The organism is Actinacidiphila sp. bgisy160 (genome assembly GCF_057707815.1).
The window spans coordinates 1-56,396 of the sequence record NZ_JBYIQW010000012.1 but is presented as its reverse complement, the minus strand read 5'-3'; the positions used below and the strand labels follow the sequence as shown (position 1 = coordinate 56,396).

Annotated in this window: 48 protein-coding genes, 1 tRNA gene and 1 pseudogene (1 of these 50 running past the window's edge); 23 read left to right on the top strand and 27 right to left on the bottom strand. The window is 74.1% G+C overall.

Translation table 11 applies throughout. The features are described 5' to 3' along the window. Positions 1 to 432: the final stretch of an ArnT family glycosyltransferase gene (locus AC3EUJ_RS13065; protein WP_431961296.1), read on the top strand. Its footprint begins 1,284 nt before the window's first position; only the last 432 of its 1,716 coding nucleotides appear in the window; its start codon lies beyond the left edge, outside the window; it ends in the stop codon at positions 430 to 432. A 69-nt stretch (positions 433 to 501) separates the two neighbouring features. Here the strand turns inward: AC3EUJ_RS13065 and rph are convergent, their stop codons facing one another. After that, positions 502 to 3,102, bottom strand: a complete 2,601-nt coding sequence (rph, locus tag AC3EUJ_RS13060) for a rifamycin-inactivating phosphotransferase (protein WP_431961295.1) — start codon at positions 3,100 to 3,102, stop codon at positions 502 to 504. Positions 3,103 to 3,644: 542 nt separating this feature from the next. Between rph and AC3EUJ_RS13055 the strand changes: the two genes are divergently transcribed. Next, positions 3,645 to 3,770 (top strand): hypothetical protein, encoded by a 126-nt coding sequence (locus AC3EUJ_RS13055; RefSeq protein WP_431961294.1) that lies wholly within the window; start codon positions 3,645 to 3,647, stop codon positions 3,768 to 3,770. Between the two features lie 80 nt (positions 3,771 to 3,850). Here AC3EUJ_RS13055 and AC3EUJ_RS13050 read toward each other — a convergent pair whose 3' ends face one another. The 3 genes from AC3EUJ_RS13050 to AC3EUJ_RS13040 all read right to left on the bottom strand — a co-directional run bounded on the left by AC3EUJ_RS13050 (position 3,851) and on the right by AC3EUJ_RS13040 (position 5,642). Beyond that, complete coding sequence (locus AC3EUJ_RS13050) at positions 3,851 to 4,123, bottom strand: UBP-type zinc finger domain-containing protein (RefSeq protein WP_431961293.1); 273 nt, start codon at positions 4,121 to 4,123, stop codon at positions 3,851 to 3,853. Positions 4,124 to 4,209: 86 nt separating this feature from the next. After that, a complete protein-coding gene (locus AC3EUJ_RS13045) occupies positions 4,210 to 4,383 on the bottom strand; it encodes a GNAT family N-acetyltransferase (RefSeq protein WP_431961410.1) in 174 nt (57 codons plus the stop codon). Positions 4,384 to 4,433: 50 nt separating this feature from the next. Continuing rightward, complete coding sequence (locus AC3EUJ_RS13040; protein ID WP_431961292.1) at positions 4,434 to 5,642, bottom strand: RNA-guided endonuclease InsQ/TnpB family protein; 1,209 nt, start codon at positions 5,640 to 5,642, stop codon at positions 4,434 to 4,436. A 25-nt stretch (positions 5,643 to 5,667) separates the two neighbouring features. Between AC3EUJ_RS13040 and tnpA the strand changes: the two genes are divergently transcribed. Then, positions 5,668 to 6,084, top strand: coding sequence for an IS200/IS605 family transposase (gene tnpA / locus AC3EUJ_RS13035; protein ID WP_431961291.1), 417 nt, complete (start codon positions 5,668 to 5,670; stop codon positions 6,082 to 6,084). Between the two features lie 120 nt (positions 6,085 to 6,204). On the opposite strand, the pseudogene AC3EUJ_RS13030 reads toward tnpA, so the two are convergent. From AC3EUJ_RS13030 to AC3EUJ_RS13015, 4 genes and pseudogenes are all read right to left on the bottom strand, one after another. Beyond that, positions 6,205 to 6,501 (bottom strand): annotated as a pseudogene (locus tag AC3EUJ_RS13030) (GNAT family N-acetyltransferase); the annotation flags it as partial. 136 nt (positions 6,502 to 6,637) lie between these two features. Beyond that, complete coding sequence (locus tag AC3EUJ_RS13025) at positions 6,638 to 7,210, bottom strand: Clp protease N-terminal domain-containing protein (RefSeq protein WP_431961289.1); 573 nt, start codon at positions 7,208 to 7,210, stop codon at positions 6,638 to 6,640. Between the two features lie 2 nt (positions 7,211 to 7,212). Next, on the bottom strand, positions 7,213 to 7,422 hold the full coding sequence (locus tag AC3EUJ_RS13020; protein ID WP_018557908.1) for an HTH domain-containing protein: 210 nt from the start codon (positions 7,420 to 7,422) through the stop codon (positions 7,213 to 7,215). Positions 7,423 to 7,489: 67 nt separating this feature from the next. Further along, positions 7,490 to 7,849, bottom strand: coding sequence for a DUF6204 family protein (locus AC3EUJ_RS13015; protein ID WP_431961288.1), 360 nt, complete (start codon positions 7,847 to 7,849; stop codon positions 7,490 to 7,492). Between the two features lie 203 nt (positions 7,850 to 8,052). On the opposite strand from AC3EUJ_RS13015, the gene AC3EUJ_RS13010 reads away from it, so the two are divergent. From AC3EUJ_RS13010 to selB, 9 genes are all read left to right on the top strand, one after another. Continuing rightward, complete coding sequence (locus AC3EUJ_RS13010) at positions 8,053 to 8,430, top strand: DUF2255 family protein (RefSeq protein ID WP_431961287.1); 378 nt, start codon at positions 8,053 to 8,055, stop codon at positions 8,428 to 8,430. A 35-nt stretch (positions 8,431 to 8,465) separates the two neighbouring features. Beyond that, a complete protein-coding gene (locus tag AC3EUJ_RS13005) occupies positions 8,466 to 9,137 on the top strand; it encodes an SDR family NAD(P)-dependent oxidoreductase (RefSeq protein WP_431961286.1) in 672 nt (223 codons plus the stop codon). 171 nt (positions 9,138 to 9,308) lie between these two features. Further along, positions 9,309 to 10,049, top strand: a complete 741-nt coding sequence (locus AC3EUJ_RS13000) for an SDR family NAD(P)-dependent oxidoreductase (protein WP_431961285.1) — start codon at positions 9,309 to 9,311, stop codon at positions 10,047 to 10,049. Positions 10,050 to 10,117: 68 nt separating this feature from the next. Next, positions 10,118 to 11,308 (top strand): cysteine desulfurase family protein, encoded by a 1,191-nt coding sequence (locus AC3EUJ_RS12995; protein WP_431961284.1) that lies wholly within the window; start codon positions 10,118 to 10,120, stop codon positions 11,306 to 11,308. 84 nt (positions 11,309 to 11,392) lie between these two features. Next, positions 11,393 to 14,686, top strand: a complete 3,294-nt coding sequence (gene fdh, locus AC3EUJ_RS12990; RefSeq protein WP_431961283.1) for a formate dehydrogenase — start codon at positions 11,393 to 11,395, stop codon at positions 14,684 to 14,686. Next, positions 14,683 to 15,702, top strand: coding sequence for a 4Fe-4S dicluster domain-containing protein (locus AC3EUJ_RS12985; RefSeq protein ID WP_431961282.1), 1,020 nt, complete (start codon positions 14,683 to 14,685; stop codon positions 15,700 to 15,702). Before fdh ends, AC3EUJ_RS12985 begins: the two co-directional genes overlap by 4 nt. Then, a complete protein-coding gene (gene nrfD / locus AC3EUJ_RS12980) occupies positions 15,699 to 16,718 on the top strand; it encodes an NrfD/PsrC family molybdoenzyme membrane anchor subunit (protein ID WP_431961281.1) in 1,020 nt (339 codons plus the stop codon). The genes AC3EUJ_RS12985 and nrfD overlap by 4 nt, the downstream gene beginning before the upstream one ends. A 364-nt stretch (positions 16,719 to 17,082) precedes the next feature. Continuing rightward, positions 17,083 to 18,429 (top strand): L-seryl-tRNA(Sec) selenium transferase, encoded by a 1,347-nt coding sequence (gene selA, locus AC3EUJ_RS12975; protein WP_431961280.1) that lies wholly within the window; start codon positions 17,083 to 17,085, stop codon positions 18,427 to 18,429. Between the two features lies 1 nt (position 18,430). Beyond that, positions 18,431 to 20,227, top strand: a complete 1,797-nt coding sequence (gene selB / locus AC3EUJ_RS12970) for a selenocysteine-specific translation elongation factor (protein WP_431961278.1) — start codon at positions 18,431 to 18,433, stop codon at positions 20,225 to 20,227. Positions 20,228 to 20,249: 22 nt separating this feature from the next. Here the strand turns inward: selB and AC3EUJ_RS12965 are convergent. After that, positions 20,250 to 20,342: transfer RNA gene (locus tag AC3EUJ_RS12965), tRNA-Sec, on the bottom strand. 122 nt (positions 20,343 to 20,464) lie between these two features. Between AC3EUJ_RS12965 and selD the strand changes: the two genes are divergently transcribed. Both selD and AC3EUJ_RS12955 read left to right on the top strand, forming a co-directional pair. Beyond that, positions 20,465 to 21,493 carry a selenide, water dikinase SelD gene (gene selD / locus AC3EUJ_RS12960; protein WP_431961277.1) on the top strand — a complete coding sequence of 343 codons (1,029 nt, stop codon included), beginning with the start codon at positions 20,465 to 20,467 and terminating at the stop codon, positions 21,491 to 21,493. A gap of 453 nt (positions 21,494 to 21,946) precedes the next feature. Then, positions 21,947 to 22,453: a hypothetical protein gene (locus AC3EUJ_RS12955; RefSeq protein WP_431961276.1), complete on the top strand. Its 507-nt coding sequence runs from the start codon at positions 21,947 to 21,949 to the stop codon at positions 22,451 to 22,453. Between the two features lie 198 nt (positions 22,454 to 22,651). Here AC3EUJ_RS12955 and AC3EUJ_RS12950 read toward each other — a convergent pair whose 3' ends face one another. The 5 genes from AC3EUJ_RS12950 to AC3EUJ_RS12930 form a co-directional block, all read right to left on the bottom strand. Then, positions 22,652 to 23,158, bottom strand: a complete 507-nt coding sequence (locus AC3EUJ_RS12950) for a tetratricopeptide repeat protein (protein ID WP_431961275.1) — start codon at positions 23,156 to 23,158, stop codon at positions 22,652 to 22,654. A 414-nt stretch (positions 23,159 to 23,572) separates the two neighbouring features. After that, complete coding sequence (locus AC3EUJ_RS12945) at positions 23,573 to 24,538, bottom strand: RNA polymerase sigma factor (RefSeq protein WP_431961274.1); 966 nt, start codon at positions 24,536 to 24,538, stop codon at positions 23,573 to 23,575. A 357-nt stretch (positions 24,539 to 24,895) separates the two neighbouring features. Then, on the bottom strand, positions 24,896 to 25,555 hold the full coding sequence (locus AC3EUJ_RS12940; protein ID WP_431961273.1) for a class I SAM-dependent methyltransferase: 660 nt from the start codon (positions 25,553 to 25,555) through the stop codon (positions 24,896 to 24,898). Positions 25,556 to 25,580: 25 nt separating this feature from the next. After that, entirely contained in the window at positions 25,581 to 26,462 is an 882-nt protein-coding gene (locus tag AC3EUJ_RS12935) for a diacylglycerol kinase family protein (protein WP_431961272.1), read from the bottom strand. Positions 26,463 to 26,540: 78 nt separating this feature from the next. Continuing rightward, positions 26,541 to 28,133, bottom strand: a complete 1,593-nt coding sequence (locus tag AC3EUJ_RS12930) for an FAD-binding oxidoreductase (protein WP_431961271.1) — start codon at positions 28,131 to 28,133, stop codon at positions 26,541 to 26,543. A gap of 72 nt (positions 28,134 to 28,205) precedes the next feature. Here AC3EUJ_RS12930 and AC3EUJ_RS12925 point away from each other — a divergent pair, with 72 nt between their 5' ends. Next, positions 28,206 to 28,805 (top strand): TetR/AcrR family transcriptional regulator, encoded by a 600-nt coding sequence (locus AC3EUJ_RS12925; RefSeq protein ID WP_431961270.1) that lies wholly within the window; start codon positions 28,206 to 28,208, stop codon positions 28,803 to 28,805. Beyond that, a complete protein-coding gene (locus AC3EUJ_RS12920; RefSeq protein ID WP_431961269.1) occupies positions 28,802 to 30,364 on the top strand; it encodes a glycerol-3-phosphate dehydrogenase/oxidase in 1,563 nt (520 codons plus the stop codon). The genes AC3EUJ_RS12925 and AC3EUJ_RS12920 overlap by 4 nt, the downstream gene beginning before the upstream one ends. 12 nt (positions 30,365 to 30,376) lie before the next feature. On the opposite strand, the gene AC3EUJ_RS12915 is transcribed toward AC3EUJ_RS12920, so the two are convergent. The 3 genes from AC3EUJ_RS12915 to AC3EUJ_RS12905 form a co-directional block, all read right to left on the bottom strand. After that, positions 30,377 to 30,541: a hypothetical protein gene (locus AC3EUJ_RS12915; RefSeq protein WP_431961268.1), complete on the bottom strand. Its 165-nt coding sequence runs from the start codon at positions 30,539 to 30,541 to the stop codon at positions 30,377 to 30,379. Beyond that, on the bottom strand, positions 30,538 to 30,723 hold the full coding sequence (locus AC3EUJ_RS12910; RefSeq protein WP_431961267.1) for a hypothetical protein: 186 nt from the start codon (positions 30,721 to 30,723) through the stop codon (positions 30,538 to 30,540). The genes AC3EUJ_RS12915 and AC3EUJ_RS12910 overlap by 4 nt, the downstream gene beginning before the upstream one ends. 284 nt (positions 30,724 to 31,007) lie before the next feature. Beyond that, a complete protein-coding gene (locus AC3EUJ_RS12905) occupies positions 31,008 to 31,862 on the bottom strand; it encodes a serine hydrolase (protein WP_431961266.1) in 855 nt (284 codons plus the stop codon). Between the two features lie 563 nt (positions 31,863 to 32,425). On the opposite strand from AC3EUJ_RS12905, the gene AC3EUJ_RS12900 reads away from it, so the two are divergent. Next, positions 32,426 to 32,788: a DUF1330 domain-containing protein gene (locus AC3EUJ_RS12900; RefSeq protein ID WP_431961264.1), complete on the top strand. Its 363-nt coding sequence runs from the start codon at positions 32,426 to 32,428 to the stop codon at positions 32,786 to 32,788. A gap of 299 nt (positions 32,789 to 33,087) precedes the next feature. Here the strand turns inward: AC3EUJ_RS12900 and AC3EUJ_RS12895 are convergent, their stop codons facing one another. Then, entirely contained in the window at positions 33,088 to 33,657 is a 570-nt protein-coding gene (locus AC3EUJ_RS12895) for a DinB family protein (protein ID WP_431961403.1), read from the bottom strand. 64 nt (positions 33,658 to 33,721) lie between these two features. Then, positions 33,722 to 33,901 (bottom strand): hypothetical protein, encoded by a 180-nt coding sequence (locus AC3EUJ_RS12890; RefSeq protein WP_431961263.1) that lies wholly within the window; start codon positions 33,899 to 33,901, stop codon positions 33,722 to 33,724. A 1,079-nt stretch (positions 33,902 to 34,980) separates the two neighbouring features. Here AC3EUJ_RS12890 and AC3EUJ_RS12885 point away from each other — a divergent pair. After that, positions 34,981 to 35,955 carry a TAXI family TRAP transporter solute-binding subunit gene (locus AC3EUJ_RS12885; protein WP_431961261.1) on the top strand — a complete coding sequence of 325 codons (975 nt, stop codon included), beginning with the start codon at positions 34,981 to 34,983 and terminating at the stop codon, positions 35,953 to 35,955. Here the strand turns inward: AC3EUJ_RS12885 and AC3EUJ_RS12880 are convergent. From AC3EUJ_RS12880 to AC3EUJ_RS12870, 3 genes are all read right to left on the bottom strand, one after another. Next, positions 35,934 to 37,313: a sensor histidine kinase gene (locus AC3EUJ_RS12880; protein ID WP_431961259.1), complete on the bottom strand. Its 1,380-nt coding sequence runs from the start codon at positions 37,311 to 37,313 to the stop codon at positions 35,934 to 35,936. The two genes, AC3EUJ_RS12885 and AC3EUJ_RS12880, sit on opposite strands and share 22 nt — an antisense overlap. Then, positions 37,310 to 37,993, bottom strand: a complete 684-nt coding sequence (locus tag AC3EUJ_RS12875; protein ID WP_431961258.1) for a winged helix-turn-helix domain-containing protein — start codon at positions 37,991 to 37,993, stop codon at positions 37,310 to 37,312. The genes AC3EUJ_RS12880 and AC3EUJ_RS12875 overlap by 4 nt, the downstream gene beginning before the upstream one ends. A gap of 425 nt (positions 37,994 to 38,418) precedes the next feature. Beyond that, a complete protein-coding gene (locus tag AC3EUJ_RS12870) occupies positions 38,419 to 39,780 on the bottom strand; it encodes an MFS transporter (RefSeq protein WP_431961401.1) in 1,362 nt (453 codons plus the stop codon). 571 nt (positions 39,781 to 40,351) lie between these two features. On the opposite strand from AC3EUJ_RS12870, the gene AC3EUJ_RS12865 reads away from it, so the two are divergent. Both AC3EUJ_RS12865 and AC3EUJ_RS12860 read left to right on the top strand, forming a co-directional pair. Further along, a complete protein-coding gene (locus AC3EUJ_RS12865; protein ID WP_431961257.1) occupies positions 40,352 to 41,068 on the top strand; it encodes an STAS domain-containing protein in 717 nt (238 codons plus the stop codon). A 98-nt stretch (positions 41,069 to 41,166) separates the two neighbouring features. Further along, on the top strand, positions 41,167 to 41,577 hold the full coding sequence (locus AC3EUJ_RS12860; protein ID WP_431961255.1) for a DUF5133 domain-containing protein: 411 nt from the start codon (positions 41,167 to 41,169) through the stop codon (positions 41,575 to 41,577). A gap of 10 nt (positions 41,578 to 41,587) precedes the next feature. Here the strand turns inward: AC3EUJ_RS12860 and exaC are convergent, their stop codons facing one another. After that, positions 41,588 to 43,111, bottom strand: coding sequence for an acetaldehyde dehydrogenase ExaC (gene exaC / locus AC3EUJ_RS12855; protein WP_431961254.1), 1,524 nt, complete (start codon positions 43,109 to 43,111; stop codon positions 41,588 to 41,590). Positions 43,112 to 43,282: 171 nt separating this feature from the next. Between exaC and AC3EUJ_RS12850 the strand changes: the two genes are divergently transcribed. Further along, the gene (locus AC3EUJ_RS12850; protein ID WP_431961253.1) at positions 43,283 to 44,575 is read left to right on the top strand and encodes a GAF domain-containing protein; all 1,293 of its coding nucleotides are present in this window, start codon (positions 43,283 to 43,285) and stop codon (positions 44,573 to 44,575) included. 111 nt (positions 44,576 to 44,686) lie between these two features. Continuing rightward, a complete protein-coding gene (locus tag AC3EUJ_RS12845; protein WP_431961399.1) occupies positions 44,687 to 45,739 on the top strand; it encodes a sulfite oxidase in 1,053 nt (350 codons plus the stop codon). An 18-nt stretch (positions 45,740 to 45,757) separates the two neighbouring features. Here the strand turns inward: AC3EUJ_RS12845 and AC3EUJ_RS12840 are convergent, their stop codons facing one another. Both AC3EUJ_RS12840 and AC3EUJ_RS12835 read right to left on the bottom strand, forming a co-directional pair. Beyond that, positions 45,758 to 46,882, bottom strand: coding sequence for a hypothetical protein (locus AC3EUJ_RS12840; protein ID WP_431961252.1), 1,125 nt, complete (start codon positions 46,880 to 46,882; stop codon positions 45,758 to 45,760). Between the two features lie 426 nt (positions 46,883 to 47,308). After that, a complete protein-coding gene (locus tag AC3EUJ_RS12835; RefSeq protein WP_431961251.1) occupies positions 47,309 to 48,055 on the bottom strand; it encodes a GNAT family N-acetyltransferase in 747 nt (248 codons plus the stop codon). A gap of 203 nt (positions 48,056 to 48,258) precedes the next feature. Between AC3EUJ_RS12835 and AC3EUJ_RS12830 the strand changes: the two genes are divergently transcribed. Next, positions 48,259 to 50,031, top strand: a complete 1,773-nt coding sequence (locus AC3EUJ_RS12830; protein WP_431961250.1) for an MOSC domain-containing protein — start codon at positions 48,259 to 48,261, stop codon at positions 50,029 to 50,031. Between the two features lie 133 nt (positions 50,032 to 50,164). Here AC3EUJ_RS12830 and AC3EUJ_RS12825 read toward each other — a convergent pair whose 3' ends face one another. Continuing rightward, positions 50,165 to 52,696 (bottom strand): right-handed parallel beta-helix repeat-containing protein, encoded by a 2,532-nt coding sequence (locus AC3EUJ_RS12825; RefSeq protein ID WP_431961249.1) that lies wholly within the window; start codon positions 52,694 to 52,696, stop codon positions 50,165 to 50,167. A gap of 12 nt (positions 52,697 to 52,708) precedes the next feature. Then, positions 52,709 to 56,396: hypothetical protein (locus AC3EUJ_RS12820; RefSeq protein ID WP_431961248.1), on the bottom strand; the 3,688-nt coding region annotated here is incomplete at its 5' end.

Genomic DNA, 56,396 nt, shown 5'->3' with positions numbered 1-56,396 from the left:
GCTCTGCGCAGGCGGTGGGCGGACGTGGGAGCGGCGGCGCTCGTCGCCTTCGTCGCCGTCAGTTCACTGCGGACCTTCCCGTACTACCTGCAGTACTCCAACGAGGCCTTCGGCGGCACGTCGAAGACCCATCTGCGCCTGCACGACTCCAACGTCGACTGGGGCCAGGACCTGGGCCGCCTCGCCGACCGGCTCCGCGAACGCTACCCCGGCGAGCGGGTCTGGCTGGTCTACAAGGGCAGCGGCGTGCCCGCCCACTACGGCATCCGCTCCGCCGACCCGCGCAAGGTCCCCGCGGACCGGGTCCACGGGCTGCTGGTGGTGTCGGACTCGTCGGTCGCCAAGGCGGAGGGCCGGCTGGCGGAGCTCATCGCCGGCAGCGAGCCGATCGACGAGGTGGGGCACTCCATCACGATCTACCGTCGCGGCTGACGCCCGCGCCGCCCCGTCGGAGGGGCGGCGCCGGGCCCGGCGATGGACAGGGCTTGCCGGTGTGGTCGGTCACGACAGGATCTCGACGTACCCGTCGGTTCCGTGCACACGGATCCGCTGCCCGTCCCGGATCAGCCCGGTGGCCCGCTCCACGCCCACGACGGCCGGCAATCCGTACTCCCGCGCGATCACCGCGCCATGGGTCATCAGGCCGCCCACCTCCGTCACCAGGCCCGCGATTCCGACGAACAGCGGCGACCAGCTGGGGTCGGTGAAGGGCGTGACCAGAATGTCGCCCGCTTCGAGATCCGCCTCCGCCATGTCAAGGACGACGCGGGCCCTTCCCTCCACGGTCCCGGCGGACACCGGTACGCCGATCAGCGCGCCGGCCAGTACGCCGTCGCGCCGGTACGCCCCGGTCAAGGCCTCGCCATCCGATGTGAGCACCCGGGGCGGTGTCAGCGCGTGATACGTCCGGAATGCGTCCTTGCGCTCCTGGATGAGCCGGCCGTCCACCCGGTGCGAGCGCACGACGTCGTGGAGTTCGCGGAACGTGAGGTAGAAGATGTCCTCCTTGTCGGGAAGCACGCCGGCCTGCACGAGGCGCCCGGCCTCCTCCAGCAGGGCCTGCTTGTAGACGAAGTAGCGGCTGACGATGCCGTACTTCGGGTACTCGCGGTACCCGATGAAGGCTCTGACCCGGTCGATCATCCGCTTGGCCTCGCCGGCCTTCCGGTCCCCGTCCGGCAGGGCCCGCAGGCGTGACAGCACGTCCCGTTCCTTCTGCCGCGCCTTCTGCCGCCCCTGCTCGAAGCGCCGCTCGGCGGCGCCCGGCCCGAAGTTCCTGACGTTGTCGAGGATCACGGGCACGAGCGTCGTGGGGCGCTCGCGCCAGCGTGGCCTCGTGATGTCGATCTCGCCGACGCAGCGCATGCCGTACCGGTCGAGGTAGGCCTCGATGGCGTCGCGCGCCTCGGTCCCGCCCGGCAGCTTCGCCAGTTCGTCCAGGAAGCCCTCGTCCTCGCCGACGCCCTGCAGGAACGCCACCACCTCCGGCCGCGGACGGATCACGTCCGCGACGTCGAGCAGCGCCAGCCCCATCTCCGACGTGACGTTGCCGGGGGCGGACAGCGTGAGCGTGTCGGCAGCGTTCTTCTCGCCCAGCCACTCCTCCAGCTTGTCGTTGAGCCACCACGTGGCCTGCATCCCCGCCGTGATGGCCTGGATGTTCAGCGGATCACCGAGGACCCGTTTGTGCTCCTCGAAGGCCTCCAGCAGGAAGTCGAACAGCGCCGGTCCGGTCTTCGTCCGGATGTCGCGCTCCAGGGCGGCGACGGACGCCCGGCTGCGCTCGACCAGCTCGGTGACGATGGCCGGATCGGTCGCGAGCGGAGCGGGCGGGCCGCCCGCCGGCGGCCCGCCGGGACCCGCGTCCGGGAGCGACGGGACGAAATCCCCGCGGTCGAGGACGGTCTCCAGGGCGTTCCTGATCAGCGGATCCCCCTTCCCCATGGCGTCCAGGAGGGCGGCGCGGCTCGCGGGCGAGGCCAGGCGCCGGGTGACATCGACGAACAGCCTCCCGCCTGCCTCGTGCATCGGCACCATGGCCGTCAGTTGCCACATGGAGAAGCCCAGGGGCTTCAAGGGGTCGGTCATCATCTGACCGTGACCGACGGAGACGTAGACGTGGTTCTCCTGGTCACCGCTCTCGGGGACGGGGAACAGCGTTGTGACCGGCCGGCTCTGAAGGATCCGGAAGTCGTCGCCGACCAGGCACCATTCGATGTCCTGCGGGCGGCCGAAGTGCGCTTCGATCCGCCGTCCCAGCCCCACGAGCCGCACGACCTGCGCATCGGTCAGCGCCGGCTGGCGCTGCCGCTGCGCGTCGATGGCCACTTCCCGCGTCCCGCCGCCCGGCAGGGCGTGAACGGTCCGCTTCTTGGCCGCGATCGACTTGGTGACGATTTCGCCGTGGCGCACCGTGAAGACGTCCGGGTTCACCAGGCCGGAGACCAGGGCCTCGCCGAGGCCGAAGCCGGCGTCCACGGTGGCGGTCTTCCGGTTGCCCGTGACGGGGTCGGCCGTGAACAGGATGCCGGCCGCGTGCGGGAAGGCCATCTGCTGCACGACCACGGCCATGTGGACCGTACGGTGATCGATGCCGTTCCGCCGCCGGTAGGTGACGGCCCGCTCGCTGAACAGCGAGGCCCAGCACCGGCTGACGTGCCGGAGGATCGCCGCCGTACCGACGACGTTCAGGTACGTGTCCTGCTGCCCGGCGAAGGACGCCGTCGGCAGGTCCTCCGCCGTCGCGCTGGAGCGGACGGCGTAGGCGGCCCGCTCGCCGAACCGGCCGAGCGCGCGGGTGATCGCCGCCGCGAGATCGTCCGGGATGGCGATCCCCTCGACGGTCCGGCGAATCCGCGCGCTGAGCGTGCGGATCGCCTCCCGGTCGTCCGGGTCCAGGCGCGACAACTCATCGAGCCGGTCGCCGATCGACGGCGCTTGCGCCATGATCCGCCGGAAGGCGTCCGTCGTCACACAGAAGCCGGCCGGTACGCGGACGCCCTCGATCCGCGACAGCGCGCCCAGGTGCGCTCCCTTGCCGCCGACGACCGGCCCCCGCGTCTCGTCGACCTCCTGGAGATCCAGCACGTACGGCCCGGTCATCGCGACACCTCCGGGGCAGCCGTGCTCCCTCGCACCGCGGCGGCGGATCGGATCGCCGGCGCCGCCGGCCCGGCCGGGCCTCCTGTCGAGCCTGGTTCGGAGTCACCGCTTCCCCCGCACACCGACAACAACACACGCACGTCATACCCTCGTTTCCGCAGGTTGTGGCATCGGCCGACGATTGTGCGCCGTGACCCGGGCCTTGCCGCAAGCCCCCTGGTGCGCTATAGCTTGGTAGTGGCAGGGAGAGCGATCTCCCTGCCTTTGTCGTGTCACCCGGCCGGCGTGAGCACCAGGGGCGGCGAGGGCGGCCCGGGGTCGGCTTCGTGCCGGGGATGTCGAAGACCACGAACCGGTCGCCCGAGGTGCGGGGCTCGCGGGACCGCCGGGGAAGAGTCTCGCGGTAGTGCGCGACGAGCCGCTCCTCCGCCGAGAAGGCGAGCGCCGTGCCGAACAGCCCACCGTCCGGGCCGCGTCGTGCCTGGGCGGCGCCCCGCTCGGGCAAGCGTCACGGGAGGGGGCCGGGGCACGGTGCACCTGCCATGGCCGTCGGCCTCGGCCAGCGCGCCCCCGGGGAGCGGCTGCCCGCCGCCGGGGAGATCGCCACGGCGCTGGACGTCGGGGAGGTCACCGCGCGCAGGAACGGCTCGTCGCCGACGACGTACTGAGCCACGTCATGCGCGGACCGGACCCGGAGGAGGCGGTGCTGCAGCGGCAGCAGCGGTGGGCGTGGGCCGCCGGACCGGCCTCAGCCCATGGACTCGTGGACGAAGCACCAGCGCCAGTTCTCGCCGGGCTGGTACGAGCGGATCACGGGGTGACCGGTGGCCTCGTAGTGCCCGGTGGCGTGCCGGCCCGGCGAGCTGTCGCAGCATCCGATGTGGCCGCAGGTCAGGCACAGCCGCAGATGGACCCAGTCGTGGTGCCCGGCGGCCAGGCAGTCCGCGCAGCCGTCGACCGGGGGCGTGGCCGTGACGTCGGCCGGGGCGTGTTCGAGCTCGGGACATGCTGCTGGTGTCACGCGGGGCCCCCTGCGTCGTCTGCGGATCACTGCGGTGGAGGCCCAGGCTACGTCAGCCCCGCGCTCGGCGCGGCCGGGCCCGCGGCTCAGTCGAGGAGTTCGCCCTCCAGGAGGCCCATGGTGAACATGTCGTACCACCGGCCGTCGCGCCGGAAGACCTGCCGCAGCCGCCCCTCCTCGACGAAGCCGACCTTCCGGTAGACGTGGTGGGCCGCCTCGTTCTCGGTCACGACGGTGAGCGAGATCTTGTGCAGGCGCATCTTCTCGAAGCCTTGACATCCTCGCCGCCCTGAGGGACGGCGATTCCCGCCTACCGCGCCGTTGAAGGCTGCGGTGCCGATTGGGTTCCTGCTTCGCCGCGCGGTGCCGGGACGAGTCCCGGTCTTACCCGCGCTCCACAGGCTGACACGGCCAGTCCGGCCGCCTTGGCAACGTTGACCGCCGCGTTGATGTCCCGGTCCAGGACGGCCCCGCATGCCCCGCAGGTCCACACACGGACGCGCAGGGGCTTGGGGCCGTCCTTGACGCCGCACTGCGAGCACACCTGAGATGTGGGCTCGAAGCGGCCGATCCGGACGAAGGTGCGCCCGTACCGGGCGGCCTTGTACTCCAGCATGCTCACGAACGCCGACCATCCGGCGTCGTGCACGGACTTGGCCAGGCGTGTACGCGCGAGTCCTTTCACCGCCAGGTCCTCCACGGCGACCGCTTGGTTCTCGCGGATCAGCTTCGTGGACAGCTGGTGATGGAACTCCCGGCGCGCGTCCGCGACCCGGGCGTGTGCCCGTGCGACGCCGACCCTGGCCTTGTCCCTGTTCTTGCTGCCCTGCTCCTTGCGCGCAAGGGCGCGCTGCGCCTTCTTCAGGCGCTTCTCTGCCCGGCGCAGGAAGCGCGGGCTGTCGACCTTCGTGCCGTCCGAGAGGACCGCGAAGTGCCCGAGGCCGAGGTCGATGCCCAGCTCGGGCGTTGTCTGCGGCCATGGTTTCCCGGGGCCGGTCTCCACGACGAAGCTCGCAAAGTACCGGCCCGCCGAGTCCTTGACCACCGTCACGGTGGCTGGTGTCGACGGCAGCGTCCGCGACCACTTCACCTTGACGTCGCCGATCTTCGGCAGGCGCAGCTTCCCGCCGGTCGTGATCGACCAGCGAGCGTTCGCGGTGAAGCGTACGGCCTGCCGGGTGTCCTTGCGTGACTTGTACCGGGGCGCACCCATGCGCGGGCGCTTGCCTTTCAGCCCGTCGAAGAAGTTCTTGTACGCGGTGTCCAGATCCCGAAGGGACTGCTGGAGGACGACCGCCGACACCTCGCCGAGCCAGGCCCGTTGCGGGGTGTTCTTCGCCTCGGTGATCAGCGCCTTGGACAGGTCGCCGGTCTTGGGGAACGGCAGCCCCTGACTGTGGGCGGTCTCCCGAGCGCGGAGCGCGTCGTTGTAGACCACCCGCGCGCACCCGAACGCCCTCGCCAACGCCATGCGCTGACCCGCGCTCGGGTACAGGCGGAAGCTGTACCGAAGCTGCACACGGACCACGATACGCAGTTGGTTTATGCGTATCGATGAGAACATTCGTACAGGTCGTCACCGCATCTTCCGCATGCATGCCCACGTGGTTTTCGTGACGAAGTACCGGCACTCCGTCTTCGACGACCGGCACCTGACGCGGTGCGAGGAGATCATGCGGGCCGTGTGCGAGGACTTCGAGGCCGAGCCGGCCGAGTTCAACGGCGAGGCCAACCACGTCCACCTCCTGGTCAACTTCCCGCCGAAGGTCGCCGTGTCCAGACTGGTGAACTCCCTCAAGGGCGTGTCCTCGCGCAGGCTCCGCCAGGAGTTCCCCGATATCGTCCGCCACTACTGGCGGGCACAACATCTGTGGTCCGGCTCGTACTTCGCCGGATCGGCCGGCGGTGCGCCGCTCAGCATCGTGAGGCAGTACATCGAGCAGCAGAACCGGCCGCTCTGACCCGGGCTGAGGCGAACAGCGCGGATCCGTGCACACAGCTGAGGCCAGAGCGGGCCAAAGATTCGCTTCACCACCGGGCTGAAGCCCGGTGCACTGCGAATAGACCCGGTAGCGGCACATCGTGCGCAGGGCGTCGGTGGCGTAGCCGCGGCCCCAGTACTCCTTCTCGCCCAGGTAGATGTCGAGTTCGGCGCAGCCGGTCTCGGGCTCGGCGTCGCGCAGCCGCACCAGGCCGATGAGCCGGCCGTCCTCCCGCGCCTCGATGCCGTAGAGCACGTCTGCGTAGGCGTTGCGGGGCCGCTCCTCCATGCGCTTCCTCACCTGCGCGAGGGGCTGGGCGTAGTCGTCGTCCATCCAGCGCATGACCTCGGGGTCGTGGTTCCAGCGCCACAGCGCCTCGGCGTCCGAGGGCTCCATCGGGCGCAGGTTCACCAGTCGTCCGGGCACCATGGGGCGGCCCCTCCTTCGGATCGGCATGATCGACGTCGCGGAACCCCGGCAAGGTTGGCACCGCCGCCGACGGCTCAACCGAATTGCCCGTCGCCGCGGGCGTTCAGCTCGCCTTGGCCCGGCCCTCGCCGTCCGCGGCGAGCACGCGCTCGACGTCGGCCCACGAGGCCCCGTGCTCGGCGAGGACGTCCGCGACCACTCCGGGGCCGATGGTGAGGGCGAGCAGGATGTGCTCGTCACCGATGTGGCGGTCGCCCCGCGCCACCGCGGCCCGCAGGGAGCGCTCCAGGACGCCCTTGGCCCCACGGGTGAACGGCCGTCGTCCCGCGGGCCGCCACCGCCGGGGTCCGCGGCCGGTGGCCAGGGCACCGTTGCCGTGGACATCCTCCACGCGGGCCACGATCTCGGCGACGTCGATGCCGAGACCCGCCAGCGCCTCGGCGTCGGCCCGTGAGACCCCGCCGCGCCGACGGGTCTGCGCCAGCGCCTCCTCCAGGGCCTCGCGGCGCCGGTCGACGCCCAGCGCGGCCAGCACGGAGGCGGCGCGGGTGCCCTCCCTGTCGAGCAGCGACAGCAACAGGTGGTCCTCGGTGATCGCCGGGGCCTGCGTCCGTCCGGCGTGCCCGACCGCGCCCTCGACGACCTCACGCGCGCTCTTGGTGAACCTCTCGAACATCCTCAATGCCTCCCGTACTTCTTGTGGACGGCCTGCCTGCTGACGCCGAGTTCGTGGGCGATCTCCTGCCACGACCACCCCTGCGCCCGCGCGCTCCTGACTTGTACGGTCTCCAGCTGCTCCAGCAGCCGCCGCAGCGCGGCGACGGCCCGCAGCCCGACCCTCGGGTCGCGGTCACCCGCCCGCTCGGCGAGATCGGTTGCCTCGGTCATGCCTGTCAATTTACGTTGACAGGCATCGAAGTGTCAACCCGAGTTGACAGACGGGAGGGCGGCGGCCTCAGGCATGACTTCGCGCGGCGGCGCGGCGCTGCCGCTTGCCCAGCGGCGCCAGGGAAAGATCCTCGGCCTGGGACCTGAGGTTCTTGTAGCCGTAGTCGCGCCCGTCCAGCCACGCCCTGGCCGCCTCCTCGGCGCGTTCGGTGGCGTCCAGGATGTCCTCCTCCGCCTCGCCGGAGTCCAGGAAGCGGAAGGTGAAGGCGGGACGCGCCGCGATGTCGTAGGTGAGGTGGCCCTCGGGGGTGAAGGCGGCGCGCAGGACGTCGTGCTCCGGTGCGCGGGCGAGGAGTTCGGCGCGCTGCTCGGCGGTGAGTCCGTCGAAGACGCCGCGGACGGTGACGCGGAAGGTGCGAGTGCTCATCCGCCGACCTTAAGCAGCGCCTTCCGTCCCGCTCCACCGCATTTCGCGGGGCGCGTGTCCGCGCGGTAGAAGCGGCCCGGCCGGTGGCCGGCGAGCCCGTGGACCCGTCTGGCCCCGCGCGGCTACAGGCCGGGGCCGAAATTGTCGATCATTGCATCAGGACGCACGGAACTGGTTCCCGACACCGCCGAGGAGTCGCGCCGATGACCACGTGGACGAAGGACGAACTGGACCGCATCGAGCACGCCGACGAGCTCGCCATCGCGCCGCGGCAAGACCCCGGCACTTTGGACCCGCCGACCACCATCCGGGTGGTCCGCGACGGCGCCGACCTGTACGTACGGGCCTACCGCGAGCGCGGCGGCGCCTGGTTCCGCGCCGCGCAGGCCCGGCACGAGGGCCGGATCAGCGCCGGCGGCGTCGAGCGCGACGTCACCTTCCTCGAGGTCGACGACCCGGACGTCAACGAGCGGCTCGACGTCGTCCATCGCGGCAAGCACGGCCGCCGCAGCGCGGAGTACGTCGAGTCCCTGGTGGCCGGGACCGCGCGCGCCGCCACGCTCAAGCTCGTGCCGCGCTGAGCGCCCGCGCAGCGGAACACGGACACGGGACAGACATGACGACCATGGTCATCGTCGGGGCGGGGCAGGGGCTCGGTGCCGCCGTGGCGCGCCAGTTCGGCCGCGACGGCTTCGACCTCGCCCTCGTCGCCCGCGACCAGGACCGGGTGGACACACTGGCGGCCGCCCTGGACAAGGACGGCGTGACCGCACAGGGGTTCGCGGCCGACGTCCGAGACCCGGCCGGCCTCGAAGCCGCGCTGGACGCCGCCGCGGCCGCGCTCGGGCCGATCGAGGTGCTGCAGTACAGTCCCGCGCCGCACGCGGACTTCATGAAACCCCTCCTGGAGACCTCGCCCGCCGACTTCACGGGACCGCTGGAGTTCTCCCTGTACGGCGCGGTCACGGCCGTCCTGGCGGTGCTGCCCGACATGCGCTTCCTGGGCCGCGGCACGATCCTCTTCGTCAACGGCGGCAGCGCGGTGCGGCCGCTGCCGGCCCGCGCGGGGACCTCCGTGGCGTACGCGGCCGAGAGCGCCTACGCCCGGATGCTGCACGAGACGCTGGCCACCGAGGACATCCACGTCGCGCAGCTGATCATCCCCGGGGTCATCACGCCCGGGCATCCCAGCAACGATCCCGCCACGCTGGCGGCGGCCCTGTGGGCGATGCATCAGGACCGGACGGGGTTCCGGCACTTCGCGGGCGTCCTGGAGGGCGAGGGCTGAGCACAGGGGCGTCGGCGCGGCGGCCGCGGGCGGGTGGGAGGACCGACCCGAACGGCCGCCCCGTCGGCGAGCCGACTTCGGGGGTGACGGTGCGTGAGGTAGACAACGAGCCCGGACACGGACGGTGTGTGTCCGCCGATCGCGCCGCGGCGCCGCCCCGAGGAGCCAGCCGTGACCCAGGAGTTCTCCGGATCCACCGCGCTGGTCACCGGGGCCACCGCCGGCATCGGACGGGGGGTCGCGCTGCGACTGGCGGCGCTGGGCGCCGAGGTCGTCGTCCACGGGCGGGACGCGGAACGGGGTGCGGAGGTCGTCGCGGAGGTGGGCGCCGCGGGAGGGCGGGCCCGGTTCGTCGCCGCCGACCTGTCCGATGCCGGTGACGTGCTGCGCCTGGCCGAGGCGGCGGGAGCGGTGGACGTGCTGGTCAACAATGCGGGCGTCTACCGGTTCGCGGGCGCCGCCGACTCCACGGCCGGGATGTTCGACCTGCACATGGCCGTCAACACCCGGGCGCCCATGCTGCTGGTCGGGGCCCTCGTGCCCGGCATGGCCGCGCGCGGCCGTGGGGCGGTCGTCAACCTGAGCACGCTGGCGGCGAGCGCCCCCGCGCGGGGGGCCGCCGTCTACGGAGCCTCCAAGGCGGCGCTGGAGATCATGACGCGCGTGTGGGCCGACGAGTTCGGGGCCCGCGGGGTGCGCGTGAACGCCGTGGCCTCCGGGCCGGTCCGCACTCCGGGAACCGTGGAGATGGGCGAGGACGTGCTCGCGGCTGTCGCCCGCAACACCGTCCTGGGCCGCGTCGCCGAGGTCGACGAGATCGTCGAGGCGATCGTCTTCCTGGCCTCGGACCGCGCGGGGTACGTCACCGGCGCCGTCCTCGACACGTACGGCGGTCGGCAGGCGATCGGCTGAGGGCGGGCCCCGCCCCGTCGCACCGGCCCCTGCCCCTGCCCCTGCCCTCCGGAACCGAAGGGACTCCCGTGAAGGTGCCGCCCCATCCGGGCCTCGACGGGGACACCGTCTACCTGGACCACAACGCCACCACGCCCGTCGACCCGAGGGTGATGGAGGCGCTGGTGCCCTGGCTCACCACCGGGTTCGGCAATCCCTCCAGCGGGCACGCGTGGGCCGACGGGCCGGCAGCGGCGCTCGCGCGGGCCCGCCGCCAGGTCGCGAGGCTCATCGGTGCGGCGGCCGAGGGAATCGTGTTCACCGGGTCGGGCTCGGAGGCGAACAACCTCGCGCTGCGAGGCGCGGTGCTGGCCGCGGGTGCCGACCGTCCGCAGGTGATCACCCAGGTCACCGAGCACCCGGCGGTGCTGGAGACCTGCCGCGCGCTGCGACGGCTGCACGGGACCCAGGTGACGTATCTGCCGGTGGACCGGGAGGGCCGCGTCGAGCCGGCCGCGCTGGCCGCTGCGCTCACCGGGCGCACCGTGCTGGTCTCCGTCATGGCCGCCAACAACGAGACCGGCACGCTGCAGCCCGTCGCGGAGCTCGCCCGGCTCGCCCGCTCGCGGGGCGCGCTGTTCCACTGCGACGCCGCCCAGGCCGCCGGGAAGGTCCCGCTGGACGCGGGCTCGCTGGGGGTGGACCTGCTGACAGTGGTGGGGCACAAGATGTACGCGCCGAAGGGGGTCGCCGCCCTGTACGTGCGCCCGGGGCTGCGCCTGGAGCCCCTGGTGTACGGGGGCGGCCAGGAGCACGGGCTGCGGGCCGGCACGGAGAACGTCGCCCTCGCGGTCGCCCTGGGGGCCGCCGCCGAGCTGGCCGCCGCGGAACTCGCCGACGGCGCCGACGGACGCGCCGAGGCGCTCCGCGACCGGCTGCACCGGGGCCTGACCCGTGCGTTGCCCGGCCGGGTCCACCTCAACGGGTCCGTCCGCCATCGCCTGCCCACCACGCTGAACGTCAGCATCGATGGTGTCCCGGGCCACGAGCTGCTCGCCGCGGTGCCGCGGATCGCGGCCTCCACCGGCTCGGCCTGCCACAGCGGCAGCCGCGCCGCGTCCCCCGTGCTACGGGCGATGGGCCTGAGCGACGACCGGGCCCTGACCGCCGTACGGCTGACGGTAGGGCGCTGGACCACCACCGGCGACATCGACCTGGCGGCACGGCTGCTCACCGCCGCCGTCACCGCCCTCCCCGCACGCGCCGGCTCCCCCACCTGAGACCCCCCACCACAGGACTTGCGAGCGGCCCACCGCCCGGTAGCGTCGGGAGGAGGTGGGACCACCGCACGGAGGAGCAGGCGGATGGGCGTGAAACGGTGGATCGACGCCTGGCCGGTGTACCGGCAGCTCACCGGGACGGACCCGCTGGGCCGGGGCAAGGCCGCGCAGTCGGCCCGCTCGGCCGGGCTCGGGGCCCGTACGGAGAGCGCCGACCGGGTGGCCGGTTCGGTGTGTCCCTACTGCGCCGTGGGCTGTGCGCAGCGCGTCTTCGTCAAGGACGGGAAGGTCGTCCAGATCGAGGGCAACCCGGACAGCCCCATCTCCCGCGGCCGGCTGTGCCCGAAAGGCTCGGCCAGCAAGCAACTGGTCACCGGGCCCCAGCGGGAGCAGCGGGTCCTCTACCGCCCGCCGTACGGCACCGCCTGGCAGGAGCTGGACCTGGACACGGCCATGGACATGGTGGCCGACCGCGTGCTCGACGCACGGCGCAAGGGCTGGCAGGACGCCGACGCGGACGGGAACAAGCTCCGCCGCACCATGGGTCTGGCCAGTCTCGGCGGGGCGACGCTGGACAACGAGGAGAACTACCTCATCAAGAAGCTGTTCACCGCCCTCGGCGCCCTGCAGATCGAGAACCAGGCCCGTATTTGACACTCCGCCACGGTTCCCGGTCTGGGAGCCTCGTTCGGACGTGGCGGCGCCACCGACTACCAGCAGGACCTGATCAACTCCGACTGCGTCATCATCATGGGCTCCAACATGGCCGAGGCCCATCCGGTCGGGTTCCAGTGGGTCATGGAGGCCAAGGCGCGCGGCGCCAAGGTCTTCCACATCGACCCGCGGTTCACGCGCACGAGCGCGCACGCGGACCAGCACGTCACCATCAGGGCGGGCACCGACATCGCCTTCCTCGGCGGCGTGATCAACCACATCCTCACGCACGACCTGTACTTCCGGGAGTACGTCGAGGCCTACACCAACGCGCCCTACCTGCTGAGCGAGCAGTACCAGGACACCGAGGACCTGGACGGGCTGTTCAGCGGCTACGACCCGCACACCGCGGCCTATGACGCGTCGAGCTGGTCGTACGCGAGCGTCCCCATGGACGCGCGGCCGGGCCACCACCTCAAGGAGGTGTCCGCCCCGTATCAGCACGGCGCGGGCGGCCCGTTCATCCAGGGTGCCGCGGGCGGCATCGAGTCCGACCCCACGCTGGAGCACCCGCGCTGCGTGTTCCAGGTGCTCAAGCGGCACTTCTCCCGCTACACCCCCGAGATGGTGGAGCGGATCTGCGGCGTGCCCCAGGATCTGTTCCTGGAGGTGTGCCGGGCCTGGACGGAGAACTCCGGGCGGGAGCGCACCGCCGCGCTGGTGTACAGCGTCGGCTGGACACAGCACTCGGTGGGCGTGCAGTTCATCCGGGCCGGGTCGATCATCCAGTTGCTGCTGGGCAACATCGGGCGCCCGGGCGGCGGGATCTTCGCGCTGCGCGGCCACGCCAGCATCCAGGGCTCCACGGACGTGCCGACCCTGTTCAACCTGCTGCCGGGCTACCTGCCGATGCCGGACGTGACGCACGAGGACCTGACCACCTACCTGGACGGGATCCGCGGCCGCGGGCAGAAGGGGTTCTGGGGCGCCGCCGACGCCTACATGGTGTCGCTGCTCAAGGAGTACTGGGGCGACGCCGCGACGGCGGAGAACGACTACTGCTTCGACTACCTGCCCCGGATCAACGGCGACCACGGCACCTACCGGACCGTGATGGACATGGTCGACGGCGGCAAGGTCTTCGGCTACTTCCTGCTCGGGCAGAACCCCGCGATCGGCTCGGCCCACGGCCGGCTGCAGCGCCTGGGCATGGCGAACCTCGACTGGCTGGTCGTCCGCGACCTCACCATGATCGAGAGTGCCACGTTCTGGAAGGACGCGCCGGAGGTCGAGACCGGGGAGATCGTCACCGAGCGGTGCGGCACCGAGGTGTTCTTCTTCCCCGCGGCCTCGCACGTGGAGAAGGCCGGCACCTTCACGCAGACGCAACGGATGCTCCAGTGGCGCGACCAGGCCGTCGAGCCGTCCGGGGACCAGCGGTCGGAGCTGTGGTTCTTCCACCAGCTCGGCGTACGGCTGAAGGAGAAGCTGGCCGGCTCGACCGACGAGCGCGACCGTCCCGTGCTGGACCTGGCCTGGGACTACGAGACGGAGGGCGACGAGCCCTCCGCCGCGGACGTGCTGCGCCACATCAACGGCATCGACCTGCGCACCGGGCGGACGGTCGACGGCTACCTCGACCTGAAGGCCGACGGCAGCACGATCTGCGGCTGCTGGATCTACAGCGGCGTCTACGCCGGCGAGACCAACCAGTCCCGGCGCCGCACCTCCCGCTTCGAGACCGGTCCGTACGACGCGGAGTGGGGCTGGACGTGGCCCCTCAACCGGCGTGTGCTGTACAACCGCGCCTCCGCCGACCCGCAGGGGCGGCCCTGGAGCGAGCGGAAGAAGCTGGTCTGGTGGGACGCGGAGGCGGGTGAGTGGACCGGCCACGACACCCCCGACTTCGAGAAGAACAAGCCGCCGGACTACAGGGCTCCGCACGGGGCGTCCGGCATCGAGGCCCTCGACGGCGACGACGCGTTCATCATGATGCGCGACGGCAAGGGCTGGCTGTTCGCCCCGGCCGGCCTGGCGGACGGCCCGCTGCCCACGCACTACGAGCCGCACGAGTCGCCGATGCGCAACCTGCTCTACGGCCAGCAGGGCAACCCGGTGCGCAAGGTCTACGGCCGGCCCGACAACCCGTCCAACCCCACGCCGCCCGAGGCGCACTCCGCGGTGTTCCCGTACGTGTTCACCGCGGCGCGGCTGACCGAGCACCACACGGCGGGTGCGATGAGCCGGCAGCTGCCCTACCTGGCGGAGCTCCAGCCGGAGTTGTTCGTGGAGGTCTCGCCGGAGCTGGCGGCCGAGCGGGGGCTGCGCCATCTGGACTGGGCCCACGTGGTCACCAGCAGGACCGCGGTCGACGCGCGCGTGGTGGTGACCGACCGGATGGCGCCGCTGCGGGTCGACGGACGGGTCGTGCACCAGGTCTGGATGCCGTACCACTGGGGCCAGACCGGCCTCACCAAGGGCGACGTGGTCAACGACCTCATCGGCGTGGTGGCCGACCCGAACGTGTTCATCCAGGAGAGCAAGGTGCTGACCTGCGACGTCCGGCCCGGGCGGCGCCCGAGGGGACCCGACCTGCTCGAGTACGTCGCGGACTACCGCCGGCGGGCCGGCATCACGGCGGAGACCGGCGCCCGGATAGCGACGGCGGGCGGCCGCGTCGAACGGGCGCACATCGAACCGGACCGGCCGGAGGAGCCGTCATGACGCAGGACAACAGCTTCTACGGGCCGCTCGCGGACCCCGCCGGGAACGCCGGCCACCGCGACCACCCGCCGCGGGTGGGCTTCTTCACCGATACCTCCGTGTGCATCGGCTGCAAGGCGTGCGAGGTGGCCTGCAAGGAGTGGAACGCCATCCCCGAGGACGGCATCGACCTGCTGGGCATGTCGTTCGACAATACCGGCATGCTGGGCGCGAGTTCGTGGCGGCACGTCGCCTTCGTCGAGCAGCAGCGCCCGCTCGGCCGCCAGGACGCGGGCCTGGCCGGCCTGCCCCTCGGCCCGTCCCGCACGGAGGAGACGGCCGAGGTGGTGGCCGACGCCCTGGAGGTCGCCAAGCGGGGCGGCGGCGACCTCGGCACGGCCCCGGTGGACCTGGGCTTCCCCTCCTTCGACCTGCCCGGCGCCGGGACGGGCGCGGAGGCCCGCACCGAGTTCCGCTGGCTGATGTCCTCCGACGTGTGCAAGCACTGCACGCACGCCGGCTGCCTGGACGTATGCCCCACCGGCGCGCTGTTCCGCACCGAGTTCGGCACGGTCGTCGTCCAGCCCGACATCTGCAACGGCTGCGGCTACTGCGTGTCCGGCTGCCCGTACGGCGTCATCGACCGGCGGCCCGACGACGGCCGGGCCTGGAAGTGCACGATGTGCTACGACCGGCTCCGCGACGACCTGGAACCTGCGTGCGCCAAGGCCTGTCCTACCGACTCCATCCAGTTCGGCCCGCTGGACGAGTTGCGCGAACGTGCCGACCGGCGCCTGGAGACACTGCACCAGGCCGGGGTGACCGAGGCACAGCTCTACGGCCGCGACCCCGACGACGGGGTCGGCGGGGACGGCGCGTTCTTCCTGCTGCTGGACGACCCGGAGGTGTACGGGCTGCCGCCGGACCCGGTCGTGCCGACCCGCGACCTGAAGTCGATGTGGAAGCACGCGGGCGTGGCGGCGTCGGCGCTGCTCGCGGCCTCGGCCGCGGTGTTCCTCGGCGGGGTGCGGAGGTGAGCGGCGACCGGACCGTGCGGCACGGCCGGGGCGGGCGCGACGACGACGGGAGCCGCGAGCGCTCCATGGTGCCGAAGGCGACGTTCCGCTCCTACTACGGGCGTCCGGTGCTCAAGCCGCCGGTGTGGGAGTGGAAGGTCCCCGCCTACCTGTTCACCGGCGGGCTGTCGGCCGGCGCCGCCCTGCTCGCGGCGGGCGCGGACCTGACGCGGCGTCCCGAACTGGCCCGGGCAAGCCGGGTCGGCGGCTTCGGTGCGCTGCTGGCGAGCGTGTACCTGCTGGTCGCGGACCTCGGGCGGCCGGAGCGCTTCCACCACATGCTGCGGGTCGCCAAGCCGAGTTCGCCCATGTCGGTGGGCACGTGGATCCTGGTCGCGTACGGGCCCGGCAGCGCGCTGGCGGCCGCGGCCGAGGTGCTGCCCGCGGGCGTGCGCGCCACACTGCCCGGGAAACTGCTGCGCGCCTCGGCTCGCCCGGCCGGGCTGTCGGCGGCCCTCTTCGCCCCCGGCGTCGCCTCGTACACGGCGGTGCTCCTGTCGCAGACGGCCGTACCGGCGTGGCACGACGCCCGCCGCGAACTGCCCTTCGTCTTCACCGGGTCGGCCGCGGCGAGCGGCGCGGGGCTGGGCATGCTGCTGGCCCCCGTGGCCGAGGCGGGGCCCGCCCGGCGACTGGGTGTGGCCGGCGCGGCGGCCGAAATCGTCGCCTCCCGGCTCATCGGCCGCCGACCGGGCCTGGTGACGGAGGCGTACACCATGGGCCGCCCGCACCGGCTGCGCAGGGCGTCGGAGTACCTCACCCTGGGCGGCGCGGTGACCGCGCTGACCCTGGCCCGGCGCAGCCGCGCCGCGGCGGCCGTGGGCGGGCTGGCCCTGCTGGCGGGCAGCGCGCTCCAGCGCTTCGGCACGTTCGAGGCGGGCGTCGTCTCCACGAAGGACCCCGCCTACGTGGTCAAGCCCCAGCGCGAACGCCTCGACGCCCGCACCGACGGCGACGGCGCCCCCGGCGGGGGGTGAGCCCCGGTCGTCCACCTTTCGCGGGCCCGTGGTCGGCGCGGCGGCCGAGATCGTGACCTTCCGGCTCGTCGACCCGCGAGCGGGCCTCGCTGACGAGACGACGCGCGCAAGGTGCCGGGGTGCGCGTCCACCCCCGCCTTGCCCCTGGTTACAGGCCCTCCCCGGGGGCTCCACCCGGGGTACGACCGCCTGCTCGGGCCGGTCCTTCCGGCCCCGATCGGGAGGGGAAAGGTGCCGCCGAGGCAACCGCGGGCCCCGGATCACCATCCCGCGGCCCTGGGCTCCGCGCCGGTGTGGCGGGAGCGCGCCACGGCATCAGGCGCCGTACGCTGGGCCGCAGCAAGGCCGGACGAAGGTGCTGCCGATGGACCGCGACCAGACCGCCACCGCTGCCTCCCCGTCGGCCGACGTGCGCCGCCGGGTGCCCCGCACCGACGCGCTGCTCGCCGACCCCCGGCTCGCCGCCGCCGCGGAGCGGCTCGGGCGGACCGTGGTCAAGGAGGTCGTGGCCGGGGTGCAGGAGCGGGCGCGTGCCGGAGAGGCGCCCGTCGACGAACTCGCCGAACTCGCCGTCGCGGCGCTCCCGGCGACCGCCGCCGGGCTGCGTCCGGTGCTCAACGCAACCGGGGTGCTGCTGCACACCAACCTCGGCCGCGCCCCGTTGTCGCGGGCGGCCCGCGACGCCGTGCTGGCCGCCGCCGGGACGACCGACGTGGAGCTGGACCTCGCCACCGGCGCGCGCTCACGGCGGGGGCGCTCCGCGCTGCGGGCGCTTCTGCGGCAGGTGCCGGACGCCGAGGCGGCGCATGTGGTCAACAACGGCGCCGCGGCGCTGGTGCTGGTGGCCACGGCGCTGGCCCGGGGCCGGGAGATCATCGTCAGCCGCGGAGAGCTGGTGGAGATCGGGGACGGCTTCCGGCTGCCCGACCTGCTGGTCTCCACCGGCGCCCGGCTGCGCGAGGTCGGGACGACCAATCGCACCGCGCCGGAGGATTACGCCGCGGCCGTGGGGCCGGACACCGGGTTCATCCTGAAGGTGCACCCCTCCAACTTCCGCATCACCGGCTTCACCCGCGACGTGCCCGTGGCGGAACTGGCGCGGCTCGGCGCGCCGGTGGTGGCCGACATCGGCTCCGGCCTGCTCGTCCCCGACCCGGTGCTGCCGGACGAACCCGACGCGACCGGGTGGCTGCGCGCGGGGGCGTCCCTGGTCACCGCCAGCGGTGACAAGCTGCTGGGCGGGCCGCAGTGCGGCCTCGTGCTGGGCCGCGCCGACCTGGTGCGGCGGCTGGCCCGCCATCCGCTGTCCCGCGCGCTGCGCGTGGACAAGCTGACCCTCGCGGCCCTGGAGGCGACCCTCCGCGGCCCCGCCACACCGACCCGGAGAGCACTGCACGCCGACCCCGCACGGCTGCGGGAGCGGGCCGGGCGTCTCGCCGCCGGGCTGCGCGCCCACGGGTTCGACAGCCACGCGGCCGACTCCCAAGCGGTGGTCGGCGGCGGCGGCGCGCCCGGCGTCACCCTGCCCAGCGCCGCCGTGTCGCTGCCCGCCGCGTACGCCGCCCTGCTGCGGCGGGCCGATCCCGCGGTGCTGGGCCGGGTGGAGGACGGCCGGTGCCTGCTCGACCTGCGGGCCGTGCCGGAGGAGGCGGACGAGGAACTGGCGACGGCCGTGCGCCGGACCGGCACCCTGCCGGGGACGGGGAGCTGAGATGCATGTCGTCGCCACCGCCGGCCACGTCGACCACGGCAAGTCGGCACTGCTGCGGGCCCTGACCGGAATGGAGCCCGACCGCTGGGCGGAGGAACGGCGGCGCGGCATGACGCTGGACCTCGGGTTCGTGTGGACGCGGCTCCCCGGCGCCGGCGACCTGGCCTTCGTGGACGTACCCGGACACGAACGCCTGGTGGGCAACATGCTCGCCGGCGTCGGCCCGGTTCCCGCGGTGCTCTTCGTGGTCGCCGCCGACCAGGGCTGGCAGCCGCAGTCCGAGGAGCACCTCGCCGTCCTGGACGCCCTCGGCGTACGCCATGGCGTCCTCGCCGTCTCGCGCCGCGACCTGGCCGACCCCGACGCCACCCGGAAGGAGGCCAGAGCCCGCATCGCGGAGTCCTCCCTCGGCGAGGTGGAGTGCGTGGCCGTCAGCCCCGTCACCGGCGCCGGGCTCGACGACGTGCGGGCGGCCCTGGTCCGGCTGGCGGGCGGCCTGCCCTCCCCTGATCCCGCGGCGGACGTGCGGCTGTGGGTCGACCGCTCCTTCACGGTGCGGGGCCGGGGCACGGTCGTCACCGGAACGCTGGCCGCGGGCACCGTCCGGGTCGGCGACCACCTCCACCTCGCCCGCGACGGACGGCCGTTGCGCGTGCGCGGCCTGGAGTCCCTGAAGGAGCCCCGGCAGGAGGTCGGCGCGGTCGCCCGGGTGGCGGTCAACGTGACCGGACCCGGCGCCGGGTCCGTGCGGCGCGGGGACGCGCTGCTGACCCCGGACCGCTGGCTGACCACCGACCTCGTCGACGTGCGGCTGCGCGGCGACGCCGCTGGCGACCTGCCCCGCGAGCTCATGCTGCACGCCGGTTCGGCCGCCGTGCCGGTGACGGTCCGTCCGCTCGGCGACGACAGCGCGCGGCTGCGACTGGCCACGGCGCTGCCCCTGCGGGTCGCCGACACCGCCCTGTTGCGCGACCCGGGACGTCACCGTATCCCCGCGGGGGTCACCGTCCTCGACGTCCGTCCGCCCCGGCTGACCCGCCGTGGCGCGGCGGCGGCACGGGCCGGTGAGCTGCGGGCCCGCCCCGAAGCCGCGGACGGGGCGGCGGAACTGCGCCGCCGAGGGCTGGTCCGGCGCGCGGACCTGCTCGCCATGGGCGTACGGCCACCGGGCGACCCGGTGACGGGCGACTGGCTGGCGGACCCCGGCCACTGGACGGCGCTGCGCGACCGGCTGCGCGCGACGGTCGAGGAGCACGCCGTACGCAACCCCCTGGAGCCGGGCATGCCCCTGGAGGCGGCCCGTCAGGCGCTCGGGCTGCCGGACCGTTCCCTGGTGGAGGCGCTCGCCGCGGCCGCGCCCGGCCTGCGCCAGGGCGACGGCCGGCTGTACGGGAGCCGCGCGCGCCCGAGGCTGCCTCCCGCGGCCCAGGCCGCCGTCGAGTCGGTGCGCGCCGACCTGGCGCGTACGCCGTTCCGCGCGCCCGAGGCCGATCGGCTGGAGCAACTCGGGCTGACCCCGAGGCTCCTCGCGGCGGCCGAATCCGCGGGGGCGCTGCTCAGGATCGGCGAGGGCATCGTGCTGCTGCCGGGCGCGGACGCGCGGGCGGCGGCCGTACTGGCGCGCCTGGGGCAGCCGTTCACCGCGAGCGAGGCACGCCGGGCGCTGGACACCACCCGGCGGGTCGTCATCCCGCTGCTGGAGCACCTCGACCGGCAGGGCCGCACCGTCCGCCTGGACGGTGCCCTGCGCCGCTGCGCGGGCTCCCCCGACGCGGGGCACGGGCGCGATGCGCGGTGACGCCCGGGGGCCGGCCGGCCGGCGGAGACGGACGGGAATCGAACCCGCCTGCCCGAGTTGCTCGGACACCTCGGTTTTGAAGACCGGGGGGGCCACCAGGCTCCCTGACGTCTCCCTGCCGGGCCGGACGCCCATCGAACCTCCGGCCCCCACCCAAGTCAACGCGCCACACGGCGGTGTCACCCGGGCACGGGCCACCGCGGTGCCGGTGCCCACCGCGAGAGGACCACGACGGTCATGACGGGAACCGGCGTCCGGCAGGACAGCGTGCGGCTGACGCAGTACGCCCACGGCGGCGGCTGCGCCTGCAAGATCCCCCCGGGGGAACTGGAGGAGATGGTGGCCGGGCTGACCCCCGGGGGCCCGGCGGACTCCCCCGGGAGGGACCTGCTCGTCGGACTGGACACCGGCGACGACGCGGCCGTGGTCCGGCTGCCCGGCGGTCCCGGCGCGCGGGCGGTGGTGACCACCGCGGACTTCTTCACGCCGGTGGTCGACGATCCCTACGACTGGGGCAGGATCGCCGCGGCCAACGCCCTCTCGGACGTCTACGCCATGGGCGGCACCCCGCTCGTGGCGGTGAACCTCCTGAGCTGGCCGCGGGACCTGCTGCCGCTGGAGCTGGCCCGGGAGGTGCTGCGCGGCGGGCTGGACGTCGCGACCCTGGCGGGCTGCGCCGTCGGGGGCGGCCACAGCGTCGACGACCCGGAGCCGAAGTACGGCATGGCCGTCACCGGCACCGCCGACCCGGACCGCCTGCTGCGCAACGACGCCGGCCGGCCCGGGGTGCCGCTGTCGCTCACCAAGCCCCTGGGACTGGGCGTGCTCAACAACCGCCACAAGACGACCGGCGAGGTCTTCCCGCAGGCCGTGGAGACCATGACCACGCTCAACCGGGACGCCGCCGAGCGGGCGCTGGCCGGGGGCGCGGTGTGCGCGACCGACGTGACGGGTTTCGGGCTCCTGGGCCACCTGTACAAGCTCGCCCGCGCCTCCGGGGTGACCGCGGTGGTGCACGCCTCGGCGGTCCCGTACCTCGACGGGGCCGGGGCGGCCGCGGCGGACGGCTACGTCAGCGGCGGCACCCGCCGCAACCTCGCCTGGGTCGCCCCGCACACCGACTTCGGCGGCGCGGACGAGGTGACCCGGCTGCTGCTGGCGGACGCCCAGACCTCCGGCGGCCTGCTGGTGGCCGGGGAGGTGCCCGGTGCCCCCGTCATCGGGGAGCTGGTACCCGCAGGTGAGCACCGGCTCGTCGTCCGCTGATCGCCGCACGGAAGGCCCGACGAGCCGGAACAGTGGGTTGCCACGCTGTTTCTCCGGACTCGCCCACCAGCCCGGAGCACATCGTGACCATCACCCACGCCGACGTACGGGCCGCGGCCGCCCGCATCGCCGGGCACACCCGCCCCGCCACGCGGCGTGCTCGCCGGGTGGACCCGGGTGCCGATCGGCTTGAAGGAGCGGGTGCCGGAGTGCTCGCTGCGCTCCCCCGGCTGGAGTGTGCGGGCCGTCAGCTTGTCACCTGCCCGGCTTCGACGAGCCCGATACGAGGGCCATTGGGCGGGGCGAGCCGCGACCCCGGACCACGCGGCGCGCAGGCCCCCGGTTCCGGTGGCGCGCTGCGGGGTCCGGCGCCTTACTGGGAGGTATGCAGGCGACGACCCGCACACCCTTCCCCCGGCGCGACGGCACACCTCCCCGTGGCACGGTGACCCCGTGACGGACCGTGACGGCTTCGGACGCGCGCACGGAGTACTGTGCGGGGCGGCCGCGGGCGCGGCGGGCACGACGGCGCTCAACACCGTGGGCTACCTGGACATGCTGCTGCGCGGCCGCTCCGCCAGCTCCGCCCCGGCGACCACCGTCGAGCGGCTCTCCGAGGCCACGCACGTGCCGATCCCCGGCGACGACGGCGCCCGCCGCAACCGCATCTCCTCCCTGGGCGCACTCACCGGCATCGCGGCCGGGGCGGGCATGGGCGCGACGCTCGGGCTGGCCCTGGGTTGCGGCTGGCGCCCGCCGGCCGCCGCACTGACGGCGACGGCGACCGTGGGCGCGCTGATCGGCACCAACGGCCCGATGACCGTGCTGCGCGTGACCGATCCGCGCACCTGGTCGCGGTCGGACTGGATCTCCGACATCGTGCCGCACATCGCGTACGCCCTGGTCACCACTGCCGTTCTCACGGGGCTCCGGGCGGGACGCGTACGCATGCCGCGATAGGCGCCGGCAGTGGTGGGCGCGGCGCCGGGCCGGCGGGCCGATGGGATCGGTGAGCTCCATCGCGATCCGGCGCGGGACGGGGCGCGCGAAGGGACGCCGTCCGAAAGTGACCAGGAGGCCTTCGACGACGTGCCGGCGACGGTCGTCCGCACCGACGTGCGGGGCGAGGCAGGACGCGGGACGCCCCCCGCCCCGGGTTCACAAGGTGGCGTCGAGATCCTCGGCGTAGTACGCCACGGCCCCCCGGTAGCGTGCGATGTCCGGGTCGGAGCTGCTGTCCGCCAGCAGCGTCAGCAGGATTCGCATGGCCTCGCGGTGTCCGCCGGTGTTGTACAGGGCCATCGCCAGGAAGGTCCGCAGCGCGCCGTCGTGGGGGAAGTCGATGAGGGCCACGCGCAGCAGGCGCACGGCCTCGTCGTACCGGCCGAGGACCCGGTAGGTGCTGCCCAGGCCCAGCAGCGCACCACGCCGGTCTTCCTCGGACAGCCCCGCCCCGCGCAGGGCCAGCTCGTAGAACGGCACCGCCTCCGCCTCCAGGCCGAGTACATCGTGCGCCCACGCCGCCTGGTAGGCCACCTCCGCGTCCCCCGGGAACCGCTCGGCGAGGGCGACCAGCCGCTGCCTCGCCGCCTCCGCCTCCCCGTGCTCACGCAGCGCCACCGCGGCCGCCAGCAGTTCGTCCCGCCCCTGATCGTTCTCGTTCATGAGCACATCCTGGCAGCTCCGCACCGGGGCGACACACGACCCCGGCAACAGTACGGACGTGAAGGAATACGCCCGCTGTCGACCGCTTGCTTCGCTTGGGACGCCATGCCACGGAAAGCCCGACTCCGCTTCACCTGGAGTGGTTTGACACCTCGCAAGACGCCGGCGGGGGCTGGGAACCCGGTATGGGTGGCAGAGCCGCGCATTGTCCGCGCGCACCGCGACGCCGGGGTCGACAGCGACCAGGCACCGGGCGAGCACGGCAGCACAACGAACTTCGGGGTGTCGGCCGCCCCCACGGCCACGGGAGCGGCGTCGTCTTCAGCGCGAGCCCCTCGCAGTCATCCGCTTCCACCGCTGAGACGCGGCCACTGGACGCGGCCACCCCGCCCCGGACACCCGTCCCGGCTCGGTTCACGCGGCCGCGGCGCCAGGGATCGGCACGGGGCGGGGGTGGTGGAGGCGCAGGCGCTCGACCCTGCCCGCGGGGTCGTGGGTCATCAGCCAGGCCACGGCGGGCGGGCAGTGGTCGGGGTTGTCCGGCGGGTTGGCGATGTCCATCTCCCAGACGGTCAGCGAGCGCCCGGCGACGGCGTGGGCGAGGCGCTGGCGGACACCGGCGGTCAGGTCACAGTCCATGCCTCGGATCAGCAGGTCCCTGCCTCCCACGCGCTCCTTTCCGCTGAGCAGGGCGACCTCGGGGGACCAGCGTTCCCGCAGGAGATCGGCGAAGTGGCCGCGTTCGGCCGCGGCGAGGGTCTCGTGCGCCTCGGTCCTGCTGGCCCGGGTGCGCCGCGCGGTGTCGTCGTGGGCGCCGTCCGCGGTGTCGGCGAGGGCCCGGGCGAGCTTGGCCCGGGCCTGGCTGAGCCGGCTGCGGACGGTACCGACGGGCAGCCCGCAGGCGGCGGCGATCTGCTCGTACGAGCTGACGCCGGCGGTGAAGTGGCGCAGCACGAGCGGAAGCCGCAGCGTTGGGGAGAGCTGCTCGATGGCCTCCCAGATCCAGTCCCGCAGCGCGTTGTGCTCCAGCCAGCGCTCGGGGCCGGAGTCCGCCGCGCGCACGACGAGGTCGTCGAGGGGACCGGTCGGGACCGTGCCGCGCAGCAGGGAACGGGCGCCGTTGCGGACGACCATCCGCAGCCACGGCCCTACCGCGGCGGGGTCGCGGACGTCGCCCACGCGGCGCAGCGCCGTCAGCGCGGCGTCCTGCAGCACGTCGTCCACGTCGGGCCCCGGGCCCAGGATGCTCAGGGCGACGGCGCGCATACCGGCCCGGTGCCGCTCCAGGAGCAGGCCGAGCGCGGCGACGTCACCGACCTGCGCTGCCCGGGTGAGCGCGACGTCCTCGGCGCCGGCGGCCACGGACTCGTCCAGACTCATTGCGTCCCTTCCGCTGTCGTCCCTCTCCGGCGGATGCTACGGCGCCGGCGCGACGACCCGGAAACGCCTCCGGCGCGGAAGGGCTCGACAGCCCGCCACGGGAAGCGCGGCCGCCGGCGGCGCACGGCCGACCGGATGGCCCGGGCGCGCGCCGCGCCCTGCGGCAGCCGGCGGGTCCGGGAGAGGAAGGTCACCGTGCGTCGTCGTTCCCGATCACGCCGACAACGCCATGACCTCACGTTACGGCCGGACAAGCCCGCCGCGCGGGTTCCGGCGGCTGGCGCGGTTCGGTGGCCGGGGTGTTCGGCTTCCCCGGCGAGCGCGTCGAGCTGAACCCCAACAAGCCGGCCCACCCCATCAGGGGCGTTCGGGCCGCTCCGCGAGGAGCGTGACGACACGGCGCTTCGCGCCCGCGGCGGGCTCCTGGACCAGGCGCGCCGTGACGGTGAGCCCGGCCTCCTCGAGCAGCGCGGCGAGCCTCGGTGCCGGCAGCATGTGGAGCCCGTACGAGACCGGGTGGCCGCCGTACGCGCGCTCCGGACGCAGGTGCTCGTCCTCGCCCACCCAGCCGGCGAGCATCAGATGGCCACCCGGCGCCAGGACCCGCCGGAACTCGGCGAACACGACGGGCAGCAGTTCGGGCGGCGTGTGGTGGGTGGAGTAGTAGGCGAGGACTGCGCCGAGTTCGCCGTCGCCGATGTCGAGCGCCGTCATGGACCCCACGGTGAAGCGCAGGTGCGGATGGGCCCGCCGGGCCACCTCGACCATCCGCGGCGACAGGTCGACGCCGTACGCGGGCACCCCCAGGCCGGCGAGGTGCGCCGTCACGTATCCCGGGCCGCACCCCAGGTCCGCCAGCGGTCCGCGGCCGGCGGTGCGGACGGTCTCGGCGAAGGCGGCCAGCATGGCGCGGGAGAGCGGATCCAGCCCGGCCGGGGTGCTGACCTGTGCGGCGTAGTCGGCGGCGACGGTGTCGTACGACTCCCGTACCGCGGCGAGGTAGGCGTGTTCGGGCACCGGGCGAGCCTAGCCGTCCCGGAGGTCAGCACAGGACCTGGAGTGCTCCGGGCCTGATCCGCGCGGTGACCGGGAGGGCGGCCTCCACCTCGCCGTCCGCGCCGTAGGGGACCGCGCGGTCGGCCTCGATGCGGATCTCCTTGCCGCGCACGATCTCGACCTGGGGGCGCGCGACGTGCGCGCCGGTCTTGAGTTCGTTCATCAGCGTGAAGAAGAGGCGGCGCGGCGCGTCGTGGATCACGACGACGTCGAGCAGGCCGTCGTCGACCCGGGCGCCGGGCGCGATGGCCCGGCCGGAGCCGTAGTAGCCGGAGTTGGCGGCGACGACGGTGTAGCCGCGGCGTTCGTGGACGACGCCGTCGACGGTGACGCGGTAGGCGGCGGCGCGCCAGCCGGCCACGGCGCGCAGGCCGCCGGCGTAGTAGGAGGCCGGACCGCGCAGCAACCGGGCGGTGTTGGCGTGGTGGTTGGCGACCGCGTCGACGCCGGCGTAGACGCTGCCGAGGACGACGCTCCGGTCGTGGACCGCCGACTCGACCTCGATGGTGTCGACGGCACGCGGCTCGTCGTGCAGCAGGATCCGGGCGAGTTCGGCGGGACCGCGGGGCAGGCCGAGGGCGCGCGCGAAGTCGTTGCCGCGGCCGGCGGGTACCAGGCCGAGGACGGTGCCGGTGCCGCTGAGGGCGCCGCCGATGCCGCCCACGATGCCGTCGCCGCCGACGGCGAGGACGACGTGACCGCGCTCGCCGGCCCGGCGCGCCAGTTCCTGCGCGTGCCGGAGGCTGTCGCTGTACGCGGTCTCCAGTTCCGCGCCCGCCTCCCGGAGCAGTTTCGCCAGCGGGAGGAGGGCCGCCGCCCCGGTGGAGCCCCCGGCGGTGGGGTTGACGACGGCCGTGAACTGTCGCATGGGCGTGCCTCCGGGGCGGGGACGGCGGATCGGCGGGCGGGTGCGGAGGTGAGGTCGGTCCGGGCCGGTGGTGGCCGGTCAGCGGGTGGGCAGCAGGATGCCGGGGTTGAGGAGTCCGTCGGGGTCGAGCGCGTCCTTGACGGCGCGCAGGGCCTCGATGCCGAGCGGGCCCGCTTCCCGGACGTACCAGTCGCGGTGGTCGGTGCCGACACCGTGATGGTGGGTGATGGTGCCGCCAGCGGCGAGGATGGCCTCGTTGGCGGCCTCCTTGGCGGGGGTCCAGTGCGCCACGGGGTCCTCGCCCTGCGCCGAGACGACGGTGAAGTAGAGCGAGGCGCCGTTCTCGTAGACGTGCGAGATGTGGCACATCACCAGCGGCGGGGTGCCCGCCGCGGACAGCGTCGCCGTGAGCGCCTCGCGCACGGAGTCGTACAACTCGGGGATCCGGGACCAGAAAGTGGCCGTCTCAAGTGTCTCGGCGAAGGCACCCGCGTCGAGGAGCGAGTCCCGCAGATAGGGGGCGGAGAAGCGGCCGTGCGCCCAGCGCTCGCCGGGCTCCTCCCCCAGGTACTCGCCGCCGCACGCGCGCAGTACGGCCGACGCCTGCTCCCGGCGCAGCGCGGTGTCCTCCGCGGTGCCCTCGTAGCCGGCGATCGCCGTGCAGCCGGCGGACGCCGGGGTGCCGGAGCCGATGGCCCCGGGCTGGGCGAGGCCGACCATCGTCTCGGTCTCGTCGGACAGGCGGAGCACCGTCGGGCGCGGCCCGTCCTGGGCGAGCCGGCGCAGGGCCGCGGTGCCGTCGGCGAAGGAGGCGAAGCGCCAGCCCTCGTAGACCTTGGCCTGGGGAAGCGGGCGGATCCGCACCGTCACGGAGGTGATGACGCCCAGCCCGCCCTCGGAGCCGAGGATCAGCTGGCGCAGGTCGGGGCCCGCCGCGGAGCGGGGGGCCCGGCCAGCGTCGAGGGTTCCCCGCGGGGTGGCGACGGTCAGGCCCAGCACCATCTCGTCGAAGCGGCCGTAGCCGGCGGAGGCCTGGCCGCTGGAGCGGGCGGCGGCGAATCCGCCGATGGTGGCCCACTCGTAGGACTGCGGGAAGTGGCCGAGGGTGAAGCCCTGTTCGGCCAGGAGCGCCTCGGCGTCGGGGGCGCGCAGGCCCGGCTGGAGGATCGCGGTCCGCGAGACGGGGTCCAGCGACAGCAGCCGGTTCATGCGGCGCAGGTCCAGGGCGAGGAAGGGGCGCCGCCGTTGCGGGGCGAGGCCGCCGACGACGGAGGTGCCGCCGCCGAAGGGGACGACGGCCAGGCCGTGTTCGGCGCAGACGGCGAGCACGGCGAGGACCTCGTCGTGGCCGGCGGGCAGCACGACGGCCGCCGGGGTGTCGTCGACGTCGCCGCCGCGGATGCGCAGCAGGTCGGGGGTGGACTTGCCGCGCGTGTGGCGGATCCGGGTCTCGGCGTCCGTGCGCACGTGGGCCGGGTCGCCCACGCAGTCGACGAGGTCCTGACGGGCCGCCTCGGTGAGCGGGGACCCGGGTACGGCGATGTCCTCCAGGGCGGCGGGTTCCGCGCCGCGGGGCTTGACGCCCAGCAGATCGCGCAGCAGGCCGATCACGGTGTCGGGCAGCGGGGCCGCTTCGGCCGGGTCGCCCCAGCCGCTCCACAACATGTCCACGGGCTCGTCCTCACCGGTCGTTTCCGGGGGTGCGGTCTCCTGCGGCCCCCGCTGGGCGTTACACTGTGACACATGACGCCTATTCGTCACAACCAGTCGGACAGCGACCCGGTGCTCGACGCGGTCCACGACTGCGTCCTGGCCGTCGGCGTCCGCCGCACGACCCTGACCGACGTGGCCCGCCGCGCCGGCGTCTCCCGCATGACGCTCTACCGGCGGTGGCCCGACGTACGCACCCTTGTCGGCGACCTGATGACCCGGGAGTGGGTCTCGGTCGCGGTGGAGGCGATGCCCGAGCGGCGCGCGGGCACCGGCACGCGGACGCGTCTGGTCGAGGGACTGGTGGCGGGGGTGCGCGCCTTCCGCGCCCACCCGCTGTTCGTCAAGATCCTCGACGTCGACCCCGAACTCCTCCTCCCCTACGTACTGGACCGCCGGGGCGCCAGCCAGGACGCGCTGCTGAAGCTGGTCTCCGGGGCGCTGGCGGAGGGCCACGCCGACGGTTCGGTCCGCGCCGACCACCTGGACCGGCAGGCCCGTTCCGTGCTGCTGGTCGTCCAGTCGTTCACGCTCTCGCTGCGCACGATGACCGACGAGGACGACCCCGACCTGAACTCCGCGGCCTTCCTCGGGGAGCTGCGGGACATCCTGGAGAGGACCCTCACCCCATGAGCCCCACGAGCAGCCCGGCCCCCTCCCCCGCGTCCTCGCTCACCGCCGCCCGGCGCGCCCGCGAACTGACCGGACTCGCCGCCGGCGAGCAGGTGGACGTCCTCGTCGTCGGCCTCGGCGCCACCGGCGCGGGCGCCGCCCTCGACGCGGCGTCCCGCGGGCTGTCGGTCGCCGCGATCGACGCCCACGACCTGGCCTTCGGCACCTCCCGGTGGAGCTCCAAGCTGATCCACGGCGGCCTGCGCTACCTGGCCTCCGGCCAGTTGGACGTCGCGTACGAGAGCGCGGTGGAGCGCGGCGTGCTGATGGAGCGCACCGCCCCCCACCTCGTCCGGGCCCAGCCCTTCGTGCTGCCGCTGACGCCACTGGTCTCGCGCGGCCAGGCCGCGCTGGCCTGGTCCGGTTTCCGGGCCGGCGACGCGCTGCGCCTGTCGGCACGGACGGCGCGGGCCACGCTCCCGGCGCCGCGCCGGCTGTCCGCGGTGGAGACCCGCCACCTCGCCCCGTCCCTGCGCACCGCGGGACTGCGTGGCGGCCTGCTGTCCTGGGACGGCCAACTCGCCGACGACGCCCGCCTGGTGACCGCGATAGCGCGCACCGCCGCGGCACACGGGGCGCGCGTCCTGACGCGGGTGCGCGCGCTCTCGCTCAGCGGCTCGGGCGCCCTCGTACGCGACGAGCTGACCGGCGAGGAACACACGATCCGGGCCCGCGCGGTGGTCAACGCCTCCGGCGTGTGGGCGGGCGGCCTGGTCGACGGCGTACGGCTGCGGCCGTCCCGGGGCACGCACCTGGTCCTGCGCTGCGAGGGCCTCGGCGGCCCGCCCGCGGGCCTGCACATCCCGGTCCCCGGCGAGTCCAACCGCTTCGTGCTCGTCCTGCCGCAGGGCGACGGCCGGGTGTACGTCGGGCTGACCGACGAGCCGGTCGACGGCGCCGTCCCCGATGTGCCGGAGGTGCCCGAGACGGACATCGGCTTCCTGCTCGACGTGCTCGGCACGGCGCTCGACGTCCCCGTCCACCGCGACGACGTCGTGGGGGCGTTCGCCGGGCTGCGCCCGCTGCTCGACACTTCCGCCGACGGCTCGGGCCGCACCGCCGACATCTCGCGCAAGCACGCGGTGCTCACCTCGGCCGAGGGGGTGGTGACCGTCGTCGGCGGCAAGCTCACCACCTACCGCCGCATGGCCCAGGACGCCGTCGACGCGGCCGTCACGGCCGGGGGGCTCGGCGCCGGCCCCTGCCGCACCACGTCGCTCCCGCTCGTGGGCGCCGCCGCGCCGCACGTGCTCACCGGCCTGCGGGCCCCGCGCCGCCTGGTCCAGCGCTACGGCACCGAGGCCCCCGCCGTGCACGCCCTCGGCGCCAAGGACCCCGCCCTGCGGGAACCGGTCGTCGCCGGCCACCCCGTCACGCGGGCCGAACTGGTGTGGGCGGTACGCCACGAAGGCGCGCTCGACGCCGGCGACCTCCTCGACCGGCGCACCCGTGTCGGGCTCGTCCCGGCCGACCGCGAGGCGGCGCTGAAGGCGGCCGAAGAGGCACTGTCCGGGGCGTGAACCCATCCGGGGTCACCGGAGGGCGGCGCCTCCGGGTGCGCGGTCCGCGGCGTCCCAGCCGGGTTCGAGGCGGTCGAGGAGCGTGCGCAACGCGGGGTCCGTATGCTCCTCGTCGCCTTCCATGAGGGGAGCGAGCAGCAGCAGACGGGCCTCGCCGCGTGCACGTTCCCCGCTCATGCCCAGCCCCTCGAACACAGGGATGAGGAGTCGCGCCCACTCGGCCACCTGTCGCGCGTGTACGGGCCGTGGCGATCGGGCTTCAGCGTGGCGGCCGCGATCAGCTCGAAGTACAGCGGCAGCAGCGGACGGCGCTCGGGCCTGCGGATCTCCTCCCACAGCGCCTCCGGCAGGCGGCGCATACCCGCCGCGTCCCGGGGGGTGCCCGTGGCGGCGAGGACCTGGCGAAGCGCAGCATCGGCCTGCTCGTGTCCCGGGCGAGCGCCTGGTCGACCCGGCGTTCCTTGCCGCCGAAGCAGTGGAGGAGCATCCGGTCGCTGGTCCCGCGCCCGGCACCGTCCCGGCCGCGGACCCCTGCGCCGCCGCGGAGCCCGCCGTACCCGGGCCCGGCTGGACCGCACGTCCGGACTGGACGGAATGTACAGGCCCCGCGTTCCGTCGCCGAGGCGGCGGGCCCGGCGCGTACTCAGGCCGCGTCGAGGTCCTGGTGGATCGCGCGGGAGACCGCCTCGACCGTCGCAACGCCGGAAGCCATCGTCGCGTCGTCGTCGGTGAGCACCGTGATGCTGTAGTCGTGGCCGCCGCCGGTGAAGGCGCCCAGGCTGTGCACCCGCCAGCCGTGGGTGGCGCGGGAGAGCCAGCCGTTCTTGACGTGGACGGCCACGGAGTCCGGGGCGCCCGCGGGGGTGCCCCAGCGCTGGGAGGGGACGACCTCGTTCATGAGCCTGAGCGCATAGGCGCGCGCGTCGTCGGCGAGCACGGGGTTCGGCGCCGTGAGCAGGTCCATCAGCTTCTGCTCGTCCCCGGCGGTGATCCGGGTGAGGCCCCAGGCCCCGCCGCCGGCCGCCACGGTGTGGCTCATGCCGGCGGCGGACAGGAAGTCGTTGACCTCGGCGACGCCGAGCTGCTTCCACAGCGCGGTCGTGGCGTCGTTGTCCGACTTCGTGATCATGGCGGTGGCGAGCCCGGCCTCGCGGGAGGTGAGGTGACGGTGGTGCTGCCGTACGTCCCGGAGGAGGGTCGCCAGGACGGTGACCTTGACCGTGCTGGCGGAGTCGAAGTGCTGGTCCGCACGCAGTGTGCACGACGTGCCGGTCGTGCGGTCGTGCAGGGAGAGGGCGGTGCGGGCGGTGCTGCCGGCCAGGGCCGTCGTGATGTCCCGCTGCAGCTTCGCGGCCAGTCCGGGCGCCGCCGAGCTGCAGCTCACCTGGGGCGTCGCGGCGACGGCCTGCGCCGTCGCGGCTCCCGCGGCCACGGGGACCGCCACACCTGCGACGACCGCGGCGGCCACGACGCGCCGGGATATTCGGGTATGACCCATGTCACTCCGTCCATCGGGTTGCTGCCGTCCGGCTGACTGCCCAGTGTGGGCGGACGGTTGGGCAGGACGGGATGTGATGTCGGCTACGCGAAAGGGGCGGCGAGGGCTGCCGAGGGCCCGTCGGCGCCGTGTCACCCGGTCGCCGGAGCGTTCACCGGGGTATGGCACAGGGGGGTCCGCGGGGCGGCGACAGGGCGGCGGCAGAACACCGTTGCGGGGCGGCCGCCTGGCGCCGCCTGCGCCCCAAGTCCGGCGCGGCGAGCCGTCGTTGAGCGGCGGGTGCTGCGCTGTAGCGGCGGGCGCTACGCGTCGCCACCGGCCGGGAGGGCGAGCAGCCACTCCGGCCGTCGGTCATCCTTCCGGGCGAGCCCCGCTCCACGCGTCGAACACTTGTCCGACCCGTGGCGATATGCCCCTGATGTGATGAAGCTCGCATCCCGCGCGGGCCACCCGCCCCGCGTCCGCGCATTACCTCCGGCGTAATCGACCGGCCCGCGAGGGCCCGGCAGGATCAGGGACATCCGGCAGGACGGACACCGGACACCACGACCCAGGGAGCAGCCATGACCGCCTACGCCGTCGGCCACCTTCGTCCCGGAAAGCCCCATGAGGAGGTCTTCACCTACATGGACCGCATCCAGGACACCATGGACCCCTTCGGCGGCCGCTTCCTCGTCCACGGCGCGGCCGTGGAGGCCGTCGAGGGGCAGTGGCCCGGGACCATCGTCCTGATCGGGTTCCCGGACATGGACCGGGCGCGCGCCTGGTACCGGTCGAGCGCCTACCAGGAAATCCTTCCGCTCCGCACCCGCCACCTGGAGGGCGAGGTCATCCTCGTCGACGGCGTCGGCGCCGGCTACGACGTCACCAGGACGGCCGCGCGGCTCAGGGAGGAGGCCAGGCGGACGGGCGCGCTGCCGGCGTGACCGGCCGCACCCCACGATGCCGCCGGCCTCGGTTCGGTCACGTCGAGGGGCGGGAAGTGCGCTCCGAGTTCGTCGGCCGCCGCCCGGCCGCGGCGCTCGTCGCGGCCGCCGACGTGCACGCTGCGCCCCAGCTCGATCAGCCGGCGGGCGGTCTCCCGGCCGAGAGCTCTCGTGCCTGTTCCTCACCCTCTTCCGCCCTGTACGGGTAGCCCGGCGCGTGAGCCCGCCTGATCACCTGAGGGGTGTGGACTCCCACGGATCGCGCGACGGCCCCGGGCCGGGAAGGGCTCAGGCCCCCGTCACTGGCCCACCCGGCCGTCGACGCACTCACGCAACAGGTCGGCGTGCCCGCAGTGCCGGGCGTACTCCTCGATCCGGTGCACCATCAACTCCCGGACGGTGATCCCGTCCTTGCCCACGTGCGCGCCCAGATCCGGATGCTCGGCGAGCGCCGCGTCGGTGGCTGCCTGCTCACGTTCCAGATCGCGGTACGCGGCCTCGACCACGGCCTGATCGGCGGCGGCGCCCTCGAAGTCCGCGTCGCGCCGGCCGTACAGCTTCGGCAGCGGCTCGGCGTCGCTGATCCAGTTGCGCCAGTCCCGTTCCACCTCGGCGAGGTGCCGCACCAGGCCGAGCAGCGACATCGTCGACGGCGGGACGGAACGACGGGCCATTTGCTCCGCGTCCAGGTCCTGGCACTTCATCCGCAGGGTCATGCGGTAGTTCGTCAGGAAGTCCTGGAGGGTGGCGAGCTCACCGTCCGGACTCGGGCCTTCGCTGTTGCGGGGGTCGTCGTCCGGGTCGACCCACATGTCGGGGTAGACGGTCGCCCTGGTCCAACGTGGCACTTGATCGCTCATGCCCCGCATGATGGTTCGTGACGCCACGGGTCCGCCACCGAGTTTGTGCGGCGGAGGACGCCAGGGCCTGTCGTCACACGCATGCCTGCCCCGCGCCGCCTGGCACGGCGCCTCGCGTAGCCGCCGGTCGGGCGCCGGCGCGGACGAGCGCCATGCGCGCGGTGACCTGCCCGCCCTGCTCGACCGTCTGGAAGCCGGTGTTGCCGTTCAGGCCGGTCTTCGTGAGGCCCGGTCCGCGCGTCCAGCACTTCATGGCGGAGTCTTTGTCCCTCCCCACGTCGAGGCCTCGCTGGACGTCACGGAACTGCTGACGCTCGTCCAGCGCGGCTGATCCCCGCCCGTCACCCTGGGCGATTCACCCGTTCGGCGGCCCCTCGGTCGCGGCTTCGGGGCCGTCGGCATCTCATGGGCGTGACCGCATCCGCGTTCGAGTGGGAGGTCGCCGATGTACGACATGCGCGCCGAACCCATAGCGACGGAAGCCGGATCCGCCCAGTTGTGGCACGTTCTCCGGCTTGACGGAAGCGCCCTGTGCGGCCGTGCCCTCGCCGGCCGGCCCGTTCCGGCACCCGACGACGACTGCCGAGACGAGTACTGCACCCCCTGCATGACCGCGGTAGCCGCAGCGGCGTCACGTCGCGGCAGGCTCCGCCCCCTGGTCTGAGTCCCCCTCATCCCCGGCCGGCGGGGTTGGACCTGTCGGCTCCCCACGCCGCAAGTGGTACCACCGCCCGGCGTACGGAGGCTGCCGCTGCCGTGTTCGATGAAGCGGCGGTCCGACGGACGGCCGCATGCCCCTTGGGGGAGACGGGGTCGATGCGCCGCAGCATGCGGATTCCGGCCGGCGGTACGGGCCGGAGCGCGCCAGCGGGGTGTGCGCGGGAGGGGAAGTCAAGGCCGTCCGGTACCGGGGCGCTGCCCACGCCCGCGGCTACCGGTTCGATGGCCAGGGGCCATTCGTCGGCCTCGCACACGGTGCGGCGTACGAGCCCGGCGTCCTGGCGGGCCTGGTCGGCCTGGACGCGGATCGCCCCGTCCGATGGGGGGTCCACGCAGCGCTCGACGGCCAACAGGCAGGTCGAGCGTGACCTCCTCCTCGGCCGCGAGCGGATGATCGGGCGCGCACCGCATCACGATCGGTTCGGCGACGAGGCGCACACGCCGCGCCGGCACCCGCCGTGATCGGCTTCGCCGCCGTCCTGTCGGTGGGCACCGTCCTCGCGTCGTGACCAGCCTGCGCGGCGGCACTGCCGGCCGCTGACCGGGGACCCGGCCCCGGACGCCGCGCGTCCGGGGCCTGACACCGCAACGGAAAGTGGCTAGCCTGCCCGGATGATCCGCGCCGATACGCCCACCACGACCCGCCGGAGCCTGCTCGCCGCGGGCGGCGGGGCGCTCGCGGCGCTGGTGACGGCGTGCCGAGGACAGTCGGGCCCGGTGACCCGGCTGAGAATCGCGACGGGGGCGGTGGGCGGCCCGTACAACGCCTTCGGGCAGGCCCTGGCACAGGCCGCGGGGACGGGCGGGCAACGCCTGGAGGTCGTACCGCTGGCGACCGCGGCGAGCGTGGACAACCTCCGGAAACTGGATGCCGGTTCCGCGGAGCTCGCACTCACGATGGCCGACGCGGCCGAGGACGCGGTACTGGGACGCGAGATGTTCCCGCGCCCGGTCGCGGTGACCGCGCTGGCCCGCGTGTACGTCAACTACACGCATGTCGTGGTGCCGGCCCGGGGGCCGGTGCGCACGCTGGCTCAGCTCGCCGGGCGGCCCGTGGCCGCGGGCGCGTCGGGCTCGGGCGCGCAGGTCGTCGCGGAGCGGCTGCTGCGTGCGGCCGGGCTGACCGGCGCGCGGGCGGTGCGGGCACGCCAGCTGGAGGCGGCGGAGTCCGCCGCGGCGCTGCGCGACGGCGAGGTCGACGCGCTGATCTGGTCGGGTGGGGTGCCGACGCCGCTTCTCGCCGACCTCGCCCGGGAGCTGCCGCTGCGCTTCCTGGCCCTGGACGGTCATGTGGCGGGGCTGCGCGCCGTCTACGGGCCGGTGTACTGCGCGGTCACGATCCCGGCGGGCGCCTACGGGCTGCGGGAGCCGGTCGGCACGATCGGGGTGAGCAACTACCTCACGGCCCGGGCCGATGTGCCGGACCACGCGGTGCGTGAGCTGCTGGCCGTGGTGTTCGACCGCCGGCGGGTGCTGTTGGCGGAGGTGACGGCGGGCGCGCGCCTGGAGCCGCGGTTCGCGATCTCCACCGGGAGCGTGCCGCTGCACCCGGGGGCGGCGGCGTACTACCGCTCGGTGTTCGGCTGAGGAGGCAGGCGGAGCTCGAAGCGCAGCCCGTGCGGGGCGGCACCGCGAACGGTGAGGCTGCCGCCGCTGCAGCGGGCGATCTCGTCGGCGATGGCGAGGCCCAAGCCGCTGCCGGGCACGTTCTGGTGCCCGGGGACCCGGGCGAAGCGCCGCAGCAGGACAGGCAGATGGTCGGGTGGAACGCCCGGCCCGTCGTCGCCGACACACACCAGCAGCCGGTCCTCGCGGCGGGCGGCGTGGACGTCCACCCGGCCCCCGGACGGCACGAACTTGACGGCGTTGTCGAGGAGCGCGTCGAGGACCCGGCCGACGGCGTCGGGCAGCGTGCGGGCCCGCAGCCCGTCCTGGACGTCCGCACTGAGGCGCAGCCCCGAGGCGCTGAACACCGGCTCCCAGGCGGCGACGCGTCGTCGTACCGCCGCGGTGACGTCCTCGTCGGCGAGGGGGGCGTCGCCCGCTTCGACGCGGGCCAGGGCCAGCAGCCCGTCGAGGAGTTCCCCGAGCCGCTCGGCCTCGTCCAGGGCGCGGGCGTGCTCGGCGCGACCGGGGCCCGGGGTCAGGTGGGGCTCGACGTTCTCCAGTTGCAGGACGAGGGTGGCCAGGGGGTTGCGGAGCTGGTGGGAGGCGTCCGCGACGAAGTCGCGCTGGCGGCCGATGGAGTCCGCCACGGCCTCGGCCATGGAGTTGAAGTGGCGCCGCAGACGCCGCAGTTCCGGCGGCCCGGAGTCGGAGACCGCGCGGGACTGGAGGCTGCCGGAGGCGAGCCCCTCGACGGCGCGGTCCAGGTCGCGGACGGGGCGCAGCAGCCAGCGCGCGATCCCGGCGGCCACGAGCGCCGCGGCGGTGAACGCGGCGAGGGCGCCGACGCCGATCAGCCACCAGCGGACGGCGACGTCACGCCGGGCGGCGGCGGTGGGCACGGTGAGCAGCACGGCGCCACTGACCCGTTCGTCGCGGCCCACCGGCTCGGCCACCACGACGCTGCGCGGCCCCCACGGGCGCAGCGTCGGCAGCCGTTCGGTGGACCGCCCGGTCAGGGCCCGGCCGCTCGCCTCGGTGAACGCGCCGGCGGGGCTGCGGGAGCCGGAGCGGGCCAGGGTGCGCCCGGCGGTGTCGACGACGGTGACGCCGGCCCCGTAGAGCTGCGCGTAGCGCCGGATCTCGGCGGCCAGTTCGGCGCGGTCCGCGGCGCTGCGCGCCCGCTCGGCGAGGTCGGCGAAGCGTACGGCCTCGGCGCGGCGCTGCAGCAGCAGGTGCTCGGTGCGTTCACGGGCGTAGGCGTCGGCGAGTGGCAGCGACAGCAGGAGAGCCGCGGCGCCCATCAGGGCGGTGAGGACGGCGAGGAGGCGGCGCGTCACCGGCCGTCCCCGAGCCGGTAGCCGAAGCCGCGGACGGTACGGATGAGGGCAGGACGGCCGGTCTTGGCCCGGATGCCCGCGACGTGGACGTCGAGCGAGCGGGACGCGGCGAGGAAGGCGTCGCCCCAGATCCGGTCGAGGATCTCCTCGCGGGAGTGGGCCTCACCCGGCCGGGCGGCGAGGTGGGCGAGGAGGTCGAACTCGCGCCGGGTGAGGCGTACTTCGTCGTCGGCCACGGTGACGGTACGGCCGACGGGGTCGATCTCGGTGTCGCCGACGGTGACGGGCGCACCGGGCGGCGCGGGCCGGTCGCGCCCGGCGGCGGCCGGGCAGGTGCGGCGGCGCACGGTGTCGATCCGGGCGATCAGTTCCGCCATGCGGAAGGGCTTGACCACGTAGTCGTCGGCCCCGGCGCGCAGCCCTTGGACGATGTCGCGTTCCCCGCAGCGGGCGGTGACGACGATGAGCGGGGCACCGCAGACGGCGCGCAGCCGCCGCAGCAGCTCCAGCCCGTCCAGGTCCGGGAGCCCGAGGTCGAGCAGGACGAACTCCGCCTCGTGCACGAACCGCAGGGCGTCCAGGGCCCGGCCGACGCGTCGCACGGTGTGCCCGCGCTGGGCGAGTGCCGTGCCGAGTGCGTGGGCCATGCGGTCGTCGTCCTCGACGAGAAGCGCGTGCATACGGGGTGTCCTTTGGCGGTGGTGGGGAGGTGGCGGTAGAGCCGACGGTGCGCCACCGCCGACTTGGGAAGGTCTGCGAACTCGGTCAACCGATCTTCGCGGACGACTGTTCGGAAGTGGAGGTGGAGGGGCACGTGGGCCCCCTGTGCGGTTGATCGTCAGTCTGCGAGGAGTCTCGTCCGGTGACCCGGATGAAGAAGCGGCGTGTCCGCCGACGGGTCCGGGCCGCCGAGCCCCCTTCCTCGCGCCCGTCCCGCCGGGTGGGGGACGGCCGCCGGGCCGGCCGCCATGCGGGGATCGCACGGCGGCCGGCCCGGCCGTGAGCACGGCGCGGTCAGGGATCTTGCGCGACGGCGCACGGGCTCTTGACCACCTACGCGGCCCTTGCCGGTTTCGCGGACCGCGCCGCCGGAGCTCCGCGAGGTTCAGGCCTGCGGCACCACGCCCTCGGCCGGCGACCGGGCGGGCCGCGGCGCCCGGTCGCCGGCCGCCTCCTCGGCGCGGCTGAGCGGGGCATTCCTGGTGTCGGGCATGAGGACGTAGGTGACGAGGGAGACCAGCGCGCACGCCGACACGTACCAGAAGAAGGCCGTCTCGTGACCGGCGTCCTTGAACCACAGGGCCACGTACTCCGCGGTGCCGCCGAACAGCGCGTTGGCGATCGCGTACGGCAGCGCCACGCCCAGTGCCCGGACGCGGGTCGGGAACAGTTCGGCCTTCACGGCGGCGTTGATCGAGGTGTAGCCGGTGACGATGACGAGGGCGAGCAGCGACAGCCCGAGCGCGGGCCAGTACGAGGAGGCCGAGCCGAGTGCCGTCATGATCGGGTAGGTGCCGAGGGTGCATCCCACGGCGAAGGTGATCAGCAGCGGCCGGCGGCCGATCCGGTCGGACAGCGCGCCGGCCAGGGGCTGGAGCAGCGCGAAGACGAACAGGGCGGTGAAGCTGACCAGCGTGGCGGTGTTCTTGGCCATTCCGGCGCTGCCGATGAGGTACTTGGTGAGGTAGGTGGTGTACGTGTAGTAGGCGACGGTGCCGCCCAGGGTGAGCGCCATGACCAGCAGCGCCTGGCGCCGGTGCCGCCACAGCAGCCGCAGCGAGCCCCGGGCGCCGTCCGGCTCGCCGTCCTCCTCGGCGAAGGCGTCGGTCTCCTCGAGCCTGCGCCGGATCCAGAAGACGACGACGGCGAAGACCGCGCCCAGCACGAACGGCACGCGCCAGCCCCAGTCGTGCAGCTGGTCCGTGGTCAGCACGTGCTGGAGGGTGATCAGGATCGCCAGGCCCAGCAGCTGGCCCGCCGTCATCGACACGTACTGGAAGGACGAGCCGAGTCCGCGCCGGTTGCGGGCCGACACCTCGGTGAGGTAGGTCGCGCTGGCCGCGTACTCGCCGCCGATGCTCATGCCCTGCAGCAGCCGGGCGAGCAGCAGGATGAGCGCGCCGGTGTAACCGGCCTGTCCGTACGTCGGTGCGATCGCGATCAATAGAGCGGCGACCGACATCATGGTGACGGTGAGGCTCAGCGCGCTCTTGCGGCCGTGCCGGTCGGCGGCGCGGCCGAGCACCCAGCCGCCGACGGGGCGCATGAGGAAGCCGACCGCGAAGATGCCGGCGGTGTTCATCAGCTGGGTGGTCGGATTGCCGCCGGGGAAGAAGGAGTCGGCGAAGTAGATGGCGAAGCTGGCGTAGACGAACCAGTCGTACCACTCGACGAGATTGCCGAGCGAGCCTCCCATGAGGGCGAGGCGGCGCTTGCCGCGTTCCTCGGCGGACGGCGGCGCGGGCATGGCGGAAGTCGGCGACATCGGCGGCTCCAGTGGGAAAGGCCCTGATGGGGACGGGGCGAAGTGCCCAGAGCATGTGGGCCCGCGCCTCGCCCGGACAAGGTCCGGCGCCGAGATCTAACGTTCCGCTAAGAAACCGGTCACGGGCTCCGCGCCGCCCGGCAGCCGCGGGGGACGCCGACGAGCCGGTTGTCAGTGGCGGCGCCTACCGTGGTGGGCGTCCCGATCCGTATGGCTTCTCGGAACCGGACTCCCGGAGGGCCGGCCCTGTGGCGGGGCCGGCCTCCCTCATGGACAGGAGGCTCGATGACCGCCGCGACGGACAGCGCCGCACTGCCGTGCGCCCTCATACCGGGCGGCCACCGACCGGGCGGGGCCCGTCGCCGCGACGCGCGGGCGGTCGTTCCCGGCACACCGGGCGCCAACCGGCCCTCCAGCACATATCATGCCGATGTCACCCCTTTGCCCGGAAATGTTCACGCGGGCCCCTGGGTGTCATTCACGTTTTCCCATCAGCACTCCACGCCGAGGTGACGCACGCACCGGCGAGCAGCGCAAGTGCAGGAGGTACGGCATGTCGGACCGCTCTCCCGATCTGCGGGTGCACTCCGTCCCCGCGGGACCCGAACTCGCCGGGCAGCACGAGTCCCATACGCGCCTGACCATCCTGCTCAGTCCCCAGGGCGCCGAGCGAACCGAGGCCGTCCTGATCGGCGAGCTCGACGCCGGGACCGCCGCGGAACTGCGCCGCGCCCTCTTCGCCGCCCTGGAGGCGGGGGACGGCCTCGACCTGGACCTGCGCGACGTCACCCGCTGCGACGGCGCGGGGCTCTACGCCCTGCTGGAGCTGCGCAACCGCGCCCTGGCGGCGCACCGGACGCTGACCGTGACCGCCGCCAGCGACACCGTCCTGCGGCTGCTCGACCTCACCGGCAACCGGGGGGCGCTGACCCCGTCCCGTCCGTCGGCCCACCGGCTCGGCGCGGACGTCCGGCGCCTGTACACGGCGGTGTGCCTGGCCCTGCTGGACGCGGGTCTGCCACTCGCGCAGCACGACGGCGGCGAGGACCGCCCCGTCGTGGAGGCGGGGCCCCGGGGCGTGGTCGTGCGCTGGGACACCCTGCTCGGCCCCGGTGCGACGGCGCCGCCCCATCCGGCCGGGACGTCCCGGCGCCCGCTCCACGCGGCGGTGCTGGACGCGCTGGCCCTCGCCGGGTTCCGCACGGTCGAGGACAGCACGGCGACCCGCGAGATCATCGTCACCGCGTTGCCGGAGCGGACCCGCCGCTGATGGATCCCCGTTCTCCCGCTGCGTGCCCGGACGAAGTGGGGGTAGGCGGCAGCCAGGTAAGCGGCTTGACCCCATGACACCGCCCCACAGGAGAAGACGTGCTGCTGGCGCACCCCGCCGTGCTCGACGACCTGGTCGACAGTCACCGGACGCTGAGGATGCTCGACCCCGGGGACCCCGAGGTGCGCCGCCGGATGGCGGACGTCTCGTACACGCTGTGCGTGGCGACCGGCACGCGGGATGTGGACGCGGCAGTGGCACTGGCCGGCGGGGTCCCGCAGTCCCTGGCGGCGAGCGTGTGGAGCCGGGACCTGACCCACGTGCCTGGACCTCGCCGGCCGCCTGGACGCCGGCGAGGTCTGGCTCAACTGCCACCTGGTGCGAACGGCCGAGCTCCCGCACGGCGGCCGGGGTACCCCTCGGGGCACGGCACGGACCTGAGCACGCCGGCCCTGCACGAGTACCAGCGCCCCAAAACCGTCACCGCCCGGCTGACCGGCGGGAGCTGACGGCGGCGGCCTAGAAGAAGCCGAGCCTCTTCGGCGAGTACGAGACCAGGAGGTTCTTGGTCTGCTGGTAGTGGTCGAGCATCATCTTGTGCGTCTCGCGGCCGATGCCCGACTGCTTGTAGCCGCCGAACGCGGCGTGCGCCGGGTAGGCGTGGTAGCAGTTGGTCCAGACGCGGCCCGCCTGGATCGCGCGGCCGGCGCGGTAGGCGGTGTTGCCGTCGCGGGTCCACACGCCGGCGCCGAGGCCGTACAGCGTGTCGTTGGCGGTGGCGATGGCGTCGTCGAAGTCGCCGAAGGAGGTGACGGCGACGACCGGGCCGAAGATCTCCTCCTGGAAGACGCGCATGCGGTTGTCGCCCTCCAGGATCGTCGGACGGACGTAGTAGCCACCGGCCAGTTCGCCGCCCATCTCGGCGCGTTCGCCACCGGTGAGGACCTTGGCGCCTTCCTGCTGGCCGATGTCGAAGTAGGAGAGGATCTTCTCCAGCTGGTCGTTGGAGGCCTGGGCGCCGATCATGGTGGAGGTGTCCAGCGGATGGCCCTGGACGATCTTCTCGGTGCGGGTGACGGCCGCCTCCAGGAAGGCGTTGTAGTGGCCGCCCTGGATCAGCGCGCGGGACGGGCAGGTGCAGACCTCGCCCTGGTTGAGGGCGAACATCGTGAAGCCCTCCAGCGCCTTGTCGTAGAAGTCGTCGTCGGCGCGGGAGACGTCGTCGAAGAAGATGTTGGGGCTCTTGCCTCCCAGCTCCAGGGTGACGGGCTTCAGGTTCTGCGAGGCGTACTGCATGATCAGCCGGCCGGTGGTGGTCTCGCCGGTGAAGGCCACCTTGGCGACGCGCGCGCTGGAGGCGAGCGGCTTGCCGGCCTCGACGCCGAAGCCGTTGACGATGTTGACCACGCCGGGCGGCAGCAGGTCGGCGATCAGGCTCATCCAGAAGTGGATGGAGGCCGGGGTCTGTTCGGCCGGCTTGATGACGACGGCGTTGCCCGCGGCCAGGGCCGGGGCGAGCTTCCAGGTCGCCATCAGGATCGGGAAGTTCCAGGGGATGATCTGCGCGACGACGCCCAGGGGCTCGTGGAAGTGGTAGGCGACGGTGTCGTCGTCGATCTCGGCGAGACTGCCCTCCTGGGCGCGGATGGCGCCCGCGAAGTAGCGGAAGTGGTCGATGGCCAGCGGGATGTCGGCGGCGAGGGTCTCCCGGACCGGCTTGCCGTTCTCCCAGCTCTCGGCGACCGCCAGCTCCTCCAGGTGCGCCTCCATACGGTCCGCGATCCTGTTCAGGACGCCCGCCCGCTCGGTCACCGACGTACGGCCCCACCCCGGCGCGGCCGCGTGGGCGGCGTCGAGGGCCCGCTCGACGTCCTCGGCGGTGCCGCGGGCGACCTCCGTGAAGATCTCGCCGGTGACCGGGGTCGGGTTGCCGAAGTACTCGCCGCGGGCGGGCGGCACGTACTCGCCGCCGATCCAGTGGTCGTAGCGTGACTGGTACTTCATGATCGCGTCGTCGGAACCGGGGTTGGCGTACCGGGTCATGGGGCGGCCTCCCATTGCGAGCCGCCCGCTCCGTCGCGGACGGCGGTTGGGGGGACCGTAGGACGCGCAAGGTTGCAACAGGGTTGCGGCGGAACGCCACCACGGAACTACACTCGGCAGCACCCCACCCGGTGCCGCCGGGCACCGGTCCGTGCCTACCCGGGGACGGCCATGACTGTCTCGTACGCGGCGTCCTACGCGGCCTGGCCGCCGGGGACCGATCCGGACCTCCTGCGGCGGGACGTGGCGCGTGCGCACGAGGAGTTCCTGTCGACGGGACGCCCGCCGCGGCCGGTGCGCGATGTCGTCCTCGGCTCCTGGCAGCGCTCGCTCAACCGCGGCGTGGACCCGGAGGCCGACGGCCCCCGTTCCCCCGGGCTCGGCGCGGCGGAGTTGCGGGACTACCGGCGGCAGCACCCGATGGCGGCGGTGCTGCCCGTCGTACGCAGCCTGCTCGTCGAACCCGCCCAGGACAGCGACCAGTTGGTCGCGGTCGGCGACGAGCGCGCCCGGCTGCTGTGGGTCGAGGGCACGCCGGGGCTGGCGGCACGGGCCGAGCGGATCGGCTTCGTCGAGGGCGCGGAGTGGGCGGAGGACGCGGCCGGTACCAACGCGCCCGGCACCGCGGTCGCGCTGGGGCGGCCCCTGCAGATCTACGCGGGCGAGCACTTCATCCGCCCGGTGCACCCGTGGAGCTGCTCGGCGGCCCCGGTCCGCGACCCGGACACCGGTGCGGTGATCGGCGTGATCGACCTGACGGGCGGCGACCACATCGCGGCGCCGCACGCGCTGGCCCTGGTGCGGGCCACCGTGGCGGCGGCCGAGGCCGAACTGCGGCTGCTGCGGCTGCGCGGCGTCCTGCCGGCCGTCGCTGCTCGGGGGACGACGCCCGCCGGGGCGCGGCTGGAGGTGCTGGCACGCGACCGGGCACTGCTGACCTCCCCGTACGGGACGGTCGAACTGAGCCCCCGCCATTCCGAGATCGTCTTCCTGCTGGCCCGGCATCCGCGGGGGCTGGGCGCCGACGCGCTCGCCGCCCGGCTGCACGAGCACGAGTCGGCGCGGGTCACCACGCGGGCCGAGATGTCGCGGCTGCGCCGGCTGCTCGGTCCCCAGGTGCTGGGCTCGCGCCCGTACCGGCTGCTGCTGCCGGCCACCACGGACGCGGACGAGGTCCGCGCCCTCCTGGCCCGCGGCGCCCACCGCCGGGCCCTGGCCCGCTATCCAGGGGCCCTGCTGCCCGGCTCCGACGCCCCCGCCATCGTCGACGCGCGCGAGGAACTCCACTGGGCGCTGCGCCGCGCCCTGCGCGATCGTGGCGACGCCAGGCTGCTGCTCGACTGGCTGGACCGGCCCGGCAACCACGACGACGTCGACCTGCTCCAGGCGGCACTGCGCGCGCTGCCCCCCGAGTCGCCGCGGCGTCCGGTGCTGCGGGCACGGCTGGACCATGCCCGGCTGTGACCTGGAGCGACCTGGCGGGACCTGCCGGGGCACACTGGTGGGGTGGATGATCCGAGCATCGCGCACGTGAGCGCCGCGTCCCGGCTGGCCGGCCCGGCCGAGGGCATCGGCATGGACGAACTGGGCCTGGCGGCCCGCAACCACGCGCTCCCGCTGGAGGCCCTGCGCTACGACGTCACACCACCCGGCCTGCACTACGTGCTGGTCCACTTCGACATCCCGGCGGCCGACGCCCGGACCTGGCGGCTCACCGTCGGCGGCAAGGTCCGCGCCCCGCTGGAACTGTCCCTGGACGACCTGCGCCGGTATCCGGCCGTCACGCACCGGGTCACCATGGAGTGCGCCGGCAACGGCCGCGCCGGGCTGACCCCGCGCCCGGTCAGCCAGCCCTGGCTGAACGAGGCGGTCGGCACGGCCGACTGGACGGGCGTGCCGCTGCGCACCCTGCTGCGGGAGGCGGGCGTGGAACCCGACGCCGTCGAGGCGGTCTTCACCGGCGCCGACCACGGCGTGGAGCGCGGGGTCGAGCAGGACTACCAGCGCTCGCTCACGGTCGACGCCGCCACCGCCGCGGATCCCGAGGTCCTGGTGGCGTACGCCATGAACGGCGCGCCCCTGCCGCCGCAGCACGGCCACCCCGTCCGCCTGGTGGTCCCCGGCTGGTACGGCATGGCGCACGTGAAGTGGCTGCGTGACATCACGCTCACGGACACCCCCTTCACCGGTTTCCAGCAGTCCGTCGCCTACCGTTTCCGTCAGGAACCCGGCGAACCCGGGGAGCCCGTGACCCGCATCGCGCCGCGCGCCCTCATGGTGCCGCCCGGCTTCCCCGACTTCATGACGCGCACTCGCGTGGTGCGGCCGGGCCCGCAGCGTCTGGAGGGCCGGGCGTGGTCCGGCCGCGCGCCGGTCGTCGGTGTAGAGACGAGCACGGACGGCGGCCACACCTGGCACGCGGCCGAACTCGACGACGAGGGCCACCCCTGGGCCTGGCGGCACTGGCACACCACCTGGGAGGCGACGCCCGGCCGGCACGTGCTCAGCGTCCGCGCCACCGACGCGGAGGGCCACACCCAGCCGCTGGAACAGCCCTGGAACCGCGGCGGCTTCGCCAACAACCTCGTCCAGCGCGTCCCGGTGGTGTGCCTGGCGCCCGGCGTCTGAGGCCCGCGCGGGGCGCGGTCACCCGTCGAATGCGAGCCAGCCGACGCCGTCGTGCGGCAGGAGGCCCAGGGCACCGCGGTCGGTGGCTCCGGCCTGTACGTTGAACCGGTCCTCGCTCCAGCCTTTCGAGACGCTCAGGACGAGTCCCGGTGCCACGTGGAAACGCGTGGCCGACCCGGGCTCGAAGGGCCGGAGGGGAACCGGGCGCAGTTCCCGGGTGAGCGGCTCGACCTCCGCTCCGGTGATTCCGTGTGCCACCGCCACGTAGTCGGCGCCCGTCGCGGCCTCGTCGAGCGCGAACTGGAGGAGGAAGCCGCTGAGCGGTTCGTTCTCGGCAACCGGCGGTTCGTCGTGCACCCGGTGCCAGACGGTGGGATCGTCCTCGGGCTCGCCGGGCGTCCACAGCGTGGACCAGCGGAACCCTCCTTGGTTCTCGACACCGATGACGCGCATGTCGCCGCAGCGGTCGGTCTCCCGGCCGAGGTCTTCGACCATGCGGTTCTGGACGCCCAGGACGCCCGGACGCCGCATGGCCAGTTCGTAGAGCTGAGCGAGCCCTGCGGGCAGGTCCACGTAGCCGCCCGGTACGACCGGTGGTTCCGCGTCGTCGGCGGTGGCCGGGTACCAGCCCGTGACGAACTGCTCCAGCGCGAGGGCACGGTCGCCGTTCACATGGTCCAGCCACTCCAGGCCGGGGCGGGTCGCGGCAGGGTGCGGCGGGCGGACCCGCTGGAGCAGCGCCCGGCTGAGGGGCGTCTGTGGTCGTACCTTGCAGTCGTCGAGTTCGTACTCGGTGCCGCCGGGAGGAAGGTGCGAACCGATCTCTCCCACGTGGCCCGTGCCGAGGTAGAGCAGGCCCTCGTCCACGCGGACGAGCAGATGGAGATCGGTCCACTCCCAGAGCCGCTCCAGCACCGGGGCGGGTGCGGGGCCGAGCAGACGGATCTCCTGGGCGTTCCACACACCACTGCGCCCCGGTACGTCCCCCGCCGGGACGGTGATCAGCGTCCCGGCAGTGCCGATGATCATCGTCGCACCACCCACGGGGAGGCACTCCGCAGTGGATGCGGCGCCGATCAGCGCCAGCGCAAGCCCTTCGTCGAGCATGTCGCCGCGGGCGAGGCCGGAGTTCCCGTCAACCATGCGGGCCATCCTCCCCGACGGTCACCGCCGGGCCGAGCCTGGGGGCGTCAGGGCCGGGCACGCGGGCGGGGGCGAACTGGCGTACGGCGCATGGAGGCTGGAATGCGATAGGCGACTTCCTGCGGGCCTGACAGAGCTGGTCCGGCCCGAGGACGCCGGCCTCGACGGCGGTGGGCTGCGGCGGGAGGAGGTCGCGCTGCTCGCGGGCAGCAGCCGGACCACTGCCTCCGCCTGGAGCAGGGGCCGGACCGCAATCCGTTCGTGCAGGTCCTGGACGCGCGGGCGGGGGTGCTGCGGCCGACCGCCGGCGCCACGGCGTCCCCGGTCAGGCCGGTCGGACCGCCGGCACCGCCGGCGCGGCCGCCCGCCCCGCGGCCCCGCCGGTGCGGGCGAGGACCGGGAGCGGACGGACAAGGTAACCCTGGTCTAACCCTGCGTCCGCGGCGCGCGGACCAGCAGGAACAGGGTCCGGCGGCGGTGGCTGAAGCCGATCGACTCGTACAGCCGGAGCGCGTTGGTGTTGCTCGCGGCGGCGTGCAGCAGCGGGGTGTCCCCGCGCTCCTTGATGCCCGCGGCCACGGCGCGCACCAGGCGGGTGGCCAGACCGCGGCCACGGTGGGCGGGGTCCGTGCAGACGGCGCTGATCTCCGTCCACCCGGGCGGCTGGATGCGTTCCCCGGCCATGGCGATCAGCCGGCCGTTCTCCCGGATGCCCAGGTACGTGCCGAGTTCGAGCGTCCTCGGCAGGAACGGCCCGGGCCGCGTGCGCTCCACCAGGTCCATGACGTCGTCGATGTCGCCGGGGCCGAGCCCTACGGCCTCGGGGGCGTGCTCGGCGCGGAGCGCGCTGTCGACCATCTGCACGCCCTCGCCGCCCTCGACCACCTCCCAGCCGTCGGGGACCACGGGTGAGCCCGTGACCAGGGCGGTGCCGCCGGGGCCGAGCAGCGCGGCCAGGTCGTCCCAGGCGGCCGGGTCGGCCGGGTCGGCGAGACCCGCGAAGAGGGACATGTCGGACCGGTAGCGGGCCGCACGGCCGCGGACCTCCGCGAAGCGGGCGTGCGGGCCGGCGAGGGCGGCCCACACGGGGTTGTCCAGGACGGGGGCGACGCCGGACGGCGCGGGCTCGCCGTCGGACTCCGCGGAGTGGGCGTGATCAACAGTGGTGGACATGGGTGGTGCGGGTCTCCGTCCGTGGAGGGGCCGGCGGCTGTCGGGATGGTCAACACCGCTGTGCCCGCCCGCAATCCCGGGCGGGGCCCGGGAATCCCGGCCCGGGCGGTGTCGATCGCTGGGCACCGGCCGGGTTGCGCGGCGCGAGCCGCGTAATACCGTGGCCGGGAGGTGGGGGGCTCGCGCTACGAGGGAGATGGCGCATGGCCACACTGGTCGCCGTCAGCGTCGGTATGCCGAAGAACGTTCCGTGGCAGGGCCGGACGACGTTCACGGGCGTCTGGAAGGAGCCGGTCTCGGGCCCGCGTATGGTCCGGCGGCTCAACATCGACGGCGACGGGCAGGGAGACGTCGGCGGGCACGGCGGCGAGCAGCGGGCGGTGCTGGTGTACCAGCTGGACTCGTACCGCCACTGGCGGAAGGAGCTCGGCCGGGACGACTTCACCTTCGGCCAGTTCGGCGAGAACTTCACCGTGGACGGGCTGCCCGACGACGAAGTGTGCATCGGGGACCGGTACCGCATCGGCGGAGCGGTCTTCGAGGTCACGCAGCCGCGGGTGACCTGCTACCGGGTCGGGATGCGCATGGCGGAGCCCAGGATGGCCGCGCTGCTGGTGGCCCACCGGCGCCCCGGCTTCTACTTCCGCGTGCTGGAGGAGGGCGAGGTCACCGCGGGCGACGAGATCGTCAAGCTCGCGACCGGTCCGGAGGCGATGACCGTCGCCGAGATCGACGCGCTGCTGTACCTGCCGGGGCACCCCAGGGAGCAGGTGGAGCGTGCCCTGCGCATCCCCGCGCTGAGTCCGGGGTGGCAGGCCTCGATGCGGGCCCTGCTCGACGCCCAGGTGGGGGACGGAGGCGGCACCGCGGGCAACCCGGGGCTGACGGGGGCGGCGGCCCCTCCACCGGCGTGGCCGGGCTTCCGCCCGCTGCGGGTGACCCGGGTCCGGGAGGAGAGCAGCAGCATCTTCTCGCTGACGCTGGCCGCGCAGGACGGCAGCCCGCTGCCGGCCGGAATGCCGGGCCAGTTCCTCACCGTCCGGATCCGGCGCGACCCCGACGGGCCACCGCTGATCCGCACCTACTCCCTGTCGGGGCGGCCCGGCGCGGCGGAGTACCGGATCAGCGTCAAGCACGAACCGCACGGCCTGGGCAGCGGCCATCTGCGGCGGCACGTACGGGAGGGCGATCTGCTGGAGGCCGCCGCGCCGCGCGGCACCTTCGTGCTCGCCGAGGGCGACACGCCGGTGGTGCTGCTGTCCGCGGGGGTGGGCGCCACGCCGGTGATGGCCATGCTGCACGCGCTGGCCGACGACTGCGCCCGGCGCGAGGTGTGGTGGCTGCACATGGCGCGCGACGGCGAGAACCATCCGTTCGCCGCGGAGTCCCGGGCGCTGATGGGGCGGCTGGCGGGCGCGCACGCCTACATCGCGTACAGCAGGCCGCGGGAGAGCGACCGCGTGGGCGCCGACTACACCAGGGCGGGCCGGCTCGACGCGGCGCGGATCGCCGCGCTGGAGCTGCCGCCGGACGCGGACGCCTACGTCTGCGGGCCGCAGGGCTTCATGGACGCCATGGCGGAGGCGCTGACCGCGGGAGGCCTGGCCGCGGACCATGTCCACACGGAGACCTTCGGCACGCTGTCCTCGGTCAACCCCGGAGTGGTCGGCGCGACGGCCCGCGCCCCGCACCCGCCCGCGGCCCCGCCCGGCGAGCCGACCGGGCCGTCGGTGTCCTTCGCCCGCAGCGGGATCAGCGTGCCGTGGCACCCCGCGTACGGCACGCTCCTCGAACTCGCGGAGGCCTGCGACGTGCCGACCCGCTGGTCGTGCCGCACCGGGGTCTGCCACACCTGTGAGACCCCGGTCCTGACCGGTGGTGTCGGGTACGCACCGGAGCCCGTGGACGAACCCGCCGAGGGCAACGCCCTCATCTGCTGCTCGCAGCCGCGCACGGACCTGGTGCTCGATCTGTAGGACGCCCCCGATCAGCCGGAGGAGCAGGGGGTGGCCCGGACGGAGGCGCGCCCGGCCCCCGCCGTGCCGCCCGTCCCCGGCGACTGAGCCCGCCGCGGCGCTGGGCTGTGGCGCTCGGCTGCGGGCCGGGCGGTCAGCCGCGGACCGCGGGCTGCGGGAGGTCCTGCGACTCCAGGGCCATGAGCTCGTCCGCGGTGGGGTCGTCCAGCTCGGCGACTCGCTGCGCCTGCCGCTCGGTCATCTCCTGGAACATCTGGCGCGCGGAACGGCCGTTGCCGAAGCCCTCGCCGCGCGGGAGCAGCTCGAACAGGCGGGTGAGCTCGGCGCGGGCGGCGGGGGTGAGCTCGTACTGGTGCTCCGCGGCCTGGTACTCGACGATCGAGACCAGCTCGTCGGCGGCGTAGTCCTCGAAGAGCAGCGTGCGGCCGAAGCGGGAGGACAGGCCCGGGTTGGAGCTGATGAAGCGGTCCATGTCGCCCGGGTAGCCGGCGGCGATCACGACGACGTCGTCGCGGTGGTCCTCCATCAGCTTGACCAGGGTGGCCACGGCCTCCGTGCCGAAGTCGTTGCCGGCTCCCACCGGGGCGAGGCTGTAGGCCTCGTCGATGAAGAGCACGCCGCCCAGGGCGCGGTTGAAGGCGGCGGTGGTCTTGGGCCCGGTGTGGCCGACGTACTCGCCGACCAGGGCCGTACGGTCGACCTCCACCAGGTGACCCTCGCGCAGCAGCCCGAGGGCCTTCAGGAGCCGCCCGTACAGGCGGGCCACGGTGGTCTTGCCGGTGCCGGGGTTGCCCGCGAAGATCAGGTGACGGCTGAGCGGCGGGGCGGGCAGCCCGGCCTCCTCGCGGCGCCGGACCGTCTGCATGAGCTTCACCAGCGAGCCGACGTCGTGCTTGACGCGGTCGAGGCCGACGAGGGCGTTCAGCTCACCCAGCAGGTCGTCGAGGGTCTCCTCGGGCTCTTCCCGGTCGTCGTCGGCGGTGGACTCCGGGCGCGTTCCCCCGGGCGGGCCGGCGGGTGCGCCCGGGGCGGGCGCCGCCGGGGCCGGCGCGGGTTCGCCGTACGTCAGGGGAGCGCCGTCGACGGTGCAGTCGTCGAGTACCGGGGCCGCGCCCCCGTCCGTGCCGAGCGCGTCCGCGCAGTCCCGGATCCGGCAGTGCCGGAAGACCGGGTCCGCCCCCGCGCCGACGTGGAGCGCGGGGAAGCCGGAGCCGGACACGTCGAGGGAGGTGAAGGTGCCGCCGGCGCCCTCGGCGAGGAAGACGCCGTTCTTCGCCGGCCGCTCGACGCGCAGGTCCGCGACGGTGGGCCGGGCCCCGGTCCACACCACGACACCAGAACCACCGCAGTCCTCCACCGAGCCGCCGCTGACGGTGGCTTCGGCGCCCTTGTCGACGACGACGCCCGCCGCGCCCGCCCCGGTGACCCGTATCCCGGTGAGGACCGCGACGCCGCCGGTCGCGACCTGCACCCCGATCTCCTTGGTCCCGGTCACCGTGGTGTTCTCGACCCGGCTCTCCGAGGCCGAGCCGACCCCGATGCCCGTCGCCACGTCGTCGATGCGGCAGCCGGTGACCGAAGCCACGGCCTGTTCGGCCACCGCGACGCCGGTCATGGCGACGTTCCTGATCCCGCAGTCCGCGAGTTCGAGCCGGGCCTCGCCCGCCGCGTGCACGCCGTGCTCGGCGCCGTCGCGGACGAGGCAGTCGGTCAGCCGCCCGGTGGCCGTGCCGGACAGGTGGACGGCGCTGAAGGCGCTGCGGTCGATCCGGCAGTCCGCGAGCCGGGCCTGCGCGGCGCCGGTGAGCAGGAGACCGTTGGCGCCCGCGTCGGCGACGGCGCAGCCCTGCGCGTTGAGCACGCCGTTGTCCTGGACGACGACCCCGCTGGCGGATGCGCCGCGGATCCGGCAGTCGGTGAGGTCGGCGCGCGCCGTGCCGGTGACGTGCACACCGGCCGCGCCGGGCGACTCGATCCGCAGTTCGCCGGCCGTGGCCTCGGCGGCCTCCTCCAGCAGCAGCCCGGCCCGGCCGGTGCCGGTCAGGACGGAGTCGGCGAGGCGGAGGCGGGCGCTGCCGCGCAGCCGAACGCCGGATCCCGTCGTACGGTCCAGACGCAGCCGGGCCGCCTCCAGCCGGGCCGTGCCCGACAGCACGACACCGGTGCCGTCCACGCCCGTGACGCTGGTGTCCTCGACCCGGGCGCGGACCGCCCCCGCCATGTGCAGCCCGGCCAGGCGGGCGCGCTCCAGGCGGCAGCGCCGCAGGATCAGGGCGGTCGTCCCGCTCTCCTCGTCCTCCGGGCCGCGGGCCTGGATGCGGCCGCCCTCGACGGCGCAGTCCTCCAGCACCAGGCCGGCGCCCGGGGACACGGCGATCGCGGGAGCACCGTCGTCGGCGCCCCAGACGGTGACGCCGTGCACGGCGCAGTCCGGGCCGTCGACGGTCAGCGCGGGCCGTTCCCCCGGCGGCGCGGCCAGCACGACGCTCCCCCGGCCGTGCTCCGCCGTGAGCACGACGGCGCGGTCCAGCACCACGGCCTCGGTCCAGGTGCCCGGGGCGATCACCACCACGTCGCCGGGGGCGGCGGCGCGCACCGCGTCGGCGATCCGGTGGAAGGCCCCCCGGCCGCCTTGTCCTTTCGGGGCCACGGTGTGACGCGTCATGTTCCGGATCCTCTACTGCTTCTGCTGGGTGCCGGCCGGTGGTGCCTGGTACCAGGACGGGTTGATGCTCGCACGGTACGCACCGGTCAGGTAAACCGACTGGATCGACTTCTCGAAGATCTTGAAGGGTAGCTGGATCCAGAAGTCCGCGAAGCCCTGTCGGTGGAAGAGCCGGCTGCCGCCGCCCAGCACCACCACGTTCTTCACCAGCGCGGTGGAGGCCGAGGTGGTGAGCGCCGCAGCGGCGTTGATGCCGCCGTCCAGGAAGGCGTCGGCGCCGCTGAGCTTGACCGTGTTCCCGTTGGCGTCGCTGACACCCCACACGGCGGCGTTCATGGCGCCGTTGACCCACCCCGAGATCGTGCTGGTGCCCGCGCTGAAGGCGAAGTCGTAGATGCCGCCGCGCCAGCGGGTCGGGGTCTCGTTCCCGGCCCACTCGTTGGCCCAGGTCTTCTCGTGGTTGAACGGCCTGCGCTGCGGGTGCTTGCCGCTGTCGATGTTGGCCAGGGTCGTCTTGAGGTCGCCGAGCTCGCGGAAACCGGCGGCCCGGTTCTCGTGCACGGCGATGCCGACTCCGGTCTTGACGCCCGAGGACACCGCGGCGTTGGCGAACGCCTTCAGCACGTCGTTCCCGTTGAACTGCTTGTGCTGGGCCGCGTCGACGATGGCATTCACCACCAGGTTGGCGGCGAACTCCAGAACGAACTCCTGCCCGAACTCCACGAGCGCCTTGCCCGCCACCACCTTCCAGTACGGCCGGTACCGGGCCTCCCGAAGCGCCGCACCGGCATTGCCGGGGAGCATCGTGCCCGACCACGGCATGCGCTGGGCCTCACGGATCCGGCGGCCCCAGCCGCGGATCTCGGTCAGCGGCCCGCGGTAGTCGTACTCGTTGCCGACCAGCCTCATCTGCCCGAACGGACCGCCGCGCTCCCAGACCAGGCCGCTGTCGGTGCGCTGGGCGACGAGTTCGCCGTCGGCGTCGTAGCGGTTCCACTGGCCGCGCCAGGCGTCGGTCTCCAGGTATCCGGTGACGGTGCCCTCGGCGCCCCTCACGGCCTTGCGCTCGCGGACCACGGAGTCGTGGTCGAACTCCTGCCAGACCGCGCGGGGCTCGTCGGCCGTGAGGTCGTACTCGCGGACGCGGACCGGGCCGTCCAGGTGCGGCGGGGTTTCGCGCAGGACGACCGTGGTGCCGTCGGCGGACCGCAGTTCGTCGCGGAAGTGGCGGGCGCCGGGGCGCCACTGGTCGTCCCAGGTGCCGGTGGCCCGGTTCCACCAGGTGCGGACCTGGACGCCCTGGCCGGGTGCGGTCGCGCGTGAGCCGTCGCGCTTGAACACGGCGGTCAGCCAGCGGTCGTCCGCGGCCGGGTCGCGCCAGGCCTCCACGTAGCGGCCCTTGTCGAGCATGCGGCGCTCGCGGACGAGCCCGCGGTTCGCGTCGAAGTCCCGGAAGGAGTCGTCCCACGACAGCTTCGGGTCGTTGGAGCCGCGGAAGAACTCCCTGGAGCCGGAGCGGCCGACGGGGGTGCCCTGGGCGTTCGCCTCCCGCCACGTCCACTTCGCGGAGTCCGCCCGTCCCACGCCCTCGATGAAGCTGTTCGCGGTCCCGTTGGGGTTCGGGTACCGCATGCCGGTCAGGTTGCCGTGCGCGTCACGGGTGACCCACGTTCCGCGGCCCGAGGGATGGCCGACGACCGGCGCGTCGACGTACTCGCGTACGACACCGTTCGGCAGGCCCTCGCGCGCGACCCTCAGGCGCCCGTCCTGCCCCTGGAAGCGGTCCTGCCACAGCGCGCCGTCGGGAGAGCCTTGCTGTGGCACGCGGTAGCCGTGCCGGCCGCCGGACTCCTCCCAGGGCACGTACGAGGCGTCGGCCGGGGCGTAGCCAGGACCGCGGGCGTGGTCGCCGACCTTCAGCGTGGTGCCATCGTGCAGCTTGGTCGTGAGGCGCGCGAAGTCGCCGTTCGCCTTCAGGTCCAGGACACCGCCGTCCAGACCGACGTACCGCACGCCCGACGTGCCGGTGCCAGTGCCGACCGGCCGCTTCTCCCAGGTGAACAGCTGGTACGCGTTGTCGCCGAGCACATGGGCGTACGCACCCTCCGCGTGCCCCGCACCGGGCAGGAAGCCCTTGCGGACCCAGACGGGCGGACGCTGCTCACGCCACCGCTCGGTGACCAGCAGGTGGCCGTCGACGACCTCGGCCTTACCGACCTCCTTGCCGTGCGGCGACTGCCGCTGCCAGGTCCCGTCGGTCCTCCACCCACCGGGCGCGGCGCCGTCCGGCACGATCTTGTGCTCCTCGTACTGCCCGGCGTGTTCGGGCAGGTGGCCCATGCCCCATTTGCGCTGGACGAGGGTCCGCCCGTCGTCGGCGAGGTCCGTCCAGCCGGAGCCGAACCGGTCCGGGGTCCGCGGACCCTCGGCGAGTTCCTCGGCGGCGCCGTCGTAGCGGTGCCAGCGCAGGTCGCCGTTCTCGTTGCGGAGCGCCAGTGTGTGGCCCGTGCCGTTGCCGTGCTTCTGCAGACCGGCCTGGTACTCGTGGACGACGTTGCCGCGCCCGTCGAGGTCGCGCCAGCCGGTGCCCGCGGTGTCGTACTCGCGGATCCCCGCGCCGGACAGGGTGGCGTCGTCACCCCAGCGCGCCCAGCTCGTACGGGGGTTCGTACGGCCGAAGTCGATGGTGTCGGTGCGGCGGAAGGAGTCGAGGAGTTCGCCGCCGGGCAGCACCCGGCGTTCGAAGACGGGGACCGGCGAGCCGGTCGCGCTGAGCAGCACCACCCTGCCGTTCGCGGCGCCCGTCAGGTCCGCCTTGCCGTGGTGGAACACCCCCGTACCGGTGCCGGTGCCGGCGGGGCCTGTGCGCGCCCACACGCCGTTCGGGTGGTCCAGGACGTACTGGTAGGGAGTGGGCCTGCCCTTGTCGAGGACGTTGAAGCCCTGCTTGACCAGGGTGCCGTCGGCGCCGATCTCGATGAACTCCCCGTCCCGGGGCCCGCCGGTGTCCACGTGGGTCACCCGCAGACCGCCGGCCGTGGAGGTGACCTCCTGGCCGCGAAAATGGGCGATGCGCGTACCGGTCGCGTCCTCCAGCCAGGCGGCACCCTGCGCCGGGGTGACCAGGTTCAGACCGTCCGGCACGCCCGGCAGCGCCGGGAGCGGCCGGCCGATGGCGACGGGAGCGCCGTGCTCGTCGTACCGGGTGAAGGTCCCGTCGGCCTCGTCGATCCGGCGCGGATGGGGCTCAGTGAGCTCCGAGAAGTATCCGTGTACCGGGGGGAGCGTCCCCGTGCCGGACACCGAGTCCGCGTCCCGCGGAGACGGGGCCGAGCCCGAACCGGAGGTCCCGTCGTGCGTGTGCGGCACCAGCGGTACGGGCGCGGGCGACGCGTGTTCGGCCGCCGCCACCCTCAGTTGGGCCGCCTCAGCCTCGGCGAGCCGCAGCTCCGCCGTCACGACCTGCTCGCGCGCCGCCTCCAGCCCGGTCCTGTTCGAGGATCCCGTTCCGACCAGTTCGAGCGCCTCAAGCCGCCTGAACTCCGCGTGCGCCCGGTTCATGTCGCGACGGGCGTCCTGCACGGCCGCCTCGGCGTCCGCCGTCGACAACGGGTCGTCGGCGCGCGGGGTCAGATCCGGCCCCTCGTCCAGCGACACGGCGTCGGCGTCGGCACGCCCCTTGCCGTTGCTGGGTGCGGGT

What these genes read in the sequence shown, in the direction of transcription:
- rph (WP_431961295.1), bottom strand. Translation starts at nt 3,102, where the DNA reads ATGACCGGGCCGTACGTGCTGGATCTCCAGGAGGTCGACGAGACGCGG.
- AC3EUJ_RS13055 (WP_431961294.1), top strand. Translation starts at nt 3,645, where the DNA reads ATGGCCGTCGGCCTCGGCCAGCGCGCCCCCGGGGAGCGGCTGCCCGCC.
- AC3EUJ_RS13045 (WP_431961410.1), bottom strand. Translation starts at nt 4,383, where the DNA reads ATGCGCCTGCACAAGATCTCGCTCACCGTCGTGACCGAGAACGAGGCG.
- tnpA (WP_431961291.1), top strand. Translation starts at nt 5,668, where the DNA reads ATGCGTATCGATGAGAACATTCGTACAGGTCGTCACCGCATCTTCCGC.
- AC3EUJ_RS13025 (WP_431961289.1), bottom strand. Translation starts at nt 7,210, where the DNA reads ATGTTCGAGAGGTTCACCAAGAGCGCGCGTGAGGTCGTCGAGGGCGCG.
- AC3EUJ_RS13020 (WP_018557908.1), bottom strand. Translation starts at nt 7,422, where the DNA reads ATGACCGAGGCAACCGATCTCGCCGAGCGGGCGGGTGACCGCGACCCG.
- AC3EUJ_RS13015 (WP_431961288.1), bottom strand. Translation starts at nt 7,849, where the DNA reads ATGAGCACTCGCACCTTCCGCGTCACCGTCCGCGGCGTCTTCGACGGA.
- AC3EUJ_RS13010 (WP_431961287.1), top strand. Translation starts at nt 8,053, where the DNA reads ATGACCACGTGGACGAAGGACGAACTGGACCGCATCGAGCACGCCGAC.
- AC3EUJ_RS13005 (WP_431961286.1), top strand. Translation starts at nt 8,466, where the DNA reads ATGACGACCATGGTCATCGTCGGGGCGGGGCAGGGGCTCGGTGCCGCC.
- AC3EUJ_RS12985 (WP_431961282.1), top strand. Translation starts at nt 14,683, where the DNA reads ATGACGCAGGACAACAGCTTCTACGGGCCGCTCGCGGACCCCGCCGGG.
- selA (WP_431961280.1), top strand. Translation starts at nt 17,083, where the DNA reads ATGGACCGCGACCAGACCGCCACCGCTGCCTCCCCGTCGGCCGACGTG.
- selB (WP_431961278.1), top strand. Translation starts at nt 18,431, where the DNA reads ATGCATGTCGTCGCCACCGCCGGCCACGTCGACCACGGCAAGTCGGCA.
- selD (WP_431961277.1), top strand. Translation starts at nt 20,465, where the DNA reads ATGACGGGAACCGGCGTCCGGCAGGACAGCGTGCGGCTGACGCAGTAC.
- AC3EUJ_RS12950 (WP_431961275.1), bottom strand. Translation starts at nt 23,158, where the DNA reads ATGAACGAGAACGATCAGGGGCGGGACGAACTGCTGGCGGCCGCGGTG.
- AC3EUJ_RS12945 (WP_431961274.1), bottom strand. Translation starts at nt 24,538, where the DNA reads ATGAGTCTGGACGAGTCCGTGGCCGCCGGCGCCGAGGACGTCGCGCTC.
- AC3EUJ_RS12935 (WP_431961272.1), bottom strand. Translation starts at nt 26,462, where the DNA reads ATGCGACAGTTCACGGCCGTCGTCAACCCCACCGCCGGGGGCTCCACC.
- AC3EUJ_RS12925 (WP_431961270.1), top strand. Translation starts at nt 28,206, where the DNA reads ATGACGCCTATTCGTCACAACCAGTCGGACAGCGACCCGGTGCTCGAC.
- AC3EUJ_RS12920 (WP_431961269.1), top strand. Translation starts at nt 28,802, where the DNA reads ATGAGCCCCACGAGCAGCCCGGCCCCCTCCCCCGCGTCCTCGCTCACC.
- AC3EUJ_RS12915 (WP_431961268.1), bottom strand. Translation starts at nt 30,541, where the DNA reads ATGAGCGGGGAACGTGCACGCGGCGAGGCCCGTCTGCTGCTGCTCGCT.
- AC3EUJ_RS12910 (WP_431961267.1), bottom strand. Translation starts at nt 30,723, where the DNA reads ATGCGCCGCCTGCCGGAGGCGCTGTGGGAGGAGATCCGCAGGCCCGAG.
- AC3EUJ_RS12905 (WP_431961266.1), bottom strand. Translation starts at nt 31,862, where the DNA reads ATGGGTCATACCCGAATATCCCGGCGCGTCGTGGCCGCCGCGGTCGTC.
- AC3EUJ_RS12900 (WP_431961264.1), top strand. Translation starts at nt 32,426, where the DNA reads ATGACCGCCTACGCCGTCGGCCACCTTCGTCCCGGAAAGCCCCATGAG.
- AC3EUJ_RS12895 (WP_431961403.1), bottom strand. Translation starts at nt 33,657, where the DNA reads ATGCGGGGCATGAGCGATCAAGTGCCACGTTGGACCAGGGCGACCGTC.
- AC3EUJ_RS12890 (WP_431961263.1), bottom strand. Translation starts at nt 33,901, where the DNA reads ATGAAGTGCTGGACGCGCGGACCGGGCCTCACGAAGACCGGCCTGAAC.
- AC3EUJ_RS12885 (WP_431961261.1), top strand. Translation starts at nt 34,981, where the DNA reads ATGATCCGCGCCGATACGCCCACCACGACCCGCCGGAGCCTGCTCGCC.
- AC3EUJ_RS12875 (WP_431961258.1), bottom strand. Translation starts at nt 37,993, where the DNA reads ATGCACGCGCTTCTCGTCGAGGACGACGACCGCATGGCCCACGCACTC.
- AC3EUJ_RS12870 (WP_431961401.1), bottom strand. Translation starts at nt 39,780, where the DNA reads ATGCCCGCGCCGCCGTCCGCCGAGGAACGCGGCAAGCGCCGCCTCGCC.
- AC3EUJ_RS12865 (WP_431961257.1), top strand. Translation starts at nt 40,352, where the DNA reads ATGTCGGACCGCTCTCCCGATCTGCGGGTGCACTCCGTCCCCGCGGGA.
- exaC (WP_431961254.1), bottom strand. Translation starts at nt 43,111, where the DNA reads ATGACCCGGTACGCCAACCCCGGTTCCGACGACGCGATCATGAAGTAC.
- AC3EUJ_RS12850 (WP_431961253.1), top strand. Translation starts at nt 43,283, where the DNA reads ATGACTGTCTCGTACGCGGCGTCCTACGCGGCCTGGCCGCCGGGGACC.
- AC3EUJ_RS12845 (WP_431961399.1), top strand. Translation starts at nt 44,687, where the DNA reads ATGGACGAACTGGGCCTGGCGGCCCGCAACCACGCGCTCCCGCTGGAG.
- AC3EUJ_RS12840 (WP_431961252.1), bottom strand. Translation starts at nt 46,882, where the DNA reads ATGGTTGACGGGAACTCCGGCCTCGCCCGCGGCGACATGCTCGACGAA.
- AC3EUJ_RS12835 (WP_431961251.1), bottom strand. Translation starts at nt 48,055, where the DNA reads ATGTCCACCACTGTTGATCACGCCCACTCCGCGGAGTCCGACGGCGAG.
- AC3EUJ_RS12830 (WP_431961250.1), top strand. Translation starts at nt 48,259, where the DNA reads ATGGCCACACTGGTCGCCGTCAGCGTCGGTATGCCGAAGAACGTTCCG.
- AC3EUJ_RS12825 (WP_431961249.1), bottom strand. Translation starts at nt 52,696, where the DNA reads ATGACGCGTCACACCGTGGCCCCGAAAGGACAAGGCGGCCGGGGGGCC.